The organism is Bradyrhizobium ingae (assembly GCF_055791185.1).
Map to the genome: position 1 here is coordinate 166835 of NZ_JBVUBB010000008.1, position 55547 is coordinate 222381.

At 64.2% G+C, this 55547-nt stretch carries 51 protein-coding genes (2 of these 51 running past the window's edge); 35 read left to right on the top strand and 16 right to left on the bottom strand.

Annotation, left to right across the window (positions count from 1 at the left end):
- A protein-coding gene (locus tag ACV1FX_RS15095; protein ID WP_473118344.1) for an NAD(P)/FAD-dependent oxidoreductase crosses the window boundary here: on the top strand, window positions 1-379 show its final stretch. It extends 860 nt beyond the left edge of the window; only the last 379 of its 1239 coding nucleotides appear in the window; the start codon falls outside the window, past its left edge; it ends in the stop codon at window positions 377-379.
- A gap of 100 nt (window positions 380-479) precedes the next feature.
- Here the strand turns inward: ACV1FX_RS15095 and cnbZ are convergent, their stop codons facing one another.
- Both cnbZ and ACV1FX_RS15105 read right to left on the bottom strand, forming a co-directional pair.
- On the bottom strand, window positions 480-1244 hold the full coding sequence (gene cnbZ / locus ACV1FX_RS15100) for a 2-amino-5-chloromuconate deaminase CnbZ (RefSeq protein WP_473118345.1): 765 nt from the start codon (window positions 1242-1244) through the stop codon (window positions 480-482).
- Window positions 1245-1314: 70 nt separating this feature from the next.
- The gene (locus tag ACV1FX_RS15105; RefSeq protein ID WP_473118346.1) at window positions 1315-2619 is read right to left on the bottom strand and encodes an amino acid deaminase; all 1305 of its coding nucleotides are present in this window, start codon (window positions 2617-2619) and stop codon (window positions 1315-1317) included.
- Window positions 2620-2887: 268 nt separating this feature from the next.
- On the opposite strand from ACV1FX_RS15105, the gene ACV1FX_RS15110 reads away from it, so the two are divergent.
- Window positions 2888-3439, top strand: a complete 552-nt coding sequence (locus ACV1FX_RS15110) for a TetR/AcrR family transcriptional regulator (protein WP_473118347.1) — start codon at window positions 2888-2890, stop codon at window positions 3437-3439.
- Window positions 3440-3473: 34 nt separating this feature from the next.
- On the opposite strand, the gene ACV1FX_RS15115 is transcribed toward ACV1FX_RS15110, so the two are convergent.
- Window positions 3474-3983 carry a winged helix-turn-helix transcriptional regulator gene (locus tag ACV1FX_RS15115; RefSeq protein ID WP_473118348.1) on the bottom strand — a complete coding sequence of 170 codons (510 nt, stop codon included), beginning with the start codon at window positions 3981-3983 and terminating at the stop codon, window positions 3474-3476.
- A 211-nt stretch (window positions 3984-4194) separates the two neighbouring features.
- Here ACV1FX_RS15115 and ACV1FX_RS15120 point away from each other — a divergent pair, with 211 nt between their 5' ends.
- Window positions 4195-4905 carry an SDR family NAD(P)-dependent oxidoreductase gene (locus tag ACV1FX_RS15120; protein WP_473118349.1) on the top strand — a complete coding sequence of 237 codons (711 nt, stop codon included), beginning with the start codon at window positions 4195-4197 and terminating at the stop codon, window positions 4903-4905.
- Between the two features lie 23 nt (window positions 4906-4928).
- Here ACV1FX_RS15120 and ACV1FX_RS15125 read toward each other — a convergent pair whose 3' ends face one another.
- Together ACV1FX_RS15125 and ggt are read right to left on the bottom strand one after the other, a co-directional pair.
- On the bottom strand, window positions 4929-5216 hold the full coding sequence (locus tag ACV1FX_RS15125; RefSeq protein WP_473118350.1) for a hypothetical protein: 288 nt from the start codon (window positions 5214-5216) through the stop codon (window positions 4929-4931).
- A gap of 301 nt (window positions 5217-5517) precedes the next feature.
- Window positions 5518-7254, bottom strand: a complete 1737-nt coding sequence (gene ggt / locus ACV1FX_RS15130) for a gamma-glutamyltransferase (protein ID WP_473118351.1) — start codon at window positions 7252-7254, stop codon at window positions 5518-5520.
- 567 nt (window positions 7255-7821) lie between these two features.
- On the opposite strand from ggt, the gene tolQ reads away from it, so the two are divergent.
- The 11 genes from tolQ (at window position 7822) to ACV1FX_RS15185 (ending at window position 21680) form a co-directional block, all read left to right on the top strand.
- Window positions 7822-8538 carry a protein TolQ gene (gene tolQ, locus ACV1FX_RS15135; RefSeq protein WP_473118352.1) on the top strand — a complete coding sequence of 239 codons (717 nt, stop codon included), beginning with the start codon at window positions 7822-7824 and terminating at the stop codon, window positions 8536-8538.
- Window positions 8539-8575: 37 nt separating this feature from the next.
- A complete protein-coding gene (locus tag ACV1FX_RS15140; protein ID WP_254099914.1) occupies window positions 8576-9043 on the top strand; it encodes a biopolymer transporter ExbD in 468 nt (155 codons plus the stop codon).
- Entirely contained in the window at window positions 9040-9987 is a 948-nt protein-coding gene (locus ACV1FX_RS15145; protein ID WP_473118353.1) for a protein TolA, read from the top strand. The genes ACV1FX_RS15140 and ACV1FX_RS15145 overlap by 4 nt, the downstream gene beginning before the upstream one ends.
- Before the next feature lie 21 nt (window positions 9988-10008).
- The gene (gene tolB / locus ACV1FX_RS15150) at window positions 10009-11367 is read left to right on the top strand and encodes a Tol-Pal system beta propeller repeat protein TolB (RefSeq protein WP_473118354.1); all 1359 of its coding nucleotides are present in this window, start codon (window positions 10009-10011) and stop codon (window positions 11365-11367) included.
- A 249-nt stretch (window positions 11368-11616) separates the two neighbouring features.
- The gene (locus ACV1FX_RS15155; RefSeq protein ID WP_473118355.1) at window positions 11617-13947 is read left to right on the top strand and encodes a putative bifunctional diguanylate cyclase/phosphodiesterase; all 2331 of its coding nucleotides are present in this window, start codon (window positions 11617-11619) and stop codon (window positions 13945-13947) included.
- A gap of 173 nt (window positions 13948-14120) precedes the next feature.
- Complete coding sequence (locus ACV1FX_RS15160) at window positions 14121-14846, top strand: N-acyl amino acid synthase FeeM domain-containing protein (protein ID WP_473118356.1); 726 nt, start codon at window positions 14121-14123, stop codon at window positions 14844-14846.
- Between the two features lie 297 nt (window positions 14847-15143).
- Window positions 15144-15635: a peptidoglycan-associated lipoprotein Pal gene (pal, locus tag ACV1FX_RS15165; RefSeq protein WP_473118357.1), complete on the top strand. Its 492-nt coding sequence runs from the start codon at window positions 15144-15146 to the stop codon at window positions 15633-15635.
- A 224-nt stretch (window positions 15636-15859) separates the two neighbouring features.
- Entirely contained in the window at window positions 15860-16879 is a 1020-nt protein-coding gene (gene ybgF, locus ACV1FX_RS15170; protein WP_473118358.1) for a tol-pal system protein YbgF, read from the top strand.
- A 75-nt stretch (window positions 16880-16954) separates the two neighbouring features.
- Window positions 16955-18025, top strand: a complete 1071-nt coding sequence (gene tilS / locus ACV1FX_RS15175; RefSeq protein ID WP_473118359.1) for a tRNA lysidine(34) synthetase TilS — start codon at window positions 16955-16957, stop codon at window positions 18023-18025.
- 242 nt (window positions 18026-18267) lie between these two features.
- On the top strand, window positions 18268-20190 hold the full coding sequence (gene ftsH, locus ACV1FX_RS15180) for an ATP-dependent zinc metalloprotease FtsH (protein WP_284268825.1): 1923 nt from the start codon (window positions 18268-18270) through the stop codon (window positions 20188-20190).
- 284 nt (window positions 20191-20474) lie between these two features.
- Window positions 20475-21680 (top strand): ABC transporter substrate-binding protein, encoded by a 1206-nt coding sequence (locus ACV1FX_RS15185; protein ID WP_473118360.1) that lies wholly within the window; start codon window positions 20475-20477, stop codon window positions 21678-21680.
- A 15-nt stretch (window positions 21681-21695) separates the two neighbouring features.
- Here ACV1FX_RS15185 and ACV1FX_RS15190 read toward each other — a convergent pair whose 3' ends face one another.
- Entirely contained in the window at window positions 21696-23198 is a 1503-nt protein-coding gene (locus ACV1FX_RS15190) for a hypothetical protein (protein ID WP_473118361.1), read from the bottom strand.
- Between the two features lie 438 nt (window positions 23199-23636).
- On the opposite strand from ACV1FX_RS15190, the gene ACV1FX_RS15195 reads away from it, so the two are divergent.
- The 3 genes from ACV1FX_RS15195 (at window position 23637) to ACV1FX_RS15205 (ending at window position 25950) form a co-directional block, all read left to right on the top strand.
- Window positions 23637-23801 (top strand): Flp family type IVb pilin, encoded by a 165-nt coding sequence (locus ACV1FX_RS15195; protein ID WP_027521915.1) that lies wholly within the window; start codon window positions 23637-23639, stop codon window positions 23799-23801.
- Between the two features lie 92 nt (window positions 23802-23893).
- Window positions 23894-25156 carry a glycosyltransferase family 87 protein gene (locus tag ACV1FX_RS15200; RefSeq protein WP_473118362.1) on the top strand — a complete coding sequence of 421 codons (1263 nt, stop codon included), beginning with the start codon at window positions 23894-23896 and terminating at the stop codon, window positions 25154-25156.
- A 116-nt stretch (window positions 25157-25272) separates the two neighbouring features.
- The gene (locus ACV1FX_RS15205; protein WP_473118363.1) at window positions 25273-25950 is read left to right on the top strand and encodes a TetR family transcriptional regulator; all 678 of its coding nucleotides are present in this window, start codon (window positions 25273-25275) and stop codon (window positions 25948-25950) included.
- 108 nt (window positions 25951-26058) lie between these two features.
- On the opposite strand, the gene pyk is transcribed toward ACV1FX_RS15205, so the two are convergent.
- Together pyk and ACV1FX_RS15215 are read right to left on the bottom strand one after the other, a co-directional pair.
- Entirely contained in the window at window positions 26059-27495 is a 1437-nt protein-coding gene (pyk, locus tag ACV1FX_RS15210) for a pyruvate kinase (protein WP_473118364.1), read from the bottom strand.
- On the bottom strand, window positions 27492-28094 hold the full coding sequence (locus ACV1FX_RS15215) for a DUF1036 domain-containing protein (protein ID WP_473118365.1): 603 nt from the start codon (window positions 28092-28094) through the stop codon (window positions 27492-27494). The genes pyk and ACV1FX_RS15215 overlap by 4 nt, the downstream gene beginning before the upstream one ends.
- 165 nt (window positions 28095-28259) lie before the next feature.
- Here ACV1FX_RS15215 and ACV1FX_RS15220 point away from each other — a divergent pair, with 165 nt between their 5' ends.
- The 5 genes from ACV1FX_RS15220 to ACV1FX_RS15240 all read left to right on the top strand — a co-directional run bounded on the left by ACV1FX_RS15220 (window position 28260) and on the right by ACV1FX_RS15240 (window position 32269).
- A complete protein-coding gene (locus ACV1FX_RS15220) occupies window positions 28260-28562 on the top strand; it encodes a DUF1244 domain-containing protein (protein WP_473118366.1) in 303 nt (100 codons plus the stop codon).
- 195 nt (window positions 28563-28757) lie between these two features.
- Entirely contained in the window at window positions 28758-29030 is a 273-nt protein-coding gene (locus tag ACV1FX_RS15225) for a DUF2312 domain-containing protein (protein ID WP_027521921.1), read from the top strand.
- An 85-nt stretch (window positions 29031-29115) separates the two neighbouring features.
- On the top strand, window positions 29116-30882 hold the full coding sequence (locus ACV1FX_RS15230; RefSeq protein WP_473118367.1) for an adenylate/guanylate cyclase domain-containing protein: 1767 nt from the start codon (window positions 29116-29118) through the stop codon (window positions 30880-30882).
- A gap of 107 nt (window positions 30883-30989) precedes the next feature.
- Window positions 30990-31850 carry an AraC family transcriptional regulator gene (locus tag ACV1FX_RS15235; RefSeq protein ID WP_473118368.1) on the top strand — a complete coding sequence of 287 codons (861 nt, stop codon included), beginning with the start codon at window positions 30990-30992 and terminating at the stop codon, window positions 31848-31850.
- Complete coding sequence (locus tag ACV1FX_RS15240; protein ID WP_473118369.1) at window positions 31847-32269, top strand: DUF1801 domain-containing protein; 423 nt, start codon at window positions 31847-31849, stop codon at window positions 32267-32269. The genes ACV1FX_RS15235 and ACV1FX_RS15240 overlap by 4 nt, the downstream gene beginning before the upstream one ends.
- A gap of 61 nt (window positions 32270-32330) precedes the next feature.
- Here ACV1FX_RS15240 and ACV1FX_RS15245 read toward each other — a convergent pair whose 3' ends face one another.
- From ACV1FX_RS15245 to ACV1FX_RS15255, 3 genes are all read right to left on the bottom strand, one after another.
- A complete protein-coding gene (locus tag ACV1FX_RS15245) occupies window positions 32331-33968 on the bottom strand; it encodes a peptidoglycan L,D-endopeptidase MepK (protein ID WP_473118370.1) in 1638 nt (545 codons plus the stop codon).
- A 335-nt stretch (window positions 33969-34303) separates the two neighbouring features.
- Entirely contained in the window at window positions 34304-36547 is a 2244-nt protein-coding gene (locus tag ACV1FX_RS15250; RefSeq protein WP_473118371.1) for a L,D-transpeptidase family protein, read from the bottom strand.
- A 345-nt stretch (window positions 36548-36892) separates the two neighbouring features.
- On the bottom strand, window positions 36893-38395 hold the full coding sequence (locus tag ACV1FX_RS15255) for a sigma-54-dependent transcriptional regulator (protein WP_473118372.1): 1503 nt from the start codon (window positions 38393-38395) through the stop codon (window positions 36893-36895).
- A 124-nt stretch (window positions 38396-38519) separates the two neighbouring features.
- Between ACV1FX_RS15255 and ACV1FX_RS15260 the strand changes: the two genes are divergently transcribed.
- From ACV1FX_RS15260 to ACV1FX_RS15310, 11 genes are all read left to right on the top strand, one after another.
- Window positions 38520-40460, top strand: a complete 1941-nt coding sequence (locus ACV1FX_RS15260; RefSeq protein WP_473118373.1) for a M3 family oligoendopeptidase — start codon at window positions 38520-38522, stop codon at window positions 40458-40460.
- A 343-nt stretch (window positions 40461-40803) separates the two neighbouring features.
- Entirely contained in the window at window positions 40804-43803 is a 3000-nt protein-coding gene (locus ACV1FX_RS15265; RefSeq protein ID WP_473118374.1) for a cell division protein, read from the top strand.
- A gap of 149 nt (window positions 43804-43952) precedes the next feature.
- Window positions 43953-44105 carry an aa3-type cytochrome c oxidase subunit IV gene (locus tag ACV1FX_RS15270; RefSeq protein WP_018317799.1) on the top strand — a complete coding sequence of 51 codons (153 nt, stop codon included), beginning with the start codon at window positions 43953-43955 and terminating at the stop codon, window positions 44103-44105.
- A 136-nt stretch (window positions 44106-44241) separates the two neighbouring features.
- A complete protein-coding gene (locus tag ACV1FX_RS15275) occupies window positions 44242-45369 on the top strand; it encodes a Re/Si-specific NAD(P)(+) transhydrogenase subunit alpha (RefSeq protein WP_473118375.1) in 1128 nt (375 codons plus the stop codon).
- A gap of 13 nt (window positions 45370-45382) precedes the next feature.
- A complete protein-coding gene (locus ACV1FX_RS15280) occupies window positions 45383-45700 on the top strand; it encodes a proton-translocating transhydrogenase family protein (RefSeq protein ID WP_254099863.1) in 318 nt (105 codons plus the stop codon).
- Window positions 45701-45739: 39 nt separating this feature from the next.
- Window positions 45740-47137, top strand: coding sequence for an NAD(P)(+) transhydrogenase (Re/Si-specific) subunit beta (locus ACV1FX_RS15285; protein ID WP_473118376.1), 1398 nt, complete (start codon window positions 45740-45742; stop codon window positions 47135-47137).
- 15 nt (window positions 47138-47152) lie between these two features.
- Window positions 47153-47323 (top strand): hypothetical protein, encoded by a 171-nt coding sequence (locus tag ACV1FX_RS15290; RefSeq protein ID WP_473118377.1) that lies wholly within the window; start codon window positions 47153-47155, stop codon window positions 47321-47323.
- 39 nt (window positions 47324-47362) lie between these two features.
- Entirely contained in the window at window positions 47363-48163 is an 801-nt protein-coding gene (locus tag ACV1FX_RS15295) for an alpha/beta hydrolase (protein ID WP_473118378.1), read from the top strand.
- 62 nt (window positions 48164-48225) lie between these two features.
- Entirely contained in the window at window positions 48226-49323 is a 1098-nt protein-coding gene (locus tag ACV1FX_RS15300; RefSeq protein WP_473118379.1) for a calcium:cation antiporter, read from the top strand.
- 15 nt (window positions 49324-49338) lie between these two features.
- Window positions 49339-49623 (top strand): cupin domain-containing protein, encoded by a 285-nt coding sequence (locus tag ACV1FX_RS15305; RefSeq protein WP_473118380.1) that lies wholly within the window; start codon window positions 49339-49341, stop codon window positions 49621-49623.
- A 93-nt stretch (window positions 49624-49716) separates the two neighbouring features.
- A complete protein-coding gene (locus tag ACV1FX_RS15310; RefSeq protein ID WP_473118381.1) occupies window positions 49717-50634 on the top strand; it encodes a hypothetical protein in 918 nt (305 codons plus the stop codon).
- 29 nt (window positions 50635-50663) lie between these two features.
- On the opposite strand, the gene ACV1FX_RS15315 is transcribed toward ACV1FX_RS15310, so the two are convergent.
- The gene (locus ACV1FX_RS15315) at window positions 50664-51320 is read right to left on the bottom strand and encodes a tetratricopeptide repeat protein (RefSeq protein ID WP_473118382.1); all 657 of its coding nucleotides are present in this window, start codon (window positions 51318-51320) and stop codon (window positions 50664-50666) included.
- A gap of 127 nt (window positions 51321-51447) precedes the next feature.
- Complete coding sequence (rpsU, locus tag ACV1FX_RS15320; RefSeq protein ID WP_473118383.1) at window positions 51448-51750, bottom strand: 30S ribosomal protein S21; 303 nt, start codon at window positions 51748-51750, stop codon at window positions 51448-51450.
- 263 nt (window positions 51751-52013) lie between these two features.
- Here rpsU and aqpZ point away from each other — a divergent pair, with 263 nt between their 5' ends.
- The gene (gene aqpZ, locus ACV1FX_RS15325) at window positions 52014-52736 is read left to right on the top strand and encodes an aquaporin Z (protein ID WP_473118384.1); all 723 of its coding nucleotides are present in this window, start codon (window positions 52014-52016) and stop codon (window positions 52734-52736) included.
- Window positions 52737-52780: 44 nt separating this feature from the next.
- Here aqpZ and ACV1FX_RS15330 read toward each other — a convergent pair whose 3' ends face one another.
- Together ACV1FX_RS15330 and purE are read right to left on the bottom strand one after the other, a co-directional pair.
- Window positions 52781-53887, bottom strand: a complete 1107-nt coding sequence (locus ACV1FX_RS15330; protein ID WP_473118385.1) for a 5-(carboxyamino)imidazole ribonucleotide synthase — start codon at window positions 53885-53887, stop codon at window positions 52781-52783.
- The gene (purE, locus tag ACV1FX_RS15335; protein WP_473118386.1) at window positions 53884-54372 is read right to left on the bottom strand and encodes a 5-(carboxyamino)imidazole ribonucleotide mutase; all 489 of its coding nucleotides are present in this window, start codon (window positions 54370-54372) and stop codon (window positions 53884-53886) included. The genes ACV1FX_RS15330 and purE overlap by 4 nt, the downstream gene beginning before the upstream one ends.
- A gap of 142 nt (window positions 54373-54514) precedes the next feature.
- On the opposite strand from purE, the gene ACV1FX_RS15340 reads away from it, so the two are divergent.
- The gene (locus ACV1FX_RS15340; protein WP_473118387.1) at window positions 54515-55228 is read left to right on the top strand and encodes a GGDEF domain-containing protein; all 714 of its coding nucleotides are present in this window, start codon (window positions 54515-54517) and stop codon (window positions 55226-55228) included.
- Between the two features lie 87 nt (window positions 55229-55315).
- On the opposite strand, the gene ACV1FX_RS15345 is transcribed toward ACV1FX_RS15340, so the two are convergent.
- On the bottom strand, window positions 55316-55547 hold the 3' portion of the coding sequence (locus ACV1FX_RS15345; RefSeq protein WP_254099838.1) for a hypothetical protein. Its footprint extends 20 nt past the window's final position; 232 of the gene's 252 nt are visible here — the last part of the coding sequence; the start codon falls outside the window, past its right edge; its stop codon occupies window positions 55316-55318.

Genomic DNA, 55547 nt, shown 5'->3' on the forward strand with positions numbered 1-55547 from the left:
GGCCGTGCTGAAGCGACTTGCGGCTCTCGTCAAGGATCAGTTTCCCATCTTCCAGACGGAGCTTTCGCTGCGTGAGCACCGTGGGGGATTGCCGACGATGACCATGGACGGCCACCACATCATCGGACAGGCGCCCGGCGTCAGGAATCTTTATGTGATCGGCGGCTGCAACGTCGGGGGGTTGTCGACCGCGCCGGCTTTGAGTGAGCAACTGGTGGAGCTCATCGTCAACGGTCGTACGACCGACGATCTGTCCCTCATGAGTCCGGCGCGGTTCGCGGAGGACCTGTCCGAGGCGGAACTACAGGAGAAGTGCCGGGATCGTTACGTGCACTACTATATGTATGCTTCGCCGACGAGTGCGCGGCCTGCCGCCTGATCGTCAACTTCAATCGCGACGCGCGGCGGTGGTTCGCCGCGCATCTGTGGATGTTTTGAGATGCCGCGGAGCGGCGGGCAGTCTCGGCTCCGGCTGAATCTTATGCCGACAGAACGATCTCGCGCGTGAGACCGCGGCAGTCCATTTCAAAGTCGATCTTCTGAACGGGCGGCCGGCAGGGATACCAGGTCAAGCCGCTGCGAGCGGCGCCGCGCGCCGTGATCTCATCCAGAAAGAAGGGGTGCAGATCGAAAACGGTATAGACCTGGACGGCGGTGGTATCAGCCCAGCCAAACCCGAAGGCCGCCAGTCGCTTCTCCATCTCGCCGAGGGTCTGCCGTGCCTTTGCGCGCAATCCGGCGGGGGAGGTGTCTCCAAAGGCGACGATCCGATCCTGTGGTATCGCGGCGCTTCGTGTCTCGGCGCCGCCCGAGATCAGGAATGTCGGAGCCGCAGAAGTGTCCGGAACGGTGTAGGTGAAGGCGTAGAATCCGGACTCGGTCGGCGGATCGAGCTCGGGACATACATTGCTTCGTGCAACCGGATTATCCTCGCCCTTCATGATGCCCCACTCTCGCAACACCTGGGCATAGCCCAGATTGAACTCGCGAAAGCCGTCCGCCGTGAAAGGCAGCGTCGAGCGCAATTCACATGCGGCAAATGCGGTGAGCGGCCGTTCAAGCGAGCCGAGATGCGCCTTGATCCGCGCGAAGCCTTCGGCCATCGGCACCAGCCGGTTGAAACGCGCACGCTCGAGCCGGAAGCCTGGTAGGGCCGCGACGCCGGACGAGTATTGAAACTCGAAGGGAATGTAGGAGTAGCCGCCGGAGGCAGTGGGTTTGGTTGCGGGGTGAGAGGCCGACATGGTCGCGTGTCCTTTCGAACGTGGGAGGAGAAGAAGCACAGTGTCAGCGCCGGCGACGCCGGGTCGGTGACTAGAAATAGGTCCTGATGGCCGAGATGCAGTTGTACGCTTCGTCGACCATCTGCATGACGCGCCACTTGTCGAAGGTCAGGCAGGGATGAGAAATGCCGAACGCAACCATGTCGCCGACCGCCAGAGGAGAGTCAGGCGGGATGGCGAAATGGCAGTGCTGGTCATTCAGATGGGTCACGCGGTGGCCGGATGGGATCGCGGCCGGGCTCGTCATCGTGCCGCCCGGACGGAACCATTTCAGCGCCAGCGGCGGATCGTCATAGGACGCGTCGCGCTTGCCGAAGCCGAGGATCGCCTTTTCGGGCTCGGGCCGCGACTGGACATAGGCCCAGATCTCCAGCGCCGGTCGCAGTCCGCCGCCCATGGCGGCCAGTTCGGGATCCCGGAGATGCAGCGCCTCGAACGCGCGCCTGTACAGGATGTCGTCATGCGTGATGTAGCAGCCGCTCCGCAGCACCACCTTGGTCGGCTGGCCGATCTCGATAGATCGCAGCTTTGCCGCGACGAGATCATAGTAGATCGAGCCGCCGGCGCTCAGCAGCACCTCGCCTGGCGCAAACAGTCCCTCCTTTGCGCAAGCCCTGGCGAGGGTCGCCATCCGCTCAAGGAAACCGTCAACCAGGACAGTGCTCTCTGCCGGCGTGCCGCCGTGCATGAGACCCTCGAAGCCTTCAATCCCCGCCAAGGCAAGAACGGGTGAACCGGCCGCGATCGCGCGCGCAACCGCAAGCGCGGACTCGAGATCGCGGCAGCCGGTGCGGCCGCCGATATAGCCGATCTCGACCAGCAGACGCAGCGGCCGGCCGGCGTCGATGCGGCGCGCCGCATCAGCGAGGCGCTCAACATTAGCGATCGAATCGGCAAGGCAGCAGAATTCGAAGTCGGGGGCGCGCTTCAGCTCTTCCAGTACATAGTCGATATTGCGCCGACCGACGAGCTGGTTCGCCATCACGATGCGGGAATAGCCGAACCGGCGCGCCACCTGGAGCTGATGGACGGTTGCGACCGTAATGCCCCAGGCGCCCGCCGCGAGCTGCAGATCGAAGAGTGCCGGGCTCATCGTCGTCTTGCCGTGCGGCGCGATCGCCGCGCCGCTCTGCGCAATGAAGCGTTGCATCCAGCGGACGTTGTGCCACACGGCATCTTCCTTGAGCACGGCGACCGGCAGTGGCAAGTCTTCCTTCAGCAGGTTCCAGCCCTGCGTGCGCAAAGTATCGATCGGGATGACGCCGACGTGGCCGGGAATACCCTTTTCGGTATCGTCGAGCGGACGTTCGTCGTTGCGAGGAATGTGTCTGGTCATTCTTTTGCGTCTCGTCCCGCGCGTAATTATCGGCGCAAATACTATACCGTCTATACTGTATATAAACATTCCGATAAGCGCGACTGTCAAATGGTAAATCCAAGCAGGATCGGCATTCCCGGTATTCGCAATAAGAACCGTCCGTACGGTGCAGTAATTAATCTTGACAGCCAGGGATGCTTCTGAAAATAGTCGCCATATGAGCAAGAAGGCAGCCAAGTCGAAGTCGGCCACCGAGCGCGGCGTTGGCCGTCCAAGCGCGCGGCCGATGCTGCTCGATGCTGCCCTCGATCTGATTGCAGAGGAGGGCGTGGCCGCGTTGACCTACGAAGCGCTCGCGGCGCGTACCGGCGTCAGCAAAGGCGGTCTGCTCTATCACTTCCTCAGCAAGGAAGCCCTGATCGATGCGCTTGCCGAGCGACTCGTCGAGCGCTATGCCGAAGCTCGCCAGAGGACGACCGAGAGCTTGCCCGATACGCCATCGCGCGAGCTCAAGGGTTATGCGATCGCCTCGATGCACAACCGCTCAAAGGCGGACAAGGCGAGTGCGCGGCTGCGCATGTCTGGGCTATGGAATAACCGAGCCGGTAAGGCCTACTACGCGGAGCGTTTCCGCGAGATCAGCGCGGGCATCGACTTCGACCGCGCGGCGATCGTTCACCTCGCGGTGGAAGGGCTTTGGTACATGGAGCTGGCCGGCGTCTCGCCCTTCACGGATATGGAGCGCCGAAAGATCGTCATGAAGCTCCTGGGCTTGGCTGACGGCGGCGAACTGGGCAGCGGCGACGCTACCGTGCCCTCCCGGGCGCGTAAATCCTGACCCAAGAGGTGAGTCGCGCGGATTGGGCGTGCCGCTATTTCGCGCGGGCGGTCAATGCAACCTCGCGTGCTGCGAGCTCCTCGGCCATGCCTTCCGCCGCACCCGGGCCGGCGTGCACGTGGACCTCTTTCGCGATGATCGGCTCGCCGCATTCGGAGCAGACCAGCACCGGGTCGAACATCTTGCCGCAGCCTTTGTGCTCGTGAAGCAGGGGGCGTCCGCGCTCATCCACCATGTGCGTGTCGCCCCAATGCACGATCGCCATCACCACGGGATAGAGATCCAGTCCCTTCTGGGTCAGGATGTATTCGTAACGCGTCGGATTCTCCTGATAGGGCGAGCGCCTGAGCACGCCGAACCGGACGAGCTTCTTCAGGCGATCGGCGAGAACGTGCCGGGTGACCCCGAGCCGGGACTGAAACTCCTCGAACCGGCGCACGCGCAAGAAGCAGTCACGCAGGATCAAGAGGCTCCAGCGGTCGCCGATCACCGCCACCGTCCTGGCGACCGAGCATTGTTCCTGCTCAAGCGAATCCCATCGCATGCGTCCAATCCCGAAAAGGCTGAATTCCTAGTGCGTTCGTGCCTCGACGATACAAAATTCCAAAATGGAATGAAAGCGCCTGAGTAGGCCGCCGTGCCTCTACTCTCAGGTAGAAATTGCGATCAATAATATAGTTCTATTTTAGAACTAATTGCGATATGCTGGGCGAGTGACGATTGGGCTTGGACTTCAGGCTTTGCGGGAGGATGCGATGAAGACGGCGATCGTGATCGGTGTGGGGCCGGACCGCGGGCTCGGCGCCCAGCTCTGCAAGCGGTTTGCTGCGGACGGGCTTAAAGTGATCGTAGCGGGCCGGACGTCGTCCGCGCTCGAGGCTGTTGCGAACGGTATCGAAAAATCAGGAGGACAGGCCGTTCCCTTCGTCGCCGATGCTACCAAGGAGAGCGACATTGCGGCGCTGTTCGATGCCGCCGGCAGCGAACTCGATCTCGCGATCTATAATGCCGGCAACAATACGCCCGGCAAGATCATCGAGATGGACGCCGACTATTTCGAGAACGCCTGGCGTGTCGTCTGCTTCGGCGGCTTCCTGTTCGGCCGCGAGGCGGTGCGTCGCATGGCGCCGAAGCAGAGCGGCACGCTGCTCTTCACCGGTGCCAGCGCCTCGCTGCGCGGGCGCTCCGGCTTCGGCGCTTTCAACTCCGCCAAGGCCGGCTTGCGCACGCTCGCGCAAGCGATGGCCAAGGAATATGCGCCCGACGGCATCCACGTCGCTCATGTCGTGGTCGACGGCGCGATCGCCGGCGACAAGATCATGAATCGCTTTCCCGATGCTGCAAGCAGGCAGGACAGCCTGATCAGCATCGAAGGTATCGTTGATGCCTTCGCCTTCCTCTACCGCCAACCCGAACGTGCCTGGTCGTTCGAGCTCGACGTGCGGACGTCGAAGGAGAAATGGTAAGGCTTTGTCCCTTGCCACATCGATCAGGCGGCAGCCTTGTTCTTGATGGCTCCGATGATCGCGGTGAGGATCGCCCCGCCGGCGCCACCGGCAACGACCTGTGACACGACGCCGCCGACGCTCAAATTGCCAGACTCTGCTGCGGCCATGATCGACGGAAGCAGCAACGTAATGACCTGGCCGAGCACTCCGCCGCCGACCAGGCCCGAAATGGCGTTGCCGGCCATCCCGAGATCGAATGTCGGAGAAGACTTGCCCGCGCCAATTCCACCAAGCGCGCCTGAGACGAGGTTGATCAGAATCTGTTCCATGCGGATCTCCCGTACGAGGTCGTCGGGCAGTTCGCCAGCCACTGCAGTCGTCTGACGAGCGGCCCACTCCGGCATCGTCGGGCGGCTGACAGGCAAATACAATAGAGTGTGTTGCCGATCGGCCGGTAAAATAAACCCTCACGCGTGGCACAGGCTGCCTACGAGGTTTCGAGTTCGGCGCTGTCCGTCGAACGGCACTCTGGCAGGGCAAAGCGAACGCCATACCCACCTCGTCTGTTTACGCAGAAGGGGTGGGCACGGCGCTTCGCGCCTTTGCCCACCCCAGGCATCTCCAAGGCCCTCAATACCCGGCGGCCAGCCCCGTGTTGCGGCGGGGATCGTTGGCGCCATAGTAGCGGTTGTTGCCGACCTGCTCACCGTTCAGCGACGGCGCGCCGACGATGATGACCGCCAGATGGTTGGCCGGCTGCGGCGGCCCGAACTCGTGGCCCATGCCTTCCAGAATCTTGCGGGTGTCCGGTGACAGTGCATAGTTCTCGACGTTGGTGAGGTCCGGCAGCCATTGCTGGTGGATGCGCGGCATGTCGACGGCTTCCTGCGCGTTCATGTCGTAATCGATCGCGTTGATCATCGTCTGCAGGACAGCCGTGATGATGCGGCTGCCGCCGGGCGTGCCCACCACCATGACGGTCTTGCCGTCCTTGGTGACGATGGTCGGGCTCATCGAGGACAGCGGCCGCTTGCCGGGAGCGATGGCATTGGCCTCGCCCTGCACCAGGCCATAGAGGTTCGGCACGCCGACCTTCGCGGTGAAGTCGTCCATTTCATCGTTCAGCAGCACGCCGGTCTTGGCCGCCGTCACCTTGGCGCCGAACCAGTCGTTCAGCGTGTACGTCACCGATACCGCGTTGCCGTCCTTGTCGGCGATCGAATAATGCGTGGTGTTGCTGCCCTCGTGCGGCTCGACGCCCGGCTTGATATCCTTGGAGACGCCAGCCTTGTTCGGATCGATCACGGCGCGGATCTTGCCGGCGTAGTTCTTGTCGAGCAGGCGGTCGAGCGGGTTCTTCACGAAGTCGGGATCGCCGAGATAGCTGTTGCGATCCACGTAAGCATGGCGCATGGCCTCGATCTGGACGTGCACGGCCTGCGCGGAGTGATAGCCCAGCTCCCGCAGCGGGTAGCCTTCCAGTATATTCAGGATCTCGCAGATGATGACGCCGCCCGAGCTCGGTGGCGGTGCCGAGATGACGTGGTAGCCGCGATAGTCGCATTCGACCGGCGCAAGCTCGCGCGTCTTGTAGCCGTCGAGGTCGTCCTGCGTCAGCAGGCCTTTGCCTACCTGGCTCGATGCCACGATAGCGCTGCCGACCCAGCCCTTGTAGAAGCCGTCGGCGCCTTTGCTGCTGATCTCCCGCAGGGTCTTGGCGAGCTCAGACTGCACCAGCTTCTCACCGACCTGAAACGGCTGACCGTTGTTGAGGAAGATCGCGGCGGACGCGGGATCATCCTGAAAATCCGTGGTGGCGGTACCCAACAAATCGATATCGCCCTGCTCCAGCGCAAAGCCCTGCTCGGCGAACTGAATCGCTGGGGCGAGCAGGTCGGCGCGCTTCATCGTGCCGTATTTTTCGCGCGCATATTCCATGCCCGAGACGGATCCCGGCACGCCCACGGCCAGGTGTCCCTTGGTGGAGATGCCCTTGATGACGTTTCCGTCCTTGTCGAGATACATGTTGGCAGTCGCGCCCTTGGGCGCCGTCTCGCGGAAATCGAGGAAGGTCTTGCGGCCGTCGGCGAGCTCGATCGTCATGAAGCCGCCGCCACCGAGATTGCCGGCTGCCGGATAGACCACCGCCAACGCGTAGCCGACCGCGACTGCCGCATCGACGGCATTGCCGCCGCGCTTGAGCACGTCCACGCCCACCTGTGTCGCCAGATGCTGCGCCGACACCACCATGCCGTTCTCCGCGGCGACCGGTGCCACCGATGCCGCGCGCGCGGGGACAAACGTTGTGAGGCTGACCGATATAATCGCGGCGACGATCCACCGCGCACCTGTTCCTGGTTTCTGCACGGGACGCTCCTTGGGCTGGGCCGGTGATCCCGGCACGCATTGTTATTCGCGAGCGCAGCCAATGGGCTCGGCCCGCGAGCTGTGAGGTGGAGCATGGCGGCGTGGTGTAGCTATGGCGCCAACCAGCTTTCTTCGCCGGGGAGGGGGGTAGGCCCAGGTGCATCCATCGTCGGCCTGCCAGAAGCCGCCATGAACAGCGGCAGCCCCGTGCGGAACCGGCCTCGCTCCGGGCGCGAAACTCCCGACGGCAGTCGGCAGCCGCTACCCCGGCCAACCGCCTGCACGGCCTGCCATTTCGGCAGCCAAATGCGCCCGCGCTAACCCGGCATTAACTATCGTCGGCGTCTGGTAGGGTCGGCAAGTCGCGCCCAAAGGCTTAGTCGAGGCCCTTAGTTTTGACATCTTGGCAGGGAAAGCAGACGGCCGGCTTCGGACGGGCCGCTGCAATCCAAAAAGACAAGGCTTTGCGCAGGCTTGGCAGCTGCGCGCGACCCGCACGGCTAGGGGAACCGGCAGCCATTTTGCGCGCCGAGGACATGGAACGATCGCCTTGAGAGGATACTGCTTATGAATCCGGCCGACGTCGCTCAGTCAGCCCTGCCGGTTACTGCTTCCGCGGACGTGTCGCTGATCGCGCTGTTTTGGCAGGCTCACTGGATCGTGAAGGCGGTGATGCTCGGATTGCTGTCCTGCTCGGTCTGGGTCTGGGCGATCGCGATCGACAAGATCTTCCTCTACGCACGCACCCGCCGCTCGATGGACCGCTTCGAGCAGGCGTTCTGGTCCGGCGAGTCGATCGAGGAGCTTTACCGCACGCTATCCGCCAAGCCGACGCATTCGATGGCGGCCTGCTTCGTCGCGGCGATGCGCGAGTGGAAACGCTCCTTCGAGAGCCACGCGCGCTCGGTCGCCGGCCTTCAGATGCGCATCGAAAAGGTGATGAACGTGTCGATCGCGCGCGAGATCGAGCGGCTGGAGCGGCGCCTCCTGGTGCTCGCAACCGTCGGCTCCGCGGGTCCCTTCGTCGGCCTGTTCGGTACCGTCTGGGGCATCATGTCGAGCTTCCAGTCGATCGCGGCCTCGAAAAATACCTCTCTGGCGGTGGTGGCGCCCGGCATCGCGGAGGCGTTGTTTGCGACCGCAATCGGCCTTATCGCCGCCATTCCTGCCACTATTTTCTACAATAAGTTCACCTCCGAGGTGAATCGGCAGGCCCAGCGGCTCGAGGGCTTCGCGGATGAATTTTCAGCCATCCTGTCCCGTCAGATCGACGAGCGTGGGTGATGGACGCTACGGTGAAGAGGATCGTGGGCTTTAGATCATGGCGATGAACGTAGCCAGTTCGTCCGGTGGCGGCGGCCGCCGAAGCCGGCGCAAGTCCGTCATGGCCGAGATCAACGTCACGCCGATGGTCGACGTGATGCTGGTGCTGCTCATCATCTTCATGGTTGCAGCGCCGCTGATGACGTCGAATATCGACATCGACCTGCCGGTCGCCAACGGTGGCAAGTCGATCTCCTCGAATGCCCCGCCTTTGACGCTGTCGGTGAAGCGGACGACCGGCGGCTGCAACTCGAACGTGGAATTGTATCTCGGCGACAGCCCGATCTCGGCCGGCGATCTCCAGTCCAAGATCGAGGCGATCAAGGACACGCGGTCGGACGCCGACCGGGTCGTCTATCTCCGCGGCGACAAGGACGTCTGCTACACCGACATGATGAAGCTGCTGGGGCAGGTGCGCGCCGCCGGCTTCAAGGCCAATATCGTGATTATCCCGGAGCAGGGATGAAGGTCAAAGTCGACAAGACTGTTGTTGCGTCGATTGCCCTCCACGTCCTCGTGATCGGCTGGGGGCTGATCTCCTTTAGCTCGCGCGCGCTCGAAATTCCCGAAGAGTCCGTCATTCCCGTAGACATCTCGATGGATCAGCCCGCCAAGGCGACCGCCGGCATTCAGACTGCGGAGAAGGACAAGCAGAAGCCCAAGGTCGACAAGGTCGCTCCGGAAGTGACGCCGCCCGAGGAGTCCCAGGGCAAGATCACGACCAAGAAAGAGCTGATTCAGACCAACACGACACCGCCGCCGCCAAAGCCGGTGGAGAAACCTGTCGAGAAGAAGCCGGATCCGCCGAAGCCGGTTCAGGAAAGCAAGACCAAGGAAGAGAGCAAGCCGGCCGACAAGAAGCCCGAGGAGAAGGTCGATCCGATCGCCGAGGCCCTGAACAAGCCGGAGAAGGAGAAGAAGCCTCCGCCGCCGAAGCAGGAAGCTGCCAAGCCGCAGCCGCCGAAGCCGAAGGATCGTCCGTTCAATCCGATGGACATCATGGCCAAGCTCGAGGACAAGCGCGATCCGACGCGTCACGAGATGACCGGCGCGACGCCGAACGCGACCAGTGCGCTGGGAACGCAGAACGGCAAGGACACCGCGATCGTCGCGACCTGGAAGGGCGCATTCGTCGCCGCCGTCCGGCGTTGCTTCAGATTCCCCTACAACGGCCAGGACGCCGATCAGTTCGAGGTCGATATCGACATCCAGATGCGCCCGGACGGCACGGTTGCTTCCTCGCCCACGATTGTCGCCGTGCGCGGACCGTCGCGGTCAGTCGGCACGGCGATGGCAGAGAGCGCGAAGCGAGCGGTTGAAGAATGTCAGGCCTATGCATTCCTGCCCAAGGCGCAATACGACACCTGGAAATACATTCCGATGACGTTCGGCCTCAAAGATATGCTGTAAGCGTGAAAAGACATAACTCAGATGAATAAGATGCCATTGCTGACACGACGTGGATTCATTGCGGCAGCGGGATCGACCGCCACACTGCTGGCCGGCCGCTCTGCATTTGCGCAGGGGCGCCTCCAGGTGAACCCGACCGATTTCCAGCCGATTCCGATCGCGATCCCGAACTTCGTCGCGGGCTCGCCGTCGGACGGCGAGGTCGGCGCGGGCGTGACGCAGGTGATCACCAACAACCTCAAGCGCTCGGGCCTGTTCAACCCGATCGACCAGGCCGCCTATCTGGAGCGCATCAGCAACATCGACGTCGCGCCGCAATTCCAGAGCTGGAAGCAGATCAACGCCCAGGCGCTGGTTACAGGCCGCATGACGCGCCAGCCGGATGGCCGCCTCAAGGCCGAATTCCGCCTGTGGGACGTAGTCTCGGGCCAGCAGCTCACGGGCCAGCAATATTTCACCTCGCCGGAATATTGGCGCCGCATCGCCCACATCATCTCCGACCAGATCTATCAGCGCCTCACCGGCGAGACGGGTTATTTCGACAGCCGCGTCGTCTTCGTCGACGAGAGTGGGCCGAAGGAGCGCCGCGTCAAGAAGCTCGCGATCATGGACCAGGACGGCGCCAATGTGCGTTATCTGACGCGCGGCTCGGACCTCGTGCTGACGCCGCGCTTCTCGCCGAACTCGCAAGAGATCACCTACATGGAGTTCGGCCAGGGCGATCCGAAGGTCTATCTCTACAACATTGAAACCGGACAGCGCGAAATCGTCGGCAATTTCCCCGGCATGACCTTTGCGCCGCGGTTCTCGCCGGACGGCCAGCGCGTCATCATGAGCCTCCAGCAGGGCGGCAACTCCAACCTGTTCGTGATGGATCTGCGCTCGCGCTCGACCACGCGCCTCACGGACACGCCGGCGATCGATACTTCTCCTTCGTATTCACCTGATGGCACCCGCATCTGCTTCGAGTCCGATCGCGGCGGCAAGCCGCAGATCTATGTGATGCCTGCGGGCGGCGGCCAGGCGCAGCGCATCTCCTTTTCCAAGGACGACACCAGTGCCAGCTACTCAACGCCGGTGTGGTCGCCGCGCGGCGACTACATCGCATTCACGCGCCAGGGCGGCGGACAGTTTTCGATCGGCATCATCAAGCCCGATGGCAGTGGCGAGCGTCTTCTCACCTCGGGCTTCCACAATGAAGGCCCGACGTTCGCGCCGAACGGCCGCGTCGTGATGTTCTTCCGCGATCCCGGCGGCAATGGTGGGCCGTCGCTGTTCAGCGTCGACATCTCAGGTCGCAACGAGCAGAAGGTGCCGACACCGGGCTACGCATCCGACCCCGCCTGGTCGCCGCTGCTGTCCTCGACGTCGGGCCAATAAATCACCGACATCGCACGCATATTCATCGGCGCGAAGTTTTCGAAAAACAGCGCCGAGTTTTTCGCTTTCTTCGATGGCGGCAAGCTTTCCTTCACCTTGTGCCCGGCAAAGCTTGCCCAGTTGATTGATATTTCAGCAGAAATTCGTTCGCTGAAGGTTCGAAACAACGCGACTTTAACGATGTTCCCTCAGAAAGACTTCATCTCGGCTGGGTAAAAGTACGCTCCAAACAGGACGCGTAACAAGGCGATGCAGCTGGCCAACCAGAAGCAGAGTGATCGAGACGAGCTGGAGCCCATACTCTACGCCGCTCTCATCAACTCCATGGTGCAGAATTTCTGGGCGATCTTCATCGGCTCGGCCTGTACCGCCGTGGCCGCTGTCATGACGGCTCTGAAGACTGGCGACGTCCTGCTCTGGCCGATCGCGTTTCTGATCATTGCCATTGGCACTGCGCGCGCATTTCAGATGCGAGGGTACGAAGACCAGACGCTGGCTTTGACGTTCGAACAGGCCAAGCATCTGGAGCCGCGCTACTGGTTCGGCGCGCTCGTCTACGCAGGGGTGCTCGGCCTGTGGTGTTTCGTCGTCATCTACAACAACGACGATCCGGTTGCGAACATGCTCTGCGTCGCCGTCACAGTCGGCTACACGGCCGGCGGAGCGGCCCGGAACTACGGCCAGCCCAGGGTGATCCAATGGCACGTCATACTTGCCTGCGGTCCGATGTCGCTCGCCCTGGTGCTGCATGGCGGATTCTACTACGTTGGGCTCGCCGTGCTGCTCGTCCTGTTCTTCATCGGCTTGAAGAACATCAACCTCAGCCTGCATGCGATCTTCGTCAAGGCTCTGACCTCGAGTTTCCGCGAGTCCGCGCTGGCGAGTCAGTTCGATACTGCGCTGAACAACATGCCGCACGGACTGTGCATGTTCCGCGCCGACGGACGGCTTGCGGTGATGAACCATCGCTTCAGCGACTTGATGGTGCTGCCGGAGAATTTCGTCACCCACGGCGCCAGTGCCGCCGACGTCGTCGCGGCCTGCGTGGCCTCCGACTCGATCTCGGCGGAGAGCGGCGACATGATCCTCGGCGAGATCAAGGGCGCGCAGATGAAGGAGGTCGTCACCACCGATCCCGATCTGCAGCGCTGCCGCACGCTGTCATGGACGTTCCAGCCGATGGTCGGCGGCGGCACGGTGCTGCTGCTCGAGGACATCACCGAGCGCACCAATGCGGAAGCCAAGATCAGCCATCTGGCGCGCTATGACGAGCTCACGGCGCTACCGAACCGTGTCAGTTTCCGCGACGAGATCGAGCGGTTGCTCGCGATCTCGCACGATGCCGAGCGCCTCTCCGCGCTGCTGTTCGTCGATCTCGATCAGTTCAAGCAGGTCAACGACACGCTCGGCCATCCCTGCGGCGACCAGCTCCTGTGCGCGGTGGCGAACCGCCTGCGCGAGATGCTGCGCCCCGAAGATTTCGTCGCCCGCTTCGGCGGCGACGAGTTCGTCGTGTTCCAGCAGAACCTCAATTCGCCCGAGGACGCGGCGGCGCTTGCGCGCCGCATCGTCGAACGGCTCAGCGAGCGCTATCGCATCGACAATCATCTGGTCGAGATCGGCGCCAGCGTCGGCATCGCGCTGACCTCGCCCGAGGGCTCCAGCGCCGATACGCTTTTGAAGAACGCCGACATGGCGCTCTACCGCGCCAAGGCCGACGGCCGCGGCACCTTCTGCTTCTTCCGCGATGAGATGGCGGCGACCGTCGAGGCCCGCCGCATCCTCGAGCTCGATCTGCGCAAGGCGCTCGCCAATGAGGAGTTCGAGCTGTTCTTTCAGCCGCTGGTCAATCTGAAGACCGGCAAGATCACCACCTGCGAGGCGCTGCTGCGCTGGAACCATCCGGTGCGCGGCACGGTCTCGCCGGTCGACATCATCCCGGTTGCCGAGGACATGGGCCTGATCGTCGATCTGGGCCGCTGGATCCTGCGGCGGGCCTGCATGGAATGCATGAAGTGGCCCGAAGGCGTCAGCGTCGCCGTCAACTTCTCGCCGCAGCAATTCCATCAGCGCGACGTGCTCAGCGAAATCCGTTACGCGCTGGAGGTCTCGGGGCTTCCGGCGCATCGGCTCGAGATTGAGATCACCGAATCCTCGCTCTTGCGCAATACCCAGCTCACCCACGACATCCTGTCGCAGCTTCACGCGCTCGGCGTCAGCATCTCGCTGGATGATTTCGGCACCGGCTATTCGAGCCTCAGCTACCTGCATAATTTCCCGATGCAGAAGGTGAAGATCGACCGCTCCTTCCTCGAAGGCATCGACACCGACCGGCCGCTCACGCTGCTGCGCGGCGTGGCGCGGCTGTCGGCGGACCTCGGCATGGCGGTCGTGGTCGAAGGCATTGAGACCAACGAACAGCTCGAACTGATCAGCGCCGACGGCACCGTCACGGAAGCCCAGGGCTATCTGTTCAGTCGCCCGGTGCCTGCGGTGCGGATGCGTCAGCTCCTCAACGCCTCTCATGGCCGCCGCGGCGAAGACGGGCTCCAGGTTGTCGGATCGCGTTCCTTCGCGTAATCGTTTCTCGAAAATTCCAACCACGTCAGTATGTTGCTGGAGGCACCGTAGTCGTACGGGTTAACCCTAATTAATCGATTGCTTTGCGTCGCGGTTAAGAAGGTGTTAATGAATTGTCACGCGCGCTGAAGTTGTTTTTACGCGTCGTGGTGGGTGGTGTGTAAGGAGTTCGGATGCAGTCCTCAGCCCGATCGGTCATTTCGGCTGTTGGACCGGGAGCAGATCTCCTGACCGAGGTCGATTACCGCCTCGCCGAAACCCACGAAGAGAAGGAGGAGATCTACAACCTCCGCTACCGCGCATATCTGCGGGAAGGGGCCGTCAAGGAAAGTCCGGACGGCCGGGTCACCGACCGGTATGACGATTTGCCCAACGCGTGGACCTTCGGTGTTTATCTCCAGGGCGAACTCTGTAGCTCCGTGCGCATCAGCGTGCTGAACGCGGAATGGCGCGAGTCCACCTCGACTGACGTATTTCCCGACATCCTGCTTCCCCGACTTGACCGCGGCGAGGTCATGATCGATCCGACGCGTTTTGTTGCTGACCCCGACAAGGCAAAGCGCGTTCCGGAACTGCCCTATCTGACGCTGCGCATCGCTTACATGGCCTGCGAGCATTTCAAAGCCGATCTCGGCCTCGCCATCGTGCGTGCCGAGCATCAAGCTTTCTATCGGCGGGTCTTCCTGCATGCGACCATCGCCGAGCCCCGGCTGGTTCCCGGCCTCACGAAGCCGTTCGGACTCATGGCGGCGGATTTCCCGAGCTTCCGGAAACGAGTCTTCGAACGCTATCCGGTGATGCGTTCGACCGCCTTCGAGCGGCGGATGCTGTTTGGCCGCCGCGGCGAGCGCCAGGTCGCGCAAAGACGGGTGCTGGTGGCGGACGCAGCCCACGCCTGATTCGCGGCAGGCTGCTGACCACCGCGCCGCTCGGCCGGCGTTTGCCGTTCATCTTAGGTTGGCGGCCTTCGGTTGGCAGCCCAAATTTCCGGCAAAACAGGCATTGCACCGGCCAACGCGTATTGCCTTCACCGTCGCGCCACATTTACAACCCATTAACCATCGCGGTTGCTTTTCGCCGATCGGGGGCATTTGACCGGCCGTGGCAACGTCCCATCAAGGTTGACGGAACGTTCGCTTAACCAACCCCCTGTAGACCGGACAGCAGTGGACTAACGTGAGCGCGGAGGCTCCGGAATGAGACATCCTATGCGTATCCTCCAGGGATTGAAGCTGGTCGCGGTGCTCGCCGTCGCGCTGTCGATGGGCGCCTGCGCCAACAAGAACCTGAGCGGTATGGACGCCAATGCGAACGCGGCGACGCCGGGCAGCCAGCAGGACTTCGTCGTCAACGTGGGCGACCGTGTCTTCTTCGAGAGCGACCAGACCGATCTGACGCCGCAGGCGATCGTCACGCTGGAGAAGCAGGCGCAGTGGCTCCAGAGCTACCCACGCTATACCTTCACCATCGAAGGTCACGCGGATGAACGCGGAACCCGCGAATACAACATCGCGCTCGGCGCGCGCCGTGCCCAGTCGGTCCGCTCGTTCCTGGCTTCGCGCGGCATCGACCCGAACCGCATGCGCACCATCTCTTACGGCAAGGAGCGCCCGGTCGCCGTCTGTAACGACATCTCCTGCTGGTCGCAGAACCGTCGTGCCGTCACAGTGCTGAACGCAAGTTCCTGACGACGCGCCGTTCCGCCAAGGAACCTTGATCCAAGGAAATTTGATCAGGGAAACCTGAACAGGAAAACCTGGTTTGCCGGCGCCCCCTGGGCGCCGGTTTTGTTTATGGACCGGGTCATAGAAAGCCCTTGGTACCAGTCACATTTTTGGCGTACTCCGTCTCTCAATGTCTCGCGCGGCGAGTTGTCCGCCGTGCGCCACGTCGCTTTCGTCGTCAGGGCAAGATGTCATCCAGATTCCAGGCTTTTAACGGCACCGTGGCGATCGCCGCGCTGCTTTCGCTGTGCTCGCCGGTCTTCGCGCAGTCGGACGATGCGGACCCGGAGATGCGGATCGAGCGGCTTGAGAACCAGCTGCGCCAGCTCACCGGCCAGAACGAAGAGCTGCAATACCGCAACCGCCAGCTCGAGGAACGCCTCCGACAGCTCGAGGGCGGCGCGCAAGGAGCCCCCGGGCAGGCGCCGGTGCAGCAACCCAATGTCGCGGCAGCGCCGCCGACGCCGGGCTATCGGCAACAGCAGCAGCCGGTGCAGCAGCCAGCCTATGAGCCGCAGATCGCGGCGCCCGCGCCGATCGTGCAGGATCAGCCCGCGACGGGAGCGCCCGGCTCCCGCCGCCGTGGCGATGCGTTCGATCCGAACCAAAATCCCAATGCCCCCGGTGCGCCGCGCGCGCTCGGCGGCGGTCAGCAGCCGATGGCGGCGGGATCACCGGTCGGCGCACCCGGCGGCCGCGGCGCCGGCGAGCCGCTCGATCTTGCCAACACCGGCGGCCGCTATCCGCAGGCGGCAGCTCCGTCCACGCAGCCCGGTTATCCGGCGCCGGCCGCAGGCGGCGGTCTGGCGACCCAGCCGCCATCGCAATCGCCGCGCGACGAATTCGATCTCGGCATCGGCTACATGCAGCGCAAGGACTATGCTCTGGCCGAGCAGACGATGAAGAACTTTACCCAGAAATATCCAAGCGATCCCTTGCTCGGCGACGCCCAGTACTGGCTCGGCGAAAGCTACTTCCAGCGTCAGCAATATCGTGATGCCGCAGAGGCCTTCCTCGCCGTCACCACGAAGTATGACAAGTCCGCAAAGGCGCCGGACTCCCTGCTGCGGCTCGGCCAGTCGCTGGCCGCGCTGAAGGAGAAGGAAGCCGCCTGCGCTGCTTTCGGCGAGGTCGGCCGCAAATTCCCGCGCGCCTCCGCCGGCGTCAAAGCTGCCGTCGATCGCGAGCAGAAGCGGGTGAAGTGCTAGCCGCTCTATTTCGTTGAGCGCTGACAATCCGGATGACGCTGCGCTAAATTGGCGCGCCATCCTGCGGGCAGCGTCATGTCAGACGACGACAATTCTCCGATCTCGGCGCGCGAGGCGAAGCTGCTTTTCGCCGACTTGAGGCGCGCGCCGGCGCTCGTGCTCGCTGTTTCAGGCGGGCCGGATTCCGTTGCGCTGATGTGGCTTGCCGCGCGCTGGCGCAAGAGCCTCACCCGCGGCCCGCAGCTCATCGCTGTCACCGTCGATCATGGCCTCCGGCCGGAAGCGGCGCGCGAGGCGCGCGACGTCAAGCAACTGGCGCGTTCGCTCGATCTGCCGCATCGGACGATGCGCTGGACCGGCGCCAAGCCCAAGACCGGGCTGCCGGCCGCCGCGCGTGACGCGCGCTATCGCCTGCTGATGCGGGCCGCGCGCGCGACCGGAGCAACCCATGTGCTCACCGCGCATACCCGCGACGACCAGGCCGAGACGTTGCTGATGCGATTGTTGCGCGGCAGCGGCATCGCCGGTCTGTCCGCGATGGCGCCCGTCACGGAACGGGATGGGATTGCGCTGACGCGTCCGCTACTCGACGTGCCGAAGGCGCAGCTGATCGCAACCTTGAAGCGTGCCAATATCGCGTTCGCGGACGATCCGACCAACCACGACACCGCCTTCACGCGTCCGCGGCTGCGGGCGCTTTTGCCGCAGCTTGCCGCCGAAGGCGGCAGCGCACGCAACCTGGCGCGGCTCGCGGCGCGGCTCGCCCGCGCCAATGCCGCCGTCGACATATTGGCCGACGGCGCCCAGCGCTTTCTCGCGCTGAGGGATCGCGATCGCCCGCTGCCCGATGCACCCGCGCGGAGCTTCGAAGTCTCGGCCTTCGCCACACTTCCCGAGGAGGTGCGGTTGCGGCTCCTGATGCGCGCGATCGACGCAGTCGGGCACGAGGGGCCGGCGGAATTGGGCAAGGTCGAGGCCCTCTTGGCGGTCCTCGACCGCAGCATCGCCGAGGGCACGGGCCGACGCGCGGCCGGAACCAGTCGGCCTCAGGTCAAGCAGACGCTTGCGGGGGCCCTCATCAGCCTGTCCCGGGGGCGCATCCTGATCGCGCCGGCCCCGGCGCGGCGCGTCAGGGCCGGATCATGACACCGGCCCGCTCGGCGCTTGCCCTCAGGACACCTTAACCAGCCCGGAAAAACCCAGCCTGGCCCGCCATTATTTCCGCGGGAATCGGGCTAAGATGGGATAAATAGTCCCATCTCGTTCCCTTGGCAGCGAGCGGGGCGGCACCTAAATTGTATGCGTCTAACCGAGAGGATTCCTTGGGGATTTTCTCTAGCTTGCCCAAGGAATAGGGCCGCGATCCGCGCGACCACGAAGGAAGATCGATGAACGCCAATCTGCGCAATTTCGCCCTCTGGGTCATTATTGTCTTGCTGCTATTGGCGTTGTTCACGCTCTTCCAGAATCCCGGCCAGCGCGCCTCCTCCCAGGACATCGCCTTCTCGCAGCTCCTGAGCGAGGTCGATCGGGGCAATGTGCGCGACGTCGTGATCCAGGGGCCGGAGATTCACGGGACCTTCACCAACGGCTCGAGCTTCCAGACCTATGCGCCCAACGATCCGACGCTGGTGAAGCGCCTCTATGACAGCAAGGTCCAGATCACCGCGAAGCCGCCCGGCGACAACGTGCCGTGGTTCGTCTCGCTGCTGGTCTCCTGGCTGCCGTTCATCGCGCTGATCGGCGTGTGGATCTTCCTGTCGCGGCAGATGCAGGGCGGCGCCGGCAAGGCGATGGGCTTCGGCAAGTCGCGCGCCAAGATGCTGACCGAAGCGCATGGCCGCGTCACCTTCGAGGACGTCGCCGGCGTCGACGAGGCCAAGCAGGACCTGCAGGAGATCGTCGAATTCCTGCGCGACCCCGGCAAATTCCAGCGGCTTGGCGGCCGCATTCCGCGCGGCGTGCTGCTGGTCGGCCCGCCCGGCACCGGCAAGACCCTGATCGCGCGTGCGGTCGCGGGCGAAGCCAACGTGCCGTTCTTCACCATTTCCGGCTCCGACTTCGTCGAAATGTTCGTCGGTGTCGGTGCGAGCCGCGTCCGCGACATGTTCGAGCAGGCGAAGAAGAACGCGCCCTGCATCATCTTCATCGACGAAATCGACGCCGTCGGTCGTCACCGTGGCGCCGGTCTCGGCGGCGGCAATGACGAGCGCGAGCAGACGCTGAACCAGTTGCTAGTCGAGATGGACGGCTTCGAGGCGAACGAGGGCGTGATCCTGATCGCCGCGACCAACCGTCCCGACGTTCTCGATCCTGCACTGCTGCGTCCCGGCCGCTTCGACCGCCAGGTCGTGGTGCCCAATCCGGATGTCGTCGGCCGCGAGCAGATTTTGAAGGTTCACGTCCGCAAGGTGCCGCTGGCCCCCGATATCAATCTCAAGACCATCGCGCGCGGCACCCCGGGCTTCTCCGGCGCCGACCTGATGAACCTCGTCAACGAAGCCGCATTGACTGCCGCCCGCCGCAACAAGCGCATGGTGACGCAGGCCGAGTTCGAGGAAGCCAAGGACAAGGTGATGATGGGCGCCGAGCGCAAGTCGCTCGTCATGACCGAGGAAGAGAAGTTGCTGACGGCCTATCACGAGGGTGGTCACGCCATCGTCGGCCTCAACGTTCCGGCGACCGATCCGATCCACAAGGCGACCATCATTCCGCGCGGCCGCGCGCTCGGCATGGTCATGCAGCTGCCCGAGCGCGACAAGCTGTCGATGTCGCTGGAGCAGATGACTTCGCGCCTCGCCATCATGATGGGCGGCCGCGTTGCCGAAGAGCTGATCTTCGGCCGCGAGAAGGTGACCTCGGGTGCCGCCTCCGACATCGAGCAGGCCACGCGGCTTGCCCGCATGATGGTGACGCGCTGGGGCCTGTCGGAAGAGCTCGGCACGGTCTCCTATGGCGAGAACCAGGACGAGGTGTTCCTGGGCATGTCGGTGTCGCGGACGCAGAACGCGTCTGAAGCAACGGTCCAGAAGATCGACTCCGAGATCAAGCGCCTCGTCGAGGAGGGCTACAAGGAGGCGACCCGCATTCTCACCGAGAAGCATGCCGACCTTGAGACGCTGGCCAAGGGCCTGCTCGAGTTCGAGACGCTGACGGGAGATGAGATCGTCGATCTCCTCAAGGGCAAGAAGCCCAACCGCGAGTCCGTGCTCGAGCCGAGCACGCCGCGCGCTTCGGCGGTGCCGCCGGCCGGCAAGTCGCGCCCGCGGCCCGATCCGGATCCCGGCCTGGAGCCGCAGCCGCAGGCGTAACCGCAAGCGGTACATCGAATTGAAAAACGCGGCGGCAACGCCGCGTTTTTTTGTTGGCGCTGGTGATTTGCGGGCGGGCACTCCGCCCCTGTCATCGCGATCCAAGCTCGTGATCCCCCCAAGGAGCGGGGCAAACTCGCGAAGCAGCCTCGGCAACGAGGTCTGAGGCCAATCTGGCTGTGGCTGGTTCCCCTCGCGCCATCGTGGCATCTTGCTTCCGGCCGGAGAACGGCATAGCCGTGCGCTCGGTACGTGCAGCACAAAAGACCAAGGGGGGAAGGTCGATGCGTTTGGCGACGGCATTGGGCGCGTTCGGCGCCGTTTGTTTCCTGATATTGCCCGCGGCCTCCATCGCCGCAGAGATGCGCGGCGTCACCGCCACGGAGATCAAGATCGGCCAGACCATGCCCTATAGCGGGCCGGTCTCGGCGTTCGGTGCGCTCGGCAAGGGCGAGGTCGGCTATTTCAAGATGCTGAACGCGAAGGGCGGCATCAATGGCCGCAAGGTCAATCTGATATCGCTCGACGATTCCTACGCACCACCGAAGACGGTGGAGCAGACTCGGCGCCTGGTCGAGAGCGACGAGGTCGCGCTGATCTTTTCCTCGATCGGCACCGCGCACAACACGGCCATCGCCAAGTATCTCCAGAGCAAGAACATCCCCCAGCTCTTCCTGGCTTCCGGCGCTTCGAAATTCGCCGATATCGCGCACTATCCGCAGGCGACGATGGGTGTGCAGGCGCCCTTCCGCTACGAGGCGCGGCTCTACGCGCGCTATGCGCTGGCGAAGAACCCCAACGCGAAATTCGCGGTGATCTCGCAGAACGACGATTACGGCCGTGACTATCTTGCCGGACTGAAGGACGTGCTCGGCGAGAAGTACGACGCCGTCGTCACCAACGCGACATACGAGCCGCAGGACCCGACCATCGATTCCCAGATCGTGAAGCTGAAGGCGTCGGGCGCCGACGTCTTCGTGATCGCGGCGACGCCGAAATTCGCGGCGCAAGCGATCCGAAAGTCCTTTGAGATCGGCTGGCGGCCGATGACGTTCCTCTCAAATGTTGCGGTCTGGGTGTCGACGGTGATGGAGCCGGCGGGGCTCGAGGCCGGTGTCGGCATTCTCTCCACGGCCTATGTGAAGGACCCCGACGATCCCGCATGGAAGGACGACGCGGGCGTGAAGGGCTGGCGGGAATTCATGACAAAGTATGTGCCCGAAGCCGACCAGCACGACACCAACTATGTCAATTCCTACAACAGCGCGATGGCCCTGGAGGCGGTTCTGAAGGCTTGCGGTGATGATCTGTCGACCGAGAACATCCTGAAGCAGGCGTTCTCGATCCACGATCTCGAGCTGCCGATGCTGCTACCCGGCATCAAGATCAACACTGGCTCGACCGATCACGTGCCGGTCGACCAGATGCAGTTCATGCGCTTCAACGGCAAGGGCTGGGAGCGTTTTGGCGAATTGCAGTCGGGAAACTGAAGAGCGCCTTGCCGCTCACTTCGATGTCGCGGGCGAAGGTGCTGCAGCCGCACCTTGCCCGTCGTCCCGCACATGGATCACCGCGATGTCGTCGGCGTAGATCCGTTTCCAGCCCTTGAGATGATCGAGGATCTGCGGGCCAGGCGCATCGGCGACCAGCAGTGTCGCGTCGATCTTGTACTCGTCGAGCAGGCGCGGAAGCAGGTCGGGCTTCTTGCCCTCCGTCGCCTTGAAGAAATCCATGACGAATTTCTCGCCATAGAGCTCGGCGCGGCCGTCGACGAAGACCGGGACGTCGCGCGAGATCAGGTAACCGCCGAACTGGTAGGCGTTGAAGACCCGCTGCGCCTTGCGCTGCTCGAGCAGGTCGACCGCGGCGACGGGTGTCTGGAACATCGTGAACGCGAAGCGGTGATGTCCCATATAGATCGCAGTCGAGGTCCAGCTGGCTGCCAGGATCATCAGCGCGCCAGTTACGGTGACGTAGCGGGCGGGCCAGATTTCGCCATTGCCCGAGGCCGGTACGGGGCGCGGCGACAATTGGCCGAGCGGCTTTGCCAGCACCAGCGGGACCAGGAACGCAAATGCCTCGATGCTCCTGACATGCGTCAGCGCGCTCCAGGTCAGGAACAGGATCAGGAAAATCCGCGGCGCCGAGAGTACGAGGCCGCGATAGAAGCCGATGGCGATGAGGCCGAGCAGGGCGCCTTCAAACGCCGAGAACGAGGCGAAATTCGCCGGCATCCACTCGAAGATCACCGTCAGCAGTTCGCCGAGGTTGAGGATGTTGGTCGCGCCCCATAGCGTCCTCCAGCCGTAAGGCGTGGCGCAGCTTGCGATCAGCGCGGCGATGCCGAACAGCACCCAGCGCAGGAATAGCTGAATCCGTCGTCCTTTCTCGGCATGCTCGACCGCCTCGAGCGCGATCGGACCGATCAGCGCCAGACCCAGAACGAAGCCGCCATGCAGGTTCGCCCACAGCGCCATCAATGGCAGCCAGAGCCATGACGGCGCGCTCTTGCGATCGGCGGCCGCCATCAGCGCGCCGGCCCACAGCACCATGACGGGCAGCGCCAGGATGTGCGGACGCGCCAGAAGGTGATGCAGCGACAAGAGCAGCGCCAGCATCGCAAACAGCACCGAGCGCGGAAGCTCGAGATGGGCGTCGAGCAGGTAGACGAAGATTGCGACAGTGAGCGCGAGCGCTGCCGCCGTGAGGATCACCGGTCCCGCCCAGCCCCATTGCGCATAGGAGCTCGCGAACAGCACTTGCGACAGCCATGAGGTGGAGATCCAGGGCTGGCCTGTCCGCGTGAAGGAGTAGATGTCCGTATAGGGCAGCGCGCGATGATCGAGGATCCATTGTCCGATCTTGATCTGCCAGAACGAGTCGGAATCCTGGAGCAGCGTATCGCCGATGAAGAGGAAGCAGAGATAGGCGCCCGCGCCGACGCAGAGCGGCACCAGGATTCGCGCGCGGCTCTGCATCGCCATGCCGTAGGTAAAGGAGAGGGACATTCCGCCTCGTCGTTCTGCCGGACGTTGATCCTGCCGGCTTCCAAAGCATGATCCGGACCCGGAGGGCCGCGTTAGCGCAAAGTGTGAAGCGGTTTTCCCTCGCGACAAACGCGGAACGCGTTGCGCGGAGATCATGCTCAAACAAGAACCCAAAGCGCGATGGCGATTCATCGCGCTTTAGCGGCGGCATTGGACCATGATGGTCATAACTTCGAGTAAACCGGCCCAGATAGAACCGGTATGTTTCCGGACGATTTAACCGATTGTTTTCAATTTCGATTTACCATCGCGGAATACACGCAAACCCATGCATGTTTCCGCGGCCGAATTAACTGCGGTGCAATTCTTTGTCGCTACGGTCGGTTCCATGGTCGCGCGGCGCTGGGAAGCCGGTCAGACCAGACTCGTTGTAGCCTTGTGTACACTTTGGAGCAGTCTATGAAGAACCTCGTTGCGCGCTTCGTGAAGGATGAATCCGGCGCCACCGCTATTGAATACGGCCTGATCGCCGCAGGCATCGCGCTGGCCATCATCACCGTGGTCAATAACCTCGGCACCTCGCTGAACTCCAAGTTCGGCTCGATCTCGTCCAGCCTGAAGTAAGTCAGGACGATCGACGTGAATTCGAAGAGCCCCGGGATTCCGGGGCTCTTTCATTTCAGCCGCCGCGTGCGATTTCTCGAGGGGAATGCAGCATGGCCGAACTCGCCTTGAGCCCGCCCTCAGATTTGCGGCCAGGCTCGGTGCCGCCTGTGCTGTTCAACGTCTGCCTCGTGCTGCTCGTCCTGACGCTGCTGCATTTCCCGCTCGCTTATATCGCGCACTCCTGGATCTATGACGCGAACGGGCTCGGTAATCCCACCGATTTCGTGAACGTGTGGGCCGCCGGCAGGCTGGCGCTCGACGGCCATCCCGTGCAGGCGTGGGACTGGCAGGTGCAGAAGCAGGTCGAGGTCGCCGTGCTCGGTCAGGATTTCGCCGGCTATTTCGCCTGGCATTATCCGCCGCCATTCCTGTTCGTCGCCGCCTTCCTCGCTCAATTTCCCTATGCCGTGGCCTTTATGGGCTGGGCCTTCGCCAGCATGCTGCCCTATGTTGCGCTGATGCGTGCGATCGTCGGGCGCAGCTTCGGTGTCATGCTTGCGGTCGCGTTTCCGGCGACCTTCGACAATCTCGCGATCGGGCAGAACGGCTTTCTGACCGCCGGCCTGATCGGCAGTGCGCTGTACCTGTTGCCGCGTCATCAGGTGCTTGCCGGAATCTGTCTGGGCCTTCTCACCTACAAGCCACAATATGGACTCTTGTTTCCGCTCGTGCTCGTCGCGAGCGGAGAATGGAAAGTCTTCGTCTCGGCGGCCATCACCGCCGTGTCCGTTGCATTGGCGTCGATGCTTGTGTTTGGCGTCGAGAGCTGGGTTGCGTTCTTCCATTGGATGCCGATGATCTCGAAGGCCGTTCTCTCGGAGGGCTCGCAATCCTGGCTGAGGCTCCAGAGCGTGTTCGCGATGGTGCGATGTCTTGGTGGCAGCGAGACGCTCGGTTGGACGTTGCAGGTGGTGGTGGCCAGCGCTGTCGCGATCGGGCTCGTGTTGATGTGGCGCAGCAAGGTGCCGTATGCGCTGAAGGCGGCCGCGCTTGCGACCGGCACGCTGCTCTGCTCGCCCTACACGTACATGTATGATTTCGCGGTGCTGGCCATTCCCGTCGCCTGGCTCGTGCGCAGCGGATGCGATAGCGGCTTCCGTGCTTACGAGCCTTATGCGCTCGGCCTCGTGCTTGCGCTGCTTGCGAGTTTTCCGTTTCTGAGAATCCCCGTCGGGCTTGCGGCGACGCTGATCGTGGCCGCATTGATCGTTGCTCGTGCGCTCGCCGATTGGCGTGAGCTGCCGACGTCCCGGCCGGACCTTGCCTCGTCCCCCGCCTCGCCTTGCACTGGCGGATCAGCCTCGCACATTTGAGGTCTTGTCATTCGCTCTGAATAGTTGTTCAGTTCTTGCGGGCGATTTGCAGCGAAAACAGTGAAGAAGCGTTCGGCCGAAATGCACGGCCAGGCGCGTGGGACAGGAAGCGCGCCATGGTTTACCGGCGGACCCATCAAGTGGTGAAACGCCTAGCCGCTCGGCGCAGCGCCATTCTGGCGGCGGCGCGGGAGGCGGCAGCGGAAGGCGGCATGGTCGCGGTGCAGATCGCCCCGGTGGCGGTCAGGGCCAACGTCGCGGCTGGAACGGTCTACCGCTACTTTCCCTCCAAAGCTGACCTGATCTCCGAGTTGATCGGCGAAGTGTCGCGTGACGAGCTCGCCGCAATCCGCCGGGCGGCCGATGCGGCGCCCGGTCCGTCCTCGGCGCTGGCGGCCGCCGTCACCACGGTTGCGGTGCACACGCTCTCCCAGCGCAAGCTGGCCTGGGGCATTCTGGCCGAGCCGGTCGATGTCGATGTCAGCGCCTCCAGGCTTGCGAGCCGGCGCGAGATCGCGGGCGAAATAGCCTCCCGGATCGAGGCCGCCGTGCGTGCCGGCCATCTGCCGGCGCAGGACACCGCGCTTGCCGCAACGGCGCTGCTCGGCGCGCTGCACGAGGCCCTGGTCGGGCCGCTCGCGCCCGACAATCTGGAGGATCCGGTCAAGCTGCGCGACGCCGTGCAGACGGTCACGCTACTGGCGCTGCGTGCGGTCGGCGTCATGGATGCCCGCGCCAGGGGTCTCGTGGTGCAGCAGACGGTGTTGCCGGCGAAGGCGCTGGTGGGGGCGTAAGTTGGAGCTGTCCCGGGACGCGCGCAAACGCGAACCCGGAATCTCGCGCCGCAATCTCCAGATTCCAGGTTCACCCGTGCCCTGCGCGTGCGCCCCGGAATGAAGGGATCACATATTCGCGTCGCCCTCGGGGCCGACGGAGGCGATGCGGACCATGTTGGTGGTGCCGGGGATGCCGAGCGGCACGCCGGCGACGATGATCACGCGCTGACCGGCGCGGACAAAGCCATCGCGGAATGCGATCTGGCCGGCGCGGTTGACCATGTCGTCCTGGTCGCGCGCGTCTTCCGCCACCACGCAATGCACGCCCCAGACCACCGCGAGCTTGCGTCCCGTCGTCATGTTCGGCGTGATCGCCACGATCGGCGCCTTTGGACGTTCGCGCGCCACGCGGATCGCGGTCGAGCCGGAGCTGGTCCAGCAGATCAGCGCCGGCAGGTCGAGCGTATCGGCCATCACGCGCGCGGCGTCCGCGATCGCGTCGCCCACTGTCGCTTCCGGGTCCGGCCGCTGGGCCATGATCACGGAGCGATAGGTCGGGTCGCGTTCGACCTCCTCGCCGATGCGGTTCATGGTCGAGACCGCCTCGACCGGAAACTTGCCGGCGGCCGATTCGGCCGACAGCATGATGGCGTCGGCGCCCTCATAGACGGCAGTCGCGACGTCGGAGACTTCGGCGCGGGTCGGCACCGGCGACTGGATCATCGATTCCAGCATCTGGGTGGCGATCACCACCGGCTTGCCGGCGCGGCGGGCCATCCGCGTCATCTGCTTCTGGAGGCTCGGCACGCGCTCCAGCGGCAACTCGACGCCGAGATCGCCGCGCGCCACCATCAGCGCGTCGGAAGCCTCGATGATGTCGGCGAGGCGGTCGATCGCCTGCGGCTTCTCGATCTTGGCCATCACGGCGGCGCGGCCACGGATCATCTTCTTGGCTTCAAGCACGTCGTCGGCGCGCTGCACGAAGGACAGCGCGATCCAGTCGATGCCGGTGGTCGCCGCTGCCTCGAGGTCGGCGCGGTCCTTCTGGGTCATCGCCGAGACCGGCAGGTCGGTATCCGGCAGGCTGACGCCCTTGCGGTCCGACATCTTGCCGCCGACCACGACACGCGTCACCGCATGCTCTTTCGAAGTCTGCTCCGCGATCAGCCGCACCTTGCCGTCGTCGAGCAAGAGCGCGTGGCCGGGCCGTAGCGCGGCCAGGATCTCCGGATGCGGAAGGTAGACGCGGGTACTGTCACCCGGCGCCTTGTCGGAATCCAGCGTGAAGGTCTGGCCGTTCTGGAGTTGCACGGCTCCTTCGGCGAACGAGCCGAGCCGGAGCTTCGGCCCCTGCAGGTCGACCAGGATGCCGATCGGCCGCCCGTAGCTGGACTCGACGTTGCGGATCGTCGCCACCAGCTCCCGCATCTTGTCATGCGGGGTGTGGCTCATATTGATGCGAAAGATGTCGGCGCCGGCCTCGAAGAGGCGGCGGATTGTCGCGAGGTCCGAAGAGGCAGGTCCTAGGGTCGCGAGAATCTTGATACGGCGAAGTCGCCTCATGGCTTATTTCCAGGCGGGGGCGGGGGTGCAGGCGCAAGGCCAGGCGAGCCCGGGGGCGTAGCACCCGGCGGGCTATTGGGCAAACCCGGAACGCCGCCGCCCGGCCCAACCGGGCCCGGCAGGCCAGGTACCCGTTGCTGCGAGGGTTGTTCGTTGGCATCGGTCAGTTGCACTGTCCAGGCGCGCTGCTCGCCGGTGTCGACCTCGAAATAGCCGGTCCGGTCGTAACCGCGGGCGAGGCAGTCCTCGGTGCCGCGAATGGTGAATTCCTTGTCCCGCGAGCACATGAAGGCTTGGCCCGACCATTCGCCGCCGCGGTCGTAGTCGATCGCATAGATGTAGTAATAGCGGGCCACCAGCGTGCCCCGCAGCAATGTCTCGCAGGACCGGGAGGAGATGTTCCACCAGCCCTCCGTGGTCCAGCCTTCGGCGTCCTTGTAGCCGAGCGCGATCCCGACCCGGCTCGAAGTGTTGTTGCAGAGGCGGAAGTCGGCCGAGGCGGGGCTGGTCGACAGGCACAGCATGGCAATCGCCAGCGCCGGGGCGAGGCGCATGAGCCAGGTGGAGAGGCGTTGGAAGGCGGGAGATTCGGCGATCATAGTCGCGGGAAGCTATATCAGATCATTGACGATTTGGCGTAGAGCGCGGGAACTGCCTAAGGACCGTCCAGGGGACCCCGTTTGCACCGGGATATGGCAAAATCTGTGACAAAAGCCTAACTACCTAGTCCCGTAACGGTCAGTCCGGACAGTGAGGTCATCGTCATGGCAATCGACGACAAAACCAGAACAGAGCTCGAGGCGGCAGCCTTTCGGCGGCTGGTCGAGCATTTGAAGGCGCGGACCGACGTCCAGAACATCGATCTGATGAATCTTGCGGGCTTCTGCCGCAATTGCCTGTCCAACTGGCTCAAGGACGCCGCTGATGCCAAAGGCGTGCCTCTGAGCAAGGACGAGAGCCGCGAGGCGGTCTATGGCATGCCTTATGAGACCTGGAAGGCGAAGTACCAGGGCAGGGCCACGCCCGAGCAGCTCGAGGCCATGAAGAAAGTCCATCCCGGGCATTGAGTCCCGCCTCAAGAGGCTGAGTCGGTTCGCGGCACAACCGGTTTTTGGCCGCCGCGACACGAAGATGTGGGTGCGCTGTGGACGAGCGCGATGCTGCCTTGACGTAACGGCTGCCAAACCTAAGGGTCAAACCAGCACGCGCGGTGCAAGGACGCCGGCGTTACCTCACCCTGCCAGTTCCATCAGGAGTACGAGATGGCCATTGCCACCGCCGTCGACGAAGAAGCGCCCGCCACGAAGTTCGCCAAAGATCAGCTCCGCTCCATCATCGAGCGTATCGAGCGGCTGGAGGAAGAGAAAAAGGCGATCTCCGACGACATCCGCGACGTCTATGCCGAGAGCAAGGGCAATGGCTACGACGTGAAGGCGCTGCGCACCATCGTGCGCCTGCGCAAGCAGGATCCCAACGAGCGCGCCGAGGCCGAAACGATCCTCGAGACCTACATGCAGGCGCTGGGAATGCTCTGAGGGCCACCTGGCCTTTCAATTGCAGCGCACCAAACCTAGGCAAAATCCGCTTCTCTGCTAAGCTGCTCGGTGAAGGGACCGAGCAATGGATGCGCCTGGACCAGAGCGCCGGCTCGCTGCGGTCCTCGCCGCTGACATGGTCGGCTTTAGTCGGCTCATGGAGGCCGACGAGGCCGGAACGCTTGCGCGCCTCAAGACCCACCGGATCGAGCTCATCGATCCGGTCATCAGCCGCAATCGCGGACGTATCATCAAGACCACGGGCGACGGCCTGCTCGTCGAATTCCACAGCGTCGTCGATGCCGTGCTGTGCGCGGCCGAGGTTCAGCGCCGCATGGGTCGGCGTAATGCCGACGTTGCGCCCGGACGGTGGATACAGTTTCGCATCGGCATCAATCTGGGCGACGTGATCGTCGACCAGAACGACATTTTCGGCGACGGCGTCAACGTCGCGGCCCGGCTGGAGGCGCTGGCCGAGCCCGGCGGCATCTGCATCTCGAGCGCGGTCCGCGACCAGCTCGGCCAGCGTCTTGATGGCGTCGATTTCGACGATCTGGGCGAGCAGAACGTCAAGAACATCGCGCGACCGATCCGCGTCTTCCGCGTCCGGCTGAGCGAGGAGATGGCCGGCGCGCTGGACGGGACGACCGAGGCAGCGCCTGTGCCGGGCGTTTCGAAGAAGCCTTCGATCGCCGTGCTGCCCTTCGCCAACATGAGCGGCGATCCGGAGCAGGAGTTTTTCGCCGACGGCCTGACCGAAGACATCATCACCGAGCTCTCGCGCTTCCACGATCTGCTGGTCATCTCCCGAAACTCGGCCTTCGTGTACAAGGGCAAGGCGGTGAAAGTGCAGGAGGTCGCCCGCGAATTCGGCGTCGACTATGTCGTCGAAGGGAGCGTGCGAAAGGCGGGAGGGCGGGTGCGCGTCACCGTGCAGCTGATCGACGCCGAGACCGACCGGCACATCTGGGCCGATCGCTATGACCGCGAGCTCGAGGACATCTTCGCGATCCAGGACGAGATGACCCGCGCGATCGCCTCGACGCTGCCCGGCCGCGTCGAGGCGGCGAGCCATGATCGCGCGAAACGCAAGCCGACCGACAATATGGCGGCCTACGAATGCGTGCTTGCGGCAAAGATCCTGCACCACCGTTCGAACCGCGACGACAACGCGCAGGCGCAGTCTCTGCTCGACCGGGCGCTTTCGCTCGATGCGAACTACGCCCATGCGCATGCCTGGAAGGCATGCGTCCTCGGCCAGACCTGGGTTTACGGCTGGTGCGCGGATCGCGACCTGACCTTCCAGCACGTGTCTTCCGAGCTGGAGACCGCGCTGGCGCTCGACGACAATGACAGCGACGTACACCGCATCCTCGCCGCGCTCAACCTGAACCGCGACGATCATGACAGGGCCGCCTACCATCAGGAGCGGGCGCTCGCGCTGAATCCGAACTATGATCTCGTGGTGGTGCAGCAGGGCGAGTTGCTGACCTGGCTCGGCCGGCCGGAGGAAGGCATCGACTGGATCAAGAAGGCGATGCGGCTCAACCCCTATCACCCCGAACGCTTCTGGAGCCATCTCGGGCGTGCCTATTACTGTGCCGAGAAATACGCCGAAGCCGCCGAAGCCTTTTCACGGATCACGCGGCCCGACCATACTCATCATGCCTTCCTCGCCGCGATCTTCGCGCAGATGGGCAACGCGGTTGCGGCCGGCGCCCACGCGGCCGAGGTTATCAAGCGCGAGCCGGCATTTTCGGTCGCCAATCATGTCGTCACCCAGCATTATAAGCGCGACGTCGACCGCCAGCGCTACGAGACCGGCCTTCGCGGGGCCGGCCTGCCGGCCTGATTGCCGGACTACCGGCGCGCTGCCGAAGCAGCCGCTACCCGCAAATCCGCAAGATTTGTCGGAATGCTCCGTGCGATACTGTCGTAAGCAGATCGAGATCGGGGTCGATGAATAGACCGCAAACGCAAGCAAGCTACGAGGCGCGCCTGGCCCGTGTCGTCGACCACATCTATGCGCATCTGGACGATGACATTCGCCTCGACGACCTCGCCGAGATCGCGTGCATCTCGCGCTATCACTGGCATCGCATCCACGCGGCGATGCGCGGCGAGACGATCGCTGCAACGATGCGTCGCCTGCGCCTGCTTCGGTCTGCGGACCGTCTCGCCAATTCGAGCGAGCCGATCAAGGCGATAGCGGAACGGGCCGGGTATGGTGCCGTTGACGCCTTTGCGCGCGCGTTCAGAGGCGCCTATGGCATGACGCCGGCCGACTACCGCGCCAATGGCAGCCATGCGGCGTTCAAGGCCGCGACGGGTGAGCAGGACGCCGCAGGGTTTCCCGTCGACATCGTGGCGTTGCCGCCGACGCGCTGTGCGGCCGCGTCACATGTTGGATCCTACATGCAGATCGACAAGGCGATGACACGCCTGTTCTCGGAGCTGGGATCTCGGCTGTTGCTGAGGCCCGGCCAGGAGATGCGGGCGGTTTTCCTTGATGATCCCGATCTCGTCGCCGTCGATCAATTACGCTCGAAGGCGTGTACGCCGGTTGCGGATGACGTGATTGTTCCGTCCTCTCTGGAAACCACGACCTTGCGTGGTGGCGTCTACGCGCGCCTCTCCTATAGGGGTCCGTACGCCGACATGAAGGACGCCTATCGCTGGCTGCTCGGCGTTTGGTTGCCGTCATCAGGCCGTGAGAGCGACGATGCTCCGATCTTCGAGACCTATCGCAACAATCCGATGGAGGTAGCGCCCGGCGATCTCCTCACCGAGATCCATCTGCCACTGAGCGATCGGCCATGATGGTGCCCCCACTGCCGCGCGAAGTGAGCCGCGCCTTCGAGCCTTTTCCACGGCCGATCCGCCGGCGTCTTCTCGACGTGCGCGAGCTCATCTTCGCGACCGCCAGGGCGCACGACGACGTCGGCGCGCTGACCGAAACGTTGAAATGGGGCGAGCCGGCTTATCTCACCGAACATTCTGGAAGCGGCAGCACCATACGGCTCGGCCGCGTGAAAGAGTCCGATGATCACGCTGCGGTCCTGTTCAACTGCAAGACGACGCTGATCGAAGCGTTTCGCGAGCGCTTTCCGGATCAGTTCGAATATCGCCAGAACCGGGCGTTGCTGTTGCCTGTTTCGGGCACGCTAGCGAAGCAGCCGCTCGCGGTTTGCCTGTCGCTGGCGCTCACCTATCACCGCGACCGCCGCGGCCGGAGATGACTCCGCCGTCGTCCTGGCTTTCGTCAGGACGACATCGAGATTGCGGAGAGCAGGAAAGTGGTCAGCGCAGCGAAGCCGTGCGGACCACGAAGGACGTGGTCTCCAGCTTGAAGGTCGCCGAGCCCGAGAAGCTGTCGCAGGACATGCCCTGCATCGGATCGTCCGTGAAGCCCATCGCGACGACGGCCTGCGGCTTGACGAAATAGGCACGCATCGCGGCCATGTCGATATCGCCCATCAGCGTCACCGACATCGAGCGGCTGGCGCTCGGTGACAGCATCACGATCTTGAGCCACATGCTCTCGCCCTTGGCAGCGGAGAGCCGTGTCGAGGTCGCGATCATGCCCTGTGCGCCCTTTGCCACGACGGTGTTGATCTCGGTTGCCTGGGCGAGGCTGCGGGTCGCAGCAAGCGGACGGGCCGTGCGCGGGATCGGCGCGGAGGCGGCGACGACGTTGGCGCGGTCGACCGGCGAGGCGGCGGCCGGCGCGTAGGCCAACGCCTGATAGGCCGAGGAAGAAACACTTGCGGTCGCCTGCGGATCGGTCGCCGAGGCCAGTGCCTGGCGTGCCCTGAGCGCTGCGATCTGGGCCGGCGTCGCCTGCTGCGGAGCCGCCGGCGCATCCCAGAAGCCGCGGGCGTTGATGATGTCGGCGGGCGTCTGCGGCTTCGCGTCAGCAGATTTGGCCTCAGCCGATCGGTCGGCGGCGGGAGCCGGCTTCGGCTTGGGCGGCTGCACGGCCTGCATGTCGGCTGCAGCGAGCTGAATCGCGGCTGCAATCTGCGGCTTGGCGCGCGGCGTCGGCACCGGATCGGCGGCCTTCTCAGCGCTCTTGGCTGGCGCTGCTGCCGCAACCACGACCGGTGCTGCCGGCTTGGCGCTGACGGCCGGAGCGCCCTCGTCATCCTCGTCGCTCGCGGGGGCCGACTTGCCCCTGAACAGCGCCGCCAGGAAGCTCGGCTTGCCGATCGTCGCGGCCTCATCGCCATTGCCGCGCCGCTCGATGTCGGCCTTGGCGAGCTCATAGCCCTTCAGCGGCGTGCCATCGGTCGGCAGGTGCACGGTGCGGCCGTCCGGGAAGACGCGGACGAGCTGGTCATGCGTCATGCGCGGCCAGTGCCGGATGCTGCCGGTGTCCAGATGCACGAAAGGCGAGCCGGAGGTCGGGTAGAAGCCGACACCGCCGCGTTGCAGCCGCAGCCCCGCGAAGCGGATCTGCTCCAGCTGCACCCCCGGAATGTAGAAGTCCATCGCATGGCCCAGCATGTGCTGGCTGAAGCGCGCCACGCCCGAGGAGCGGCGGCGGAGCATGGCGTTGGTGGCGGGGGAGCGGTAGGAGGAGACGATCTGGATCGGCTGCTTGCCGTCGACGTCGCGATAGACTTCCCAGAGGATATCGAAGAGGTGACGGTCCATGACCGTCTCGTCCTGGGTGCGCCAGTCGCGCAGATAATGATTGAGCTGCTTCAGCGCGGCCTCGTCATAGCGCCCGTCGCGCTTGAAGGTGACGGTGAGGTCTTCGCCGGAATGGGTGTGGTGGAAGGAGAGGGTGCGGGTCTCGTTCAGCGCGGTCGCATCGTGAACGGAGCCGGCGCCGGCAAGCAACAGCAGTGAGGTCAGGCCGATCCGGGATCCGGCCCTGACGCCCGCATGGGACAATGACACCGCAAAGAATTGGCGTGCGAAACCAGCCAGCACGAATGAGCCCACCCAGTCGACGAGCGTTCAATGGACTCTCCCGCCAACCCCGCTAGCGCGCGAAAGAGGATGAACGCTTTCTTAAAGCGAGAAGGTTAATTCGAGGTTTACCTTCCCGCCCCCAACCCAACGAGATCCCAAGAGGATCCCAAAGTCGAAAACCCAAGTCGAAACCCAAGTCAGGGTACAGACCTAACCGGTCGAGTGTGGCGAAATAACGCCCCTCGCGGCGGATCCGGTGGAGAATGGTTAACGTTAAACGATCCCGTCGCGTGACGGGATCGTTGATTTCGCTCAGGAATTTATTCTCAGGCGGCGCGCGCCCGCTGAAGGGATCAGCGGGTGAAGACGCGCTGCTGGCGCCGGCCGACCGGAGCCGGTGGCGGCGTCGGCGCGCCGAACAGCCGCTCGAAGAACGACGGTCCGGATGAGGAGAAGCCGCCGCCGTTGTTGGCCACCGCCACGCCGGAGGGCAGGGTGGTGGCGGGACGCGAATAGCTCGGCTGGGCATGGGCGACGACGTTCTCGAGGTCCTTGCCGCGGCTGTTCTTCAGGATGTTGATCATGGTCGCGTCGCGGCCATAGACGTCCCTGCGGAATTGCAGCTTGCCGCCGTCGTCCACGAACGCGGTCTGGTAGGTGATGTTGACCGGAATCGGAGTCGGGAATTTCAGGTCGATCTCGCTCGAGCCGTACATGCCTCGGATCCGCTCCGGCGTGTAGTGCTCGTTCGGCATGGTGATGTTGAGCAGCACCGAGGCGTACTGATCCGGGTTCTGAACCCGCATGCAGCCGTGGCTGAAGGCGCGCTCTTCCTTGGCGAACAGGTACTTGTCAGGCGTGTCGTGCTGATAGACCAGGAACTTGTTCGGGAAGTTGAAGCGGACGCGGCCGAGCGCGTTGGCTTCACCCGGCGGCTGCGAGATGTGCACGGAGCCGTCGCGGTTCTGCTCGAGTCGCAGGCCCATGCGCTGGAGCACGGTCGGGTCCTGCTGCAGCGCCGGCAGATATTCGTTGTAGACGATCGACGGCGGCACGTTCCAGGTCGGGTTGACCGTGATGTACTTCATCGTCTCGCTGAGCAGCGGGGTGGCATGCGTGCCCGGCTTGCCCGTCACCACGCGCGTGGTCCAGACCTGCTGGCCGCGCTGCATCACCTTCAGCGTGTAGTCGGGAATGTTGAGGATGACATAGGCATCGCCGAGCGCCGGCACGCCGAGATCGCGCGGCAGCCAGCGCCAGCGCTCCATGTTCACGAGCACGGTGTCGATCTGCTTGTCGCGCTTCGGGCTGTTCAGCGCCCTCACGGTCGGCGCATCGAGGACACCGGTCGCCTTCATGTCGGCGCCGTCCTGGAATTTCCGTACGGCTTCCGCAACGGTCGCGTCATAGTGGTCGTCGTTGGCGTTCTCGGTGATGCCGAGCTTGGCGCGGAGCTGCGGTACGCGCGGATCCTGCACTACGACTTCCGCCTGCTTCTTGCCGCGCGCCGGCGTGTACTTCAGTGCCGGGCCGTCGGTGATCTCGATCACCGGACCATCGCCCTGGCCGCGGAGCTGGGCGAGCTTCGCCTTCAACTCCTTGTAGAGCTTCTGCGGCGGGTTGTAGCTGTCGAGCGCGGCGGAAGCGTCAGCCGAGGTCGTAACCTTGGCAAGGACCTCGCCCGGGTCGACCGAATGCTCGGGATAAAGGATATCGGCGCTGACCTGCGACCAGTGCATGCGGCCGCTCTGCGCCTGGCGCGCATAGTCCAGCATGCTGGCGGTGAGCTTGAGCTCGGCTTCGGCGAGCGCATCGGGCGACGTGGATGCCGCGAAATCCGGCACCGGATAGTCGGCGGCGTTGAGGCCGTCGGACGCGGCATCCTTCAGCCGCGCGATCACGCCCTTGGCCGGAGCGGTGAGGCTTCCGCCCTGCGTCCAGACCGGCGCGAAGTCGCGGGCGCCGTAAAACTTTTCGACGGCAGCGCGCTCGTTCTTGCGATCGAAATAGCGCGCGGATTTGGCACCGAGCGCGTCCTTGATCTTGTCGGCGACCGGCTGGTCGGCGGCAGGAACGTTGCTCGCGGCCTTGACCGGCTCGCTGGCCGGCTCCTTCGCGACATCCTTCGGCGGCTCCGCCGGAGCAGCAGCGGTCGCAGGCGCGGCGGGAGCGGCCGGCGCGGTCGCGGCTTCGGTCTTTGCCGGTTCAGTCTTGGCAGGCTCGGTTTTGGCGGGCTCGGTCTTCGCCGTCTCGCTCTTCGGCGCCTCGGTGGCGGGCGTCGTGGCGACGTCGGAAGGCTTGGTCTCGACCTTGTCGGGCGCCGGTGCGGCTTCCGTCTTCGCGGGCTCCTTGCTGGTCGCGTCCTTGGCGGGCTCCTGCACCGTGGCCGTGGTGTCGAGCTTGATGTCGGCGGCTGTCGGCGGCGGGACGTTGGCCGGTTCGGGGCGCGGGATCGCGGCTTCGATCGCCAGCTCCGCGGCGCTGCTGCGCGCCTGGTCCTGGGCCAGCGCCGAAGTGGCCGATACCGTGAGGAAGGTCGCCGCGACCGTCATCAGCACGCGGTCAAAGCCTGCACGGTTGTTCAAACAGTCTCGCATCGTGTCACACCCCTCGGGTGAACTGTCCCCATGAACGGACTCACGGAACAGATTCGTTATCGTCTAACAGCTTCGGCTAGTCGCGCCGGCTTCTCGGAAGTTGCACGCCTGCACGCAACGATTCTTACGCAGACGATATACAGGCCCCGTTTTTGCAGCCAGCGCTACCCGGGACAACTCACGACAAACTGACTTCAAGGAAGCCTCTTGGCAACGGATTGTGCGCTTCTGCCACGCGCTTTTCCCTTTGTCTGTCACTTCCCGGTCACGGTTCAAATCGTCCGCAATGCGAAGGACTTGCGCCCCGTTTAGGCCATAAAGAGAACGTCGTTCCGCAGGTCCCGCTCAGTGCGTCTCCTCACCGCTTTTGCCGCCATGTCCTTGGACGCCGGCCTCGTCGAGTTTGCGGTAGAGCGTGGAGCGGCCAATTTTGAGGCGGCGCGCGACCTCCGACATCTGCCCGCGGTAATGCGAGATCGCGAAGCGGATGATTTCGTTCTCCATCTCCTCCAGAGGCCGGACTTCCCCGGTGCTGGTCAGCATCGCGAGCGAGCCGGCGGCGGGCAATGGAGCAATCGGTATCTCGTTACCTGAAATCATCGCCGGGACGGTGGGCGCTGCCGACTCCAGAATCAAGGGCGCGGTCGTAACGTCGCTCATCTGATGCGGGTGACCGACGAGCAGTGGGAAATCGTCGAGACCAAGCTGATCGCCCTCGCTCATGACCACCGCGCGATAGACCGCGTTCTCGAGCTGGCGGATGTTGCCAGGCCAATCGAGCGTCGAGAGATGCGCCACCGCCTCGCCGCTGATTCCGGTGATGGCGCGGTTCTCCTCGGCGGCGAACCGCGCCAGGAAATGCCGCAGCAGATGCGGGATGTCCTCACGCCGCGCGCGCAGGCTGGGGATCGTCAGCGGCAGCACGTGCAAGCGGTAGAACAGGTCTTCGCGGAAGTGGCCCTGCTTCACACGATCCAGCAGCTTGCGGTTGGTCGCGGAGATGATGCGGACGTCGACCTTCACCGGCTTGCGGCCGCCGACGGCCTCGACCGCGCCCTCCTGGAGTGCGCGGAGCAGCTTGACCTGCGCGGTCAGCGGCAGCTCGCTGACCTCGTCCAGAAACAGCGTGCCGCCATGGGCCTCGACGAATTTGCCGGCGTGCCGCTCGGTCGCGCCGGTGAAGGCGCCCTTCTCATGACCGAACAGGATCGACTCGACGAGATTGTCGGGGATCGCGCCGCAATTGACCGCGACGAACGGCTTTGCCTTGCGTTCGCCGCTGCCATGAATGGCGCGCGCGAACATCTCCTTGCCGACGCCGGAATCGCCTTCGATCAGCACCGGAATGGAAGAATTCGCCGCCTTCTGTGCGGCGCGCATGACATGCGCCATCGCGTCGCTGCGCGTGATGATGTCGGAAAATGTCAGCCGGCCCTCGCGGCTGTGCCGGATGCGCTGCAATTCGCCCTTGAGCGCGGACGCGTTGAGCGCGTTGCGCAAGGAGACCTGGAGCCGCTCCATGCCGACCGGCTTGACCACGAAGTCGGCCGCACCTGCGCGCATGGCCGAGATCACGTTGTCGATGCCGCCATGCGCGGTCTGGACGATGACGGGTACGCTGAGGCCGGCCTCGCGGACCTTTGCCAGGACGCCCATGCCGTCGAGGCCGGGCATTACGAGATCGAGGACGACGGCGTCGACCGCCGGTGCATCGGGGGCGGTGAGGGCGGCGAGCGCGGCATCGCCGGAATCGACGATGATCGTTTCATAGCCGCATTTCTGCACCATGTTCTCGACCAGACGGCGTGCGACGGCGTCGTCATCGGCGATCAAAATACTGGCAGCCATGGTGTTCCCCGCACGCTACAACTATCTGTCTCGAATCGGGGCACTCTGGCTGAAGCCGATTAACGCACTCTTAAACCTTGCTGACCCCATCCATTGCGATCGTTGAACACAGGTTTCCCGCACAATGACTTCGCGCTCCAAGCCCGCTCTGAAAAAGCCCGCTCCTAACAAGTCCGCTCTCAACAAGTCAGCGCTCAAAAAGTCCGCTCTCAGCACGTCTGCTCTCCGCAAGCCGAACGCCGGAAAAGCCACCGCCAAGGCAAAACCCTCCGGCAAGGCTCCAAACAAGACCGGCAAGCTTCCGGAGTGGAACCTCGCCGATCTCTATTCCGGGATCACTGCGCCGGAAGTGGCGCGCGATCTCGAGAAGATGGATGCCGATTGCGTCGCGTTCGAGACCGACTACAAGGGCAAGCTCGCGACAGGGACAGCAAAGGAAGATGGCGGAAAATGGCTCGCGGAGGCCGTGCGGCGTTATGAGGCGATCGACGATCTCGCCGGCCGGCTCGGCTCCTATGCCGGGCTCGTCCACGCCGGCGACAGCGTTGATCCCAAGATTTCAAAGTTTTACGGCGACGTGTCGGAGCGGCTGACGGCCGCCTCCACCCATCTCCTGTTCTTCGCGCTCGAGCTCAACCGCATCGATGACGATATTTTGACCCGCGCGATGCAGGTTTCCGAGCTCGCGCATTATCGCCCCTGGATCGAGGACCTGCGCAAGGAGAAGCCGTATCAGCTCGACGACAAGCTCGAGCAGCTTTTCCTGGAGAAGGCGCAGACCGGCTATTCGGCGTGGAACAGGCTGTTCGACCAGACCATCTCCGGCCTGCGCTTCAAGGTCGGGCCCAAGGAGCTCGCGATCGAGCCGACGCTGAATCTCCTGCAGGACCGTGACGGCGCCAGGCGCAAGACCGCGGCGGAAGCTTTGGCAACAACCTTCAAGGCCAATGAGCGCACTTTCGCGCTGATCACCAACACGCTCGCCAAGGACAAGGACATCTCCGACCGCTGGCGCGGCTTCAAGGACGTCGCGGATTCCCGCCATCTGAACAACCGCGTCGAGCGCGAGGTGGTGGATGCACTGGTTGCCTCGGTACGCGCGGCCTATCCCCGGCTGTCGCATCGCTACTACGCGCTGAAGGCGCGCTGGTTCAAGAAGAAGCGGCTGGCCTATTGGGATCGCAACGCCCCGCTGCCCTTTGCCGCGACCGACACCATCGCCTGGCCCGATGCGAGGAACATGGTGCTGACGGCCTATCGCGGCTTCTCGCCCAAGATGGCTGATATCGCCGAGCGCTTCTTCAGTGATCGCTGGATCGACGCGCCGGTCCGTCCCGGCAAGGCGCCGGGCGCCTTCTCGCATCCAACCACGCCATCGGCGCACCCCTACGTGCTGATGAACTATCAGGGCAAGCCGCGCGACGTGATGACGCTTGCGCACGAGCTCGGCCATGGCGTGCACCAGGTGCTGGCGGCGAAGAACGGCGCGCTGATGGCGCCGACGCCGCTGACGCTGGCCGAGACCGCGAGCGTGTTCGGCGAGATGCTGACGTTCAAGCGGCTCCTTGCCCAGACCAAGAATGCAAAACAGCGCCAGGCGCTGCTCGCGGGCAAGGTCGAGGACATGATCAACACCGTGGTGCGGCAGATCGCGTTCTATTCGTTCGAGCGCGCCGTGCACACCGAGCGCAAGAACGGCGAGCTCACCGCGACGCGGCTCGGCGAGATCTGGCTTTCGGTGCAGGGCGAGAGTCTCGGTCCCGCGATCGAGATCAAGGCGGGCTACGAGAACTACTGGATGTACATCCCGCACTTCATCCATTCGCCGTTCTATGTCTACGCCTACGCCTTCGGCGACTGCCTCGTGAACTCGCTCTACGCGGTCTACGAGAACGCTGCCGAGGGCTTTGCCGAGCGCTATCTCGACATGCTCGCGGCCGGCGGCACCAAGCACTATTCCGAGCTGCTGCGGCCCTTCGGTCTCGATGCCAAGGATCCCAAGTTCTGGGACGGCGGCCTTTCCGTCATCGCCGGAATGATCGACGAGCTGGAGGCGATGGGCTGAGGCGGCCTCACCGCGTCAGCCTCCCAACGGGATTGGCGGCGTCTTACTGCTGCGACATTTTTTCGCGAGACCGCCCTGGACTCGCGGACGCAGTGCAGCAGGCAGCTCTCCCGCTGGCGAAACCGGTCCCGAACGACGTCATTGCCCTGCATTTCAGGCATCTTGCAGCCTCACGCCCTCCTTCCGCCTGCGCGTTTCCAGGCCACCTTCGAGATGGGTCTCGATATTCTGCTACGTGGGATTGAACGTTCGCGTAAGGCGCCAAGACTAACTCTGTAGATACTTGGAATACATTTTCAACTAGTGATTGTGAATCGATCGATGCCCGCTCGGGGAGACACCCATGCTCGATCAAGGACCCGTCGCGCGACCTGTCGAAGCCAGAAACGCCGCAGCGCTCGATGAGGAGACGCCGTGGTGCGAGAAGCACCACCAGATCGTCCGCGACGAAATCGCGGCGATCAACACCCGCCGCGAGCCGGACCGGCGCATCGATCCGGATAATCTAGAACCCTGCCAGTTGCTCGACGTCGTCGGGCTCGCCTTGTCCGGCGGTGGCATTCGTTCCTCGGCCGTTTGCCTCGGCGTGCTGCAGGCGCTCAACCATCACGACCTGATCGGGCGGATCGACTATCTCTCCACGGTCTCGGGCGGCGGCTATATCGGAACGTCCCTCAGCGCGACCATGACGGTTGCGCGGCGATTCGTATTCGGCGAGAGACCGGCGGGCGGAACCGCCACGGCCGCCGAGATTAGCGACACGCCCTCCGTCGGACATCTGCGTAACTATTCCAACTATCTGATCCCTGCCGGCGCGCGCGACCTGCTGACCGGCTTTGCGATCGTCGTGCGCGGCCTGGTCGCCAATATCGGTTTGACGCTGCCGGTCGTGCTGCTGCTTGCCGCGATCACCATCTGGTCGACACCGCTGCGGAGCTGCCTCACGGTCGCGAACATCTTCGGGATCGGCTTCAACGATCGCAAATTGTGCGAGTTGCACGATTTCAGCAGCATCGATCGTTACGGCTTCACTACCTTAGGGGCTGCCGTTGCCCTGGTGCTGCTCGTTTGCAGCGGGCTTGCCTATCTCGGCTCCCGCTCCGTCCGTGGCAGCGGCCCGAGCATCGCGTATGCCTATCTTGCCGGCTTCGCTTTGCTGATGGGCGTCGCCTGCGACTTCGCACGCTTTCTCAAGGTCGAGCATTTCGCCCTGACCCTGGCGACCGCGATCATCGGGGTTGTGCTGTTCTTCGGCTGGGCTCTCAAGCAGTCATTCGCAAGTCCGGACAAGCGCCAGGAGTTCCGCTCGCATTGGCCGAGCGCCGGCGCGACCTTCCTCGTGCTGCTCGCGGTCATCGCGTTCTTCGAATTTCAGCCCTTCATGCTGGGCCAGATGTTCGATGTTGCCGAGAGCAACGCGCTCGGCGGTCCGGTCGGTGCCGCTGCCATCACCTGGATCAAGTCGCTCGCGGCGATCGCCGCGCCAATCGGCGTCTTCGTTACCGCGTTCAGGCAGCAAATCGCTGAGGTGCTGAAGGGCAACAGCGTGTCTTCGCAATGGGGCTCTCTGCTGCTCGCCATCGTGGCGAAGGCCGCGCTGTGGATCGCGGGACTTGCGCTGCCGCTCATCATCTGGGTTGCCTACCTCTATTTGTCGTATTGGGGCATCGCCAACGACCTGTTCGAGCGATGTCCGTCGGCTCTTGGCCCGGTGGCCCAAAGAGAGTGCCTCGCCAACGTCAAATCTAACGCGCCCGCTGGAAACCTGGCCGGCAAGATCCAGTTTGACGCCAGCACGGGCACCCTGTCCGCCGAGATCACGCCCAAAGCCGCAGCGCCGGCGGTTGCCGATACGGAGCAGCTGACGCCGGTCTGGCATGCCCCGGCATGGCTCGAATTCCTGGCCCAGAAGGTCAGAGGCGTGGTTCAGAGACAGTTTCCGGGTCTGTTTCAGGGCGCGGCCTCCGAACTCGGCTACTCCTTCAGCCTTCCGATGGTCATCCTCTATGCGTTCGCCGGCGCTGTGTTGTTCGCCATCTCGTTCTGCCTGACGCCGAATGCGAACTCGTTGCATCGACTCTATCGCGATCGCCTGAGCAAGGCTTTCCTGTTCGATCCGACCCATTCGGCCGACGGCGGCATCGGGCGCGTCGAAGCGAGCCTCGACCAGGGGCGCGATTTCAGACCGCTCGATCGTTTGAAGATCACCGATCTCTATGCGGCTCCGGCGGAGGACGCGGTGGTTGCCGGGCAGGCCGTCGCTCCGAAGCTGCACGCGCCCTATCAACTCATCAACACGGCGCTGAACATCCAGGGCTCGGACTTCGCCAACCGGCGCGGCCGCAACGCCGACTTCTTCATGTTCTCTGCGCTGAATGTCGGAAGCGAAGCGACGGGCTATGCCCCGACCTGGGCGGTGCAGGACGACGAGCAGAGTCTCGATCTGGCCACCGCCATGGCGATCTCGGGGGCGGCGGCCTCCTCGAACATGGGCTCGAGCTCGATCAAGGCGTTGACGCCTACGCTTGCGCTCTTGAACGTGCGGCTCGGCTACTGGTTGAAGAATCCGCGCTACGTCGATGCGCGCGTGCGACCCCAGCACCGTTCCACGCCGCTTTATTTCTGGTCGGAGATATCCGGACGCCTCTACGAGAACAGCGACAGCGTCTATCTCACCGACGGCGGTCACATCGAGAATCTCGGCGTCTACGAGCTGTTGCGGCGGCGCTGCAGGGTGATCGTCGCGGTCGATGCAGAAGCCGATGCGCCGATGAACTTCGCATCGCTGATGACGTTGCAGCGCTATGCGCGCATCGATCTCGGTATCCGCATTGACCTGCCCTGGACGCTGATCCGTGAGCGCACCCGCATGCTGATGGCGTGCAACGCCGACAAGGCCGGCGATCCTTCGTCGGTCGACGAGCACGACGATGCTCCGCGAGACCATGTTCACGTGGCGATCGGCACCATCGATTATGGCGGCCAGGAGAAGGGCTATCTCGTCTACATCAAGTCCTCGCTCACCGGCGACGAGAACGACTACATCCGGGATTACGCGCGGAGAAACAATCGCTTCCCGCACGAGACCACTGGCGACCAGTTCTTCTCCGAAGAGCAGTTCGAGGTCTATCGCGCGCTCGGTTTCCACATGACCCACGGCTTCCTGGCAGGCGATCATCCCGTTGCGGTCGGCTCGGGGATTGCTCCGCACACGGCGAGGTTCACCGATGGCGGCGAAGAGGCCGTCGACGCGGTGCGCCGCGCGCTCGGTCTGGCTGTGGTCGAAGCCGACGTCGAGCCGGAGACCGCGACGTTCATGATCGCCGTTTTGGACCAGGAGTAGGATGGTGTTGAGCGCAGACCGGCCGAGGTCCCGACAATCGGGATTCCAAATGAGCCGATTTGCGGGAAAACTGAGCAGCTGTGCCGTTGCCCTGTCCGGCGGATTGCGGTAATGCCAGCCGGGAATTCGACTTTCGACTGGGGACATCCATGGCTGACCATAGCGAAGTGGCGTATAGCACCGCCGATGGCAACGACTACGTTGCCCACGAGCAGACCTATGAGGGCTTCATCAAGCTGGTGAAGTACGGCACGGCCTCGGTCGCGCTCATCGTCATCCTGATGGCGATCTTCCTGACCTGATCCACAGTCGACTGCACCGCCAAAGGCGGCGGCTGCTCAGAAAATTTGCATCCAAGCCGGTTCTAAAACCGGTATCCAACGTTGCGGGAGTAACGCTAAATTCGCGTGCGCGCCTTCCCGCGCCGCCGGAGGCCTCATGAAGATTGCCGTTGCCAAGGAAATCGATCCGTCCGAGCCGCGGGTCGCCGCTTCGCCGGATACGGTGAAGAAGTTTAGGGCACTGGGCGCCGAGATCGCCGTCGAGCCCGGTGCCGGCATCAAGTCCGGCCTGCTCGATTCCGACTACACCGCCGCCGGTGCGACAGTCAGCGCCGATGCGCTGGCTGATGCCGACATCATCATCAAGGTGAAACGCCCCGAGGCTTCCGAGCTTGGCCGGTACAAGCACGGCGCGCTGGTCATCGCCATCATGGACCCCTATGGCAATGAGGCCGCGCTCAAGACGATAGCCGATGCCGGCGTCGCCGCCTTCGCCATGGAACTCATGCCGCGCATCACGCGCGCCCAGGTGATGGACGTGCTGTCGTCGCAGGCGAACCTCGCCGGCTACCGTGCCGTGATCGAGGGCGCCGAAGCCTTCGGCCGTGCCTTCCCGATGATGATGACCGCGGCCGGCACTGTTCCGGCCGCAAAGGTATTCGTGATGGGCGTCGGCGTCGCCGGCCTCCAGGCGATTGCGACCGCGCGCCGTCTCGGCGCCATCGTCACCGCGACCGACGTGCGCCCCGCCACCAAGGAGCAGGTCGAATCGCTCGGTGCGAAATTCCTCGCCGTCGAGGACGAGGAGTTCAAGAACGCGCAGACCGCCGGCGGCTACGCCAAGGAAATGTCCAAGGAATATCAGGCCAAGCAGGCCGCGCTGACCGCCGAGCACATCAAGAAGCAGGACATCGTGATCACGACGGCGCTGATCCCGGGCCGCCCCGCGCCGAAGCTCGTCAGTGCCGAGATGGTCAAGTCGATGAAGCCGGGTTCGGTGCTGGTCGACCTCGCCGTCGAGCGCGGCGGCAATGTCGAGGGCGCCAAGCCGGGCGAGGTCGTCGATCTCGATGGCATCAAGATCGTCGGCTACACCAATGTTGCCGGCCGCGTCGCCGCCTCGGCTTCCGGCCTTTACGCGCGCAACCTGTTCTCCTTCATCGAGACCATGATCGACAAGAAAGAGAAGAAGCTTGCCGTGAACTGGGATGACGAGCTCGTGAAGGCGACTGCGCTGACCAGGGACGGCGCCGTCATCCACCCGAACTTCCAGCCGAAAGCTTAAGAAGGAGAGAACCATGGAGCATGTTGCACAGGTCGTCGATCCCTTCATCTTCCGGCTGTCGATCTTCGTGCTGGCGGTGTTCGTCGGCTATTTCGTCGTGTGGTCGGTGACCCCCGCGCTGCACACGCCGCTGATGAGCGTCACCAACGCGATCTCCTCGGTGATCGTGGTTGGCGCGCTGCTCGCGGGCGGTGTTGCCAACGTGTCGAGCGGTTCGGGCTGGGCGCGGGGCTTCGGCTTCATCGCGCTGATCTTTGCCTGCATCAATATCTTCGGCGGCTTCCTTGTCACCCAGCGCATGCTGGCGATGTACAAGAAGAAGGCCAAGTAAGCGGCCACCTCGGGCTGATGGGACAGATGGGGACCTGAGATGAACGCCAATCTCTCTGCATTGTTGTATCTCGTGGCGGGGGTGCTGTTCATCCTGTCGCTGCGCGGACTGTCGAGCCCGGCCTCTTCGCGCCAGGGTAACCTGTTCGGCATGATCGGCATGGCGATCGCGGTCGCCACCACGCTGGCCAATCATCCGCCGGCCGACGGCCTCGCCTGGCTGCTGGTCATCGTCGGCATCGCGATCGGTGCCGCGATCGGTGCCGTGATCGCGCGGCGCGTGCCGATGACCTCGATGCCGGAGCTGGTCGCCGCCTTCCACTCGCTGGTCGGCATGGCCGCGGTGCTGGTCGCCGCCGGCGCGTTCTATGCGCCCGAGGCTTTCGACATCGGCACTCCCGGCAACATCCACACCCAGAGCCTGATCGAAATGTCGCTCGGCGTCGCCATCGGCGCGCTGACTTTCACCGGCTCGGTGATCGCGTTCCTGAAGCTGTCGGCCCGCATGAGCGGCGCGCCGATCATCCTGCCGGCGCGGCACCTCATCAACATCGCGCTCGCGGTCGCGCTGGTGGCCTGCATCGTCGGGCTCGTGGTCACCGGCAGCCCGGTATTCTTCTGGCTCAACGTCATCCTGGCGCTGGCGCTCGGCGTCCTCATGATCATCCCGATCGGCGGCGCCGACATGCCGGTCGTGATCTCGATGCTGAACTCCTATTCGGGGTGGGCGGCGGCCGGCATCGGCTTCACGCTCGGCAATTCCGCGCTGATCATCACCGGCGCGCTGGTCGGCTCGTCCGGTGCGATCCTGTCCTACATCATGTGCCACGCGATGAACCGGTCCTTCATCTCGGTCATCCTCGGCGGCTTCGGTGGTGAGACCGCGGCGGCCGGCGGGGCGACCGGCGAGCAGAAGCCGGCCAAGCTCGGCTCGGCCGACGATGCTGCCTTCATCATGAAGAACGCCTCCAAGGTCATCATCGTGCCCGGCTACGGCATGGCGGTGGCGCAGGCCCAGCACGCGCTGCGCGAGATGGCCGACATGCTGAAGAAGGAAGGCGTCGAGGTGAAGTACGCCATCCACCCGGTCGCGGGCCGCATGCCAGGCCACATGAACGTGCTGCTGGCCGAAGCCAACGTTCCTTACGACGAGGTGTTCGAGCTCGAGGACATCAACTCCGAATTCGCGCAGGCCGACATCGCCTTCGTGATCGGCGCCAACGACGTCACCAACCCCGCCGCCGAGGAGGACAAGACCTCGCCGATCTACGGCATGCCGGTGCTCCAGGTCTGGAAGGCGGGCACCGTGATGTTCATCAAGCGCTCGCTGGCTTCGGGTTACGCCGGCATCGACAATCCGCTGTTCTATCGCGACAACACCATGATGCTGCTCGGCGACGCCAAGAAGGTCACCGAGAACATCGTCAAGGCGATGTAGCGCGAGGCGCGGACCGTGGCCCTGAACAAGGAGTGGCACCGGTCCAATCGCATGCCATCCAAAGCGACGCGCGAGGAGCGCGTCGTCTGGCACGCCGCCCATGCCGCGGCGTGCGGCTGCCGCGAGATCCCCCTGAGCATCCGTGTCGACGTCCTCAAATTGCTCAAGAGCCGTCGCAGGCCCTGAACCCTGGCAAGCCCTGAACTTTGGAATGACGGGCCAGCGATGACATTTTTGAAATGGACCGCCATCATCCTTTCGGCCGGCTACTTCGCCGGTCTGGTCCTGCTGTTCGTGAAGCAGCGGGCGATGCTGTTTCCGATCCCGACCGCCGAGCGCACGGCCCCCGCGGCAGCGAGATTTCCACAAGCCGAGGAGCATGTGCTGACTACGGCCGATGGCGAGAAGGTCATTGTCTGGTACGTGCCGGCCAAGCCTGACCGTCCGGTGGTCCTGTTCTTCCCGGGTAACGGCGATTTCCTTGCAGGGCGCGCGAGCCGATTCAAGGGCATCACCGCGGACGGCACCGGCCTCGTCGCGCTATCCTATCGCGGCTATGCCGGCTCGACCGGCGCGCCCAGCGAGCGGGGCCTGTTGCAGGACGCGGCAGCCGCCTATGCCTTCGCGACAGAACGTTACGAGGCACAGCGCGTCGTTGCGTGGGGCTTTTCGCTCGGCACCGGTGTTGCTGTCGCGATTGCATCCGAACGCCCTGTCGGAAAATTGATTCTCGAGGCTCCCTACACGTCGACTGTCGATGTCGCCGCCTCGATCCTTCGCTTCGTTCCGGTTCGCGTCCTGATGCGGGATCAATTTCACTCGGACGAACGGATCATACGCGTCACCGTGCCGCTGCTGATCATGCACGGCACAAACGATCCGGCAATTCCCGTCACGTTCGGCGAGCGCCTGTTTGCGCTCGCACACGAACCGAAAAAGCTGGTGCGGTTTCCAGGCGGCGGACACGAAAATCTCGATGACTTTGGGGCGCTGGAGACGGCCCGACAATTCATCAATGGCAGCTGAGGGCTGACTGGCGCGATCTTCTCGCGCATAATCGGTTTGGCTTCGTTGAAGGAATTATCTCTATGAGCGCACACGGACCGATGCCGCGATCGGCCTGGCTGTTTCCCGCCCTGGCGGTGCTGCTGTTCCTGCTCGTCACCGCGACGGGGTATGGCTTCACCCTGTCCCTCGGCGGCTTCGTGTTTGCGATCGTCCTGCTGGTGATCCTGTTCGGAACGGTGTTCGCTGCCGTTCATCATTCCGAGGTGATTGCGGAGCGGATCGGTGAGCCCTTCGGCACGTTGCTGCTCACGCTCGCGGTAACCATCATCGAGGTCGCGCTGATCACCACCATCATGCTCGGCGACAAGCCGGCGCCGGAGCTCGCGCGCGACACCGTATTTGCGGTCGTGATGATCGTCTGCAACGGGCTTGTCGGCCTCTGCGTCTTCATCGGCGGCCTGCGCTACCGCGAGCAGGGGTTCCAGGTTTCAGGCTCCAACGTCTATCTCAGCATGCTGATCGCGCTGGCGACCATCACGCTGATCATGCCCAACTATACGCTGACGACGCCGGGCCCGATCTATTCGACGCTCCAGCTCGGCTTCGTCGATCTCGTGACGATCGTGCTGTATGGCGTGTTCCTCTACACGCAGACCGTGCTGCACCGCGACTATTTCATCAATCAGGCCGATGACGGGAAGGGCGGGGAAAGCCATCTGTCAGGCAGGATGCTGATTCTCAGCGTCGTCCTGCTCCTGGTCTCGCTGCTTGCCGTCGTGCTGCTTGCCAAGAAGTTCTCACTGGTGGTCGACGCGGTTGCCGTCATGATTGGTGCGCCACCTGCCTTTGCCGGGCTTCTGGTTGCGCTCCTGATCCTGATGCCGGAAGGGGTCTCGGCGATCGCCGCGGCGCGCAAGAACGATCTCCAGAAAAGCATCAACCTGGCCCTCGGCTCCTCGCTGGCCACCATCGGGCTGACGATTCCAGCCGTCGGGCTCGCCACCTATGCGCTCGATCAACCGCTCGTTCTCGGCCTGAATCCCCAGAACACGGCGCTGATGTTCCTGACGTTCCTGCTGAGCATGCTGACCTTCGGCACCGGCAGGACCAACGTCCTGTTCGGGCTGGTTCACATGGTGGTATTTGCGGTCTACGTGTTCATGGTCTTTGTGCCGTAGCTTAGGGGAGGGGAAATGCTGGCCGCCAGCTCCGAGGTTCAGGTCGACAATGACGAGGTCCGGGTCACCGAGTGGCGGCTCCCGCCCGGCGGCGCTACCGGCCATCACATTCACGGGATGGACTACGTGATTGTTCCCGTCACGGCCGGCGAGTTGACCATCGTGTCGCCCAATGGCGGGCGTTCCACGGCGCAGCTTGCGGCGGGCAAGTCCTACTTCCGCAAGGCAGGTGTCGCGCACGACGTGCTTAACGAAACTGCAACAGAGATCGTGTTCCTTGAAGTCGAGCTGAAAGCGTAAAAGTGGCTTGCCAACTGCCACCGATCCGTCGCAGTTGACCCCCTTACTATTGCCTCAAAGTTCCCGCATCAGACCGTGTGGGGAGTGGCCGGAATGCTGAAATACCTGACTAAAATCTCCATGGATATCTTCCCCTCGGTGCTCGCGACGATCATCGGGGCGTACATCGTTAATCACTACATCAACGCCCGGCCGGCCCCCGACACTCCCGCCGCCGCAGTCGCTCCTGCCGAGACCAAGAAGGACGCCAAGCCTGCCGAGGTCGCGAATCTCCCCGCGCCCGGAGTGAAGGCCAAGGGTGTCTCCGAGAAGAGCGTTTCCGAGAAGAGCGTTTCCGAGAAGACCGTGACTGACAAGCCGGCGGCCGAGAAGCCGGCTGACAACAAGGCTGCCGAGCAGCCCGCCGAGACTTCACCCGCCGAGACCGCCGCCGCTCCCGCCGCGCCGCGCGGCCGGCCGACGGCTTCCCGTGAGAGCAAGGCCATGGCCAAGGCGACGCCTGCCGTCAGTGCCCCGGTCGTGACTACACCGGCCTCCGAGACCGCCCCGGCATCGAATGCCGCGACTCCTGACGCCAATGATCTCGCCCGCGCGGCGATCGAACGGCTGCGCAAGTCACCCGAGGGTGCCTCGCAGGAGACAGCCCATGCAGGCGAAGCCCCGCGCGTTCAGGAAGGGCCCCGGTTCATGACGGCGGCCCCGCCTTCCGTGCGGCCGCTGCCGCCGCCGATCACGGTGTCGACGCCGGGCCCGGAGGCTTATGGTTCCCCGACGGCGTCGAACCCGTCCTACACCGCGTCCGTTGGCACCGATGATGCGAACAGGCTGACACCGCCGGCCGACATTCCGGTCCCGGTGGTGGTTGCGCCGCCGCTCGATCTGCGGGCCGATGCGGCCGGTCCCATGCCCAGTCCCATGCCCAAGGCAAAGACCAACGTTGCTGACGAGATGCTGTCAGGCGTCAAGTCGATGTTCCACGCGGTGCTGCCGAAGGGCGTCACCCCGGACTGAACCGGCGCGCTGCGCCTCCGATCCCCGTTTCAGCCGCCGACGCGAGCCAGCCCGCTGCGGGCGGCATCGTCGCGTGGACGCAGCGCGACCGCCTTGGTGTAGGACGCCGCCGCCTTGGCCTTGTCGCCGAGGCGCTCATAGGCGAGCCCTCGCGTGGTCCAGACTTGCGCATTGTGCGGATCAGCTTCGGAGGCCTCATCCAGATCGGCTGCGGCTTCCTTGACCTTGCCGACCGCGAGATAGCTGATGGCGCGGCCGAGCAGCGGCTCCGGCTTCTGCGGATTGAGCCCGCTCGCCGCGCCGAAATCCGCGATCGCAAACTCATGCTCGTTGCTCGCCTGGTAGATCAGGGCGCGGCCATAGAGCGCCTGTGCATTGTAGGGATCGAGCGCGACCGCGCGGTTGAACTCGTCGAGGGCCGCCGCCGTCTCTCCTGACTTCGCAAGCGCCTGGCCCTTTGCCGTATGGCTCTGGGCTTCGGTGACATTGCCGGCGCTCACTGCGCTCTCAGCGGGCGCAGCAGCGGCCTGGGGCGCGCCCTGCTGCGGCTTCTCCTTCTCCGGCGTCAGTGATCCCAGGTCGAAAGAGCAGCCGGACAGTGCGATCGCGATCAGTGTGAGCGTGACGGAGCGCCGCCAGGGCCGGCATGATCGTGCCGGGCTGTGCTCGGGGAAAGGGGAGGCCATCTACGGGTTCGCTCGCGCTGGTGCCGCATCGGTAGTGCCCCGTCCCAGAAAAGGCACCGCTCACAAAACAATAACGCGGGCCCGGGGCCCGCGTCATCGAAAACTCAGTCTTGCAAGAACGACAAAATCAGCGCGGTCCGCGCGGACCAGCACCCGGGCCGCCACGACCGCCAGCGCCACGATCGCCACCGGCGCCAGCGCCGAACACCGGCTTCGGCTTCATCGGCAGCAGGCCTTCGCGCTGCAGCTTCTTGCGGGCCAGCTTGCGCGCGCGGCGCACGGCTTCGGCCTTTTCGCGGGCCTTCTTCTCGGAAGGCTTTTCGTAGTGACCGCGGAGCTTCATCTCGCGGAAGATACCCTCGCGCTGCATCTTCTTCTTCAGCGCCTTGAGGGCTTGATCGACATTGTTATCGCGAACGAGAACCTGCACGCGGCATCCTCTTCAGTGGATCGGATTTGAATTCTGGTAAGTCAAAGGGGATGGCAGAAAGCACAAGCCCTTAACCTTGAGCGCGCGGATGTATCAGACAAAACCTGAGATGTCCACCGGCCAGACGGACTTTCGGGCCAAGATAAGCCATTAAATGGGGCAAATGTGCCTCCGTGCGGCCGTGATTTGGGTGATTTGGCGCCAATCGCGGGGCCGTTCCCGGATCCTGGATCCGGAAGTCTTGGAAATCAGGGGAGTCCCTCATGGAAATGAAGAAATATGCCGCCGAGGCCATCGGCACCTTTTGGCTCACATTCGCAGGGTGCGGCAGCGCGGTGATCGCGGCCGGCTTTCCGCAGGTCGGGATCGGCCTGGTCGGCGTGTCCCTGGCGTTCGGCCTGAGCGTCGTCACCATGGCCTACGCGATCGGCCACATCTCGGGCTGCCATCTCAATCCGGCCGTCACCGTCGGTCTTGCCGCGGGCGGCCGGTTCCCGACCGGACAGATCCTGCCCTACATCATCGCGCAGGTTATCGGTGCGGTCGTCGCGGCCACGGTGCTCTACGTGATCGCCAGCGGTGCGCCGGGCTTCGACATCACCAAGGGCTTTGCGTCGAACGGCTATGGTGCGCATTCGCCCGGCCAGTACAGCCTGGTGGCGGGCTTCATCACCGAGGTGGTGATGACCATGATGTTCCTGTTCATCATCATGGGCGCCACGCACGGCAGGGCGCCCGCGGGCTTCGCGCCGCTGGCGATCGGGCTCGCGCTGGTGATGATCCATCTGGTCAGCATTCCCGTCACCAACACGTCGGTGAACCCGGCGCGCAGCACCGGGCCCGCTCTTTTCGTCGGCGGCTGGGCGCTGGCGCAACTGTGGCTGTTCTGGCTTGCACCGCTGATCGGCGGCGCGCTTGGTGGCGTGATCTATCGCTGGCTCAGCGAAGAGCCGACCGGTGTCGTCGCGGGCGTGAAGACGGCCTGATCAGTGAAGGGGATCGCGCGCATCGCGATCCCCTTCAACTTGTCTCAGTTGTCGCGGGCCGGAAGCACTTCGGTGATGTGGCCCATCTTACGGCCCGGGCGCGGCGTGCCCTTGCCGTAGACGTGGACGGTCGCGCCCGGCACGGTCAACCATTCCTGGTAGCGGTTGATCTCGTCGCCGATCAGGTTGGTCATGGTGACCACCTCGCCGTGCCGCACGGGCTTGCCGAGCGGCCAGCCGGCGATGGCGCGGATATGCTGCTCGAACTGCGAGACGGACGCGCCGTCGAGCGTCCAGTGCCCGGAATTATGCACGCGCGGCGCAATCTCGTTCACCAGCACCTTCGGTCCCGTGCCGTTGGCGAGCACGAACATCTCGACCGCCAGCACGCCGACATAATCGAGCGCGTCGGCGATCTTGCCGGCGACGTTGCGCGCCTCTTCGGCGAGCGCATCCGGTATGGCGGCCGGTGCGCGGGACACTTTCAGGATGTGATCGCGATGCTCGTTCTCGGTGACGTCGAAACATTCGACCCGGCCTTCGGCCGAGCGCGCGGCGATCACGGAAATCTCGCGCTCGAACGGCACGAAGGCCTCCAAGATCGCCGACTTGGTGCCGAGGCTGGTCCAGACTTTCGCGATGTCGTCACCCTCGCGGATGATCGCCTGGCCCTTGCCGTCATAGCCGAAGCGGCGCGTCTTCAGCACGGCCGGAAGCCCGATCCTGACGACCGCCTCGCGCAACGAGGCGACCGAGGTGACGTCGGCATAGGCGGCGGTGCCGATCCCGAGCCGGGTGACAAAATCCTTCTCGGCGAGCCGGTCCTGGGTGGTTTCGAGGATCTTGCGGTTGGGCAGCACGGGACGTCGCGCGTCCAGAACCAGCGCGGCCGCGGCCGGCACGTTCTCGAATTCGTAGGTGATGACGTCGACGTCGTTCGCGAACAGCTCGAGCGCCTCGACGTCGGCATATTCCGCGCAGGTCGCGTTGAGGACGACGTCGAAGGCCGGTGAGTCCGGATCGGGCGAGAACACCTGGCAGCGCAGGCCGAGCCGCGCCGCGGCCATCGCAAGCATCCGTCCCAATTGTCCGCCGCCGAGGATGCCGATGGTGTCGCCGGGCTTCAGCTTCACCCGTTTGGTGCCAGTCACGCCTTGTCCTCCGGGCGCTCGGCCACGGCGTCGGTCTGCGCCTTGCGCCAGGCCACAAGGCGTTTCGACAGCGCCGGATCGGACAGCGCCAGCACGGCCGCGGCGAGTAGCGCCGCATTGATCGCGCCCGCCTTGCCGATGGCGAGCGTCCCGACCGGAATGCCGGCGGGCATCTGGACGATCGAGTGCAGCGAATCGACGCCTTTCAGCGCCTTGGATTCGACGGGAACGCCGAACACCGGCAGTTCCGTCAGGGAAGCCGTCATGCCGGGCAGATGCGCGGCGCCGCCGGCGCCGGCAATGATGACCTTGAAGCCCTCGGCCTTGGCGCCCTTGGCAAAGGTAAACAACCGTTCCGGAGTACGGTGGGCCGAGACGATGCGGCTTTCGCAGGCGACACCGAGCGCTGTGAGCGTATCGGCGGCGTGCCGCATGGTGTCCCAATCCGACTGGCTTCCCATGATGATGGCGATCGGCGCGGTCATGACGTCAATTGTGCTCGGGAATACAGAAACATAGGCCAGATTAACGGGTCCGGCCGGCGGCTCGCAAGGCGGTGGCAAGGAGAAGGGAATGCACTATCCTGTCTTGGTGAATCCCCGCAAGCCTTCATTGAGCAGGACGCCCATGAAGAAACCAAAAAGGGCGATCGCTGCGAAGGCAAAAAAGGGCCGGAAAAGCAGCGGGAGCCGATCCAAACCTGCGGCCAGGCGCGTAGCCCGGGCGGCTGCGACCACCGACGAAGCCAAGGAAAATGCCGGGAACGAGGCCAAGGCGATCATCCGCGGCCTGCGCACCCGGCTCGCCCAGGCCCAGCGGCGCATCGACGAGCTTGAAGCTGCCGCCGACACGGACTTCCTGCTCGGCATCCCGAATCGGCGCGGCTTCGAGCGCGAGCTGCACCGTGCGATCGCCTACATGACGCGTTACGCCGCCCGCGGCGCGCTGATCGTGCTCGATGTCGACCGCCTGAAGCCCATCAACGACAACTTCGGTCATGCCGCTGGTGACGAGGTGCTCAAGGCGATCGCCGCCACGCTGACGCGGCAGGTGCGTGCCTCTGACGTGGTCGGCCGCCTCGGCGGCGACGAGTTTGCGCTGCTGCTGTGGAATCTCAGCGAGACCGACGCCAAGGCGAAGGCAGCGGCTTTCGAGCAGGCCATCGACGACCTGTCCTTTGTCTTTCGTGGCCAGCGTGTGAATGCGGGCGCCTCCGCCGGCGTCGCGCTGCTGGGATCTCACGCCGAGGCGGGCCGCGCGCTGGAGGAAGCCGATGCGGCCATGTACGTGCGCAAGGCGCAGCGGCGGCACGAGCCGCGGATCAGGCTGATCAGCAGTTAATGCGTGATGGTCTGTGCTCCACCTCTCCCTTCGGGAAGGGTGGTCCCTCGGCTTGCATTGATTGCACCACAACTCATCCTGCTTTGGTTACAGCGCACTGAGATCTTCCGGCACATTGCCGAACTTGCGCAGCAGCTTGGCGTCGCCGAACTCGCCGGTCATGGGATCGCCGCTGCGGCTGAACGCGATCGCGCCGATATGGCCGGCGCCGTGCGCCAGGATCTCGGCGCGACGTAGCGCGGCGGCCGAGGTCTGACATTCCTCCGCAGCGCCCGCGACCGGCGATCCGTCTTCGTCGGTGAGGAAAGGCAGTGCGACG

Excerpts from the sequence above, each read along its gene's own strand:
- cnbZ (WP_473118345.1), bottom strand. The coding sequence starts at position 1,244 with ATGTCGGCCTCTCACCCCGCAACCAAACCCACTGCCTCCGGCGGCTAC.
- ACV1FX_RS15105 (WP_473118346.1), bottom strand. The coding sequence starts at position 2,619 with ATGACCAGACACATTCCTCGCAACGACGAACGTCCGCTCGACGATACC.
- ACV1FX_RS15110 (WP_473118347.1), top strand. The coding sequence starts at position 2,888 with ATGCTGCTCGATGCTGCCCTCGATCTGATTGCAGAGGAGGGCGTGGCC.
- ACV1FX_RS15115 (WP_473118348.1), bottom strand. The coding sequence starts at position 3,983 with ATGCGATGGGATTCGCTTGAGCAGGAACAATGCTCGGTCGCCAGGACG.
- ACV1FX_RS15120 (WP_473118349.1), top strand. The coding sequence starts at position 4,195 with ATGAAGACGGCGATCGTGATCGGTGTGGGGCCGGACCGCGGGCTCGGC.
- ACV1FX_RS15125 (WP_473118350.1), bottom strand. The coding sequence starts at position 5,216 with ATGGAACAGATTCTGATCAACCTCGTCTCAGGCGCGCTTGGTGGAATT.
- tolQ (WP_473118352.1), top strand. The coding sequence starts at position 7,822 with ATGAATCCGGCCGACGTCGCTCAGTCAGCCCTGCCGGTTACTGCTTCC.
- ACV1FX_RS15140 (WP_254099914.1), top strand. The coding sequence starts at position 8,576 with ATGGCGATGAACGTAGCCAGTTCGTCCGGTGGCGGCGGCCGCCGAAGC.
- ACV1FX_RS15145 (WP_473118353.1), top strand. The coding sequence starts at position 9,040 with ATGAAGGTCAAAGTCGACAAGACTGTTGTTGCGTCGATTGCCCTCCAC.
- tolB (WP_473118354.1), top strand. The coding sequence starts at position 10,009 with ATGAATAAGATGCCATTGCTGACACGACGTGGATTCATTGCGGCAGCG.
- ACV1FX_RS15155 (WP_473118355.1), top strand. The coding sequence starts at position 11,617 with ATGCAGCTGGCCAACCAGAAGCAGAGTGATCGAGACGAGCTGGAGCCC.
- ACV1FX_RS15160 (WP_473118356.1), top strand. The coding sequence starts at position 14,121 with ATGCAGTCCTCAGCCCGATCGGTCATTTCGGCTGTTGGACCGGGAGCA.
- pal (WP_473118357.1), top strand. The coding sequence starts at position 15,144 with ATGAGACATCCTATGCGTATCCTCCAGGGATTGAAGCTGGTCGCGGTG.
- ybgF (WP_473118358.1), top strand. The coding sequence starts at position 15,860 with ATGTCATCCAGATTCCAGGCTTTTAACGGCACCGTGGCGATCGCCGCG.
- tilS (WP_473118359.1), top strand. The coding sequence starts at position 16,955 with ATGTCAGACGACGACAATTCTCCGATCTCGGCGCGCGAGGCGAAGCTG.
- ftsH (WP_284268825.1), top strand. The coding sequence starts at position 18,268 with ATGAACGCCAATCTGCGCAATTTCGCCCTCTGGGTCATTATTGTCTTG.
- ACV1FX_RS15185 (WP_473118360.1), top strand. The coding sequence starts at position 20,475 with ATGCGTTTGGCGACGGCATTGGGCGCGTTCGGCGCCGTTTGTTTCCTG.
- ACV1FX_RS15190 (WP_473118361.1), bottom strand. The coding sequence starts at position 23,198 with ATGTCCCTCTCCTTTACCTACGGCATGGCGATGCAGAGCCGCGCGCGA.
- ACV1FX_RS15195 (WP_027521915.1), top strand. The coding sequence starts at position 23,637 with ATGAAGAACCTCGTTGCGCGCTTCGTGAAGGATGAATCCGGCGCCACC.
- ACV1FX_RS15200 (WP_473118362.1), top strand. The coding sequence starts at position 23,894 with ATGGCCGAACTCGCCTTGAGCCCGCCCTCAGATTTGCGGCCAGGCTCG.
- ACV1FX_RS15205 (WP_473118363.1), top strand. The coding sequence starts at position 25,273 with ATGGTTTACCGGCGGACCCATCAAGTGGTGAAACGCCTAGCCGCTCGG.
- pyk (WP_473118364.1), bottom strand. The coding sequence starts at position 27,495 with ATGAGGCGACTTCGCCGTATCAAGATTCTCGCGACCCTAGGACCTGCC.
- ACV1FX_RS15215 (WP_473118365.1), bottom strand. The coding sequence starts at position 28,094 with ATGATCGCCGAATCTCCCGCCTTCCAACGCCTCTCCACCTGGCTCATG.
- ACV1FX_RS15220 (WP_473118366.1), top strand. The coding sequence starts at position 28,260 with ATGGCAATCGACGACAAAACCAGAACAGAGCTCGAGGCGGCAGCCTTT.
- ACV1FX_RS15225 (WP_027521921.1), top strand. The coding sequence starts at position 28,758 with ATGGCCATTGCCACCGCCGTCGACGAAGAAGCGCCCGCCACGAAGTTC.
- ACV1FX_RS15230 (WP_473118367.1), top strand. The coding sequence starts at position 29,116 with ATGGATGCGCCTGGACCAGAGCGCCGGCTCGCTGCGGTCCTCGCCGCT.
- ACV1FX_RS15235 (WP_473118368.1), top strand. The coding sequence starts at position 30,990 with ATGAATAGACCGCAAACGCAAGCAAGCTACGAGGCGCGCCTGGCCCGT.
- ACV1FX_RS15240 (WP_473118369.1), top strand. The coding sequence starts at position 31,847 with ATGATGGTGCCCCCACTGCCGCGCGAAGTGAGCCGCGCCTTCGAGCCT.
- ACV1FX_RS15250 (WP_473118371.1), bottom strand. The coding sequence starts at position 36,547 with ATGCGAGACTGTTTGAACAACCGTGCAGGCTTTGACCGCGTGCTGATG.
- ACV1FX_RS15255 (WP_473118372.1), bottom strand. The coding sequence starts at position 38,395 with ATGGCTGCCAGTATTTTGATCGCCGATGACGACGCCGTCGCACGCCGT.
- ACV1FX_RS15260 (WP_473118373.1), top strand. The coding sequence starts at position 38,520 with ATGACTTCGCGCTCCAAGCCCGCTCTGAAAAAGCCCGCTCCTAACAAG.
- ACV1FX_RS15265 (WP_473118374.1), top strand. The coding sequence starts at position 40,804 with ATGCTCGATCAAGGACCCGTCGCGCGACCTGTCGAAGCCAGAAACGCC.
- ACV1FX_RS15270 (WP_018317799.1), top strand. The coding sequence starts at position 43,953 with ATGGCTGACCATAGCGAAGTGGCGTATAGCACCGCCGATGGCAACGAC.
- ACV1FX_RS15275 (WP_473118375.1), top strand. The coding sequence starts at position 44,242 with ATGAAGATTGCCGTTGCCAAGGAAATCGATCCGTCCGAGCCGCGGGTC.
- ACV1FX_RS15280 (WP_254099863.1), top strand. The coding sequence starts at position 45,383 with ATGGAGCATGTTGCACAGGTCGTCGATCCCTTCATCTTCCGGCTGTCG.
- ACV1FX_RS15285 (WP_473118376.1), top strand. The coding sequence starts at position 45,740 with ATGAACGCCAATCTCTCTGCATTGTTGTATCTCGTGGCGGGGGTGCTG.
- ACV1FX_RS15295 (WP_473118378.1), top strand. The coding sequence starts at position 47,363 with ATGACATTTTTGAAATGGACCGCCATCATCCTTTCGGCCGGCTACTTC.
- ACV1FX_RS15300 (WP_473118379.1), top strand. The coding sequence starts at position 48,226 with ATGAGCGCACACGGACCGATGCCGCGATCGGCCTGGCTGTTTCCCGCC.
- ACV1FX_RS15305 (WP_473118380.1), top strand. The coding sequence starts at position 49,339 with ATGCTGGCCGCCAGCTCCGAGGTTCAGGTCGACAATGACGAGGTCCGG.
- ACV1FX_RS15310 (WP_473118381.1), top strand. The coding sequence starts at position 49,717 with ATGCTGAAATACCTGACTAAAATCTCCATGGATATCTTCCCCTCGGTG.
- ACV1FX_RS15315 (WP_473118382.1), bottom strand. The coding sequence starts at position 51,320 with ATGGCCTCCCCTTTCCCCGAGCACAGCCCGGCACGATCATGCCGGCCC.
- aqpZ (WP_473118384.1), top strand. The coding sequence starts at position 52,014 with ATGGAAATGAAGAAATATGCCGCCGAGGCCATCGGCACCTTTTGGCTC.
- purE (WP_473118386.1), bottom strand. The coding sequence starts at position 54,372 with ATGACCGCGCCGATCGCCATCATCATGGGAAGCCAGTCGGATTGGGAC.
- ACV1FX_RS15340 (WP_473118387.1), top strand. The coding sequence starts at position 54,515 with ATGAAGAAACCAAAAAGGGCGATCGCTGCGAAGGCAAAAAAGGGCCGG.